53 protein-coding genes, 8 pseudogenes and 1 riboswitch are annotated in these 55,782 nt (G+C 60.8%); of the genes and pseudogenes, 25 read left to right on the forward strand and 36 right to left on the reverse strand.

The features are described from left to right. Positions 1-337: 337 nt before the first annotated feature. Positions 338-514, forward strand: a pseudogene (locus tag NKJ91_RS33860) (IS91 family transposase); the annotation flags it as partial. Positions 515-1,265: 751 nt separating this feature from the next. Here NKJ91_RS33860 and NKJ91_RS21600 read toward each other — a convergent pair. The 10 genes from NKJ91_RS21600 to NKJ91_RS21645 form a co-directional block, all read right to left on the reverse strand. Further along, complete coding sequence (locus NKJ91_RS21600; protein WP_352457192.1) at positions 1,266-2,045, reverse strand: 3-methyl-2-oxobutanoate hydroxymethyltransferase; 780 nt, start codon at positions 2,043-2,045, stop codon at positions 1,266-1,268. 190 nt (positions 2,046-2,235) lie between these two features. Further along, positions 2,236-3,015, reverse strand: a complete 780-nt coding sequence (locus NKJ91_RS21605; RefSeq protein WP_352457193.1) for a TIM barrel protein — start codon at positions 3,013-3,015, stop codon at positions 2,236-2,238. A gap of 6 nt (positions 3,016-3,021) precedes the next feature. After that, positions 3,022-3,330: a MocE family 2Fe-2S type ferredoxin gene (locus tag NKJ91_RS21610; protein WP_023674304.1), complete on the reverse strand. Its 309-nt coding sequence runs from the start codon at positions 3,328-3,330 to the stop codon at positions 3,022-3,024. Between the two features lie 11 nt (positions 3,331-3,341). Then, positions 3,342-4,301, reverse strand: a complete 960-nt coding sequence (locus NKJ91_RS21615; protein WP_352457194.1) for a sugar phosphate isomerase/epimerase family protein — start codon at positions 4,299-4,301, stop codon at positions 3,342-3,344. Next, positions 4,298-5,302, reverse strand: coding sequence for a Gfo/Idh/MocA family oxidoreductase (locus NKJ91_RS21620; RefSeq protein ID WP_352457195.1), 1,005 nt, complete (start codon positions 5,300-5,302; stop codon positions 4,298-4,300). Before NKJ91_RS21620 ends, NKJ91_RS21615 begins: the two co-directional genes overlap by 4 nt. A 101-nt stretch (positions 5,303-5,403) precedes the next feature. Next, positions 5,404-6,249, reverse strand: coding sequence for an ATP-binding cassette domain-containing protein (locus NKJ91_RS21625; protein WP_352457196.1), 846 nt, complete (start codon positions 6,247-6,249; stop codon positions 5,404-5,406). A 52-nt stretch (positions 6,250-6,301) separates the two neighbouring features. Further along, positions 6,302-7,324 carry an ABC transporter permease gene (locus NKJ91_RS21630; protein WP_352457197.1) on the reverse strand — a complete coding sequence of 341 codons (1,023 nt, stop codon included), beginning with the start codon at positions 7,322-7,324 and terminating at the stop codon, positions 6,302-6,304. 9 nt (positions 7,325-7,333) lie between these two features. Then, positions 7,334-8,269 carry an ABC transporter permease gene (locus tag NKJ91_RS21635; protein WP_352457245.1) on the reverse strand — a complete coding sequence of 312 codons (936 nt, stop codon included), beginning with the start codon at positions 8,267-8,269 and terminating at the stop codon, positions 7,334-7,336. A gap of 207 nt (positions 8,270-8,476) precedes the next feature. Further along, positions 8,477-9,442, reverse strand: coding sequence for a sugar ABC transporter substrate-binding protein (locus tag NKJ91_RS21640; RefSeq protein WP_502903622.1), 966 nt, complete (start codon positions 9,440-9,442; stop codon positions 8,477-8,479). Positions 9,443-9,544: 102 nt separating this feature from the next. Further along, on the reverse strand, positions 9,545-10,588 hold the full coding sequence (locus tag NKJ91_RS21645) for a sterol desaturase family protein (protein WP_352457198.1): 1,044 nt from the start codon (positions 10,586-10,588) through the stop codon (positions 9,545-9,547). 195 nt (positions 10,589-10,783) lie between these two features. On the opposite strand from NKJ91_RS21645, the gene NKJ91_RS21650 reads away from it, so the two are divergent. Beyond that, on the forward strand, positions 10,784-11,818 hold the full coding sequence (locus NKJ91_RS21650) for a LacI family DNA-binding transcriptional regulator (protein WP_352457199.1): 1,035 nt from the start codon (positions 10,784-10,786) through the stop codon (positions 11,816-11,818). Positions 11,819-12,208: 390 nt separating this feature from the next. Next, positions 12,209-12,730, forward strand: coding sequence for a hypothetical protein (locus NKJ91_RS21655; RefSeq protein ID WP_352457200.1), 522 nt, complete (start codon positions 12,209-12,211; stop codon positions 12,728-12,730). Between the two features lie 1,150 nt (positions 12,731-13,880). Here the strand turns inward: NKJ91_RS21655 and NKJ91_RS21660 are convergent. The 14 genes from NKJ91_RS21660 to NKJ91_RS21725 form a co-directional block, all read right to left on the reverse strand. Further along, positions 13,881-14,948, reverse strand: coding sequence for an ABC transporter ATP-binding protein (locus tag NKJ91_RS21660; RefSeq protein WP_352457201.1), 1,068 nt, complete (start codon positions 14,946-14,948; stop codon positions 13,881-13,883). Next, entirely contained in the window at positions 14,948-15,736 is a 789-nt protein-coding gene (locus NKJ91_RS21665; protein WP_352457202.1) for an ABC transporter permease, read from the reverse strand. The genes NKJ91_RS21660 and NKJ91_RS21665 overlap by 1 nt, the downstream gene beginning before the upstream one ends. After that, entirely contained in the window at positions 15,736-16,605 is an 870-nt protein-coding gene (locus tag NKJ91_RS21670; RefSeq protein ID WP_352457203.1) for an ABC transporter permease, read from the reverse strand. The genes NKJ91_RS21665 and NKJ91_RS21670 overlap by 1 nt, the downstream gene beginning before the upstream one ends. A 67-nt stretch (positions 16,606-16,672) precedes the next feature. Further along, positions 16,673-17,734, reverse strand: coding sequence for an ABC transporter substrate-binding protein (locus NKJ91_RS21675; protein WP_352457204.1), 1,062 nt, complete (start codon positions 17,732-17,734; stop codon positions 16,673-16,675). A gap of 39 nt (positions 17,735-17,773) precedes the next feature. Next, entirely contained in the window at positions 17,774-18,760 is a 987-nt protein-coding gene (locus NKJ91_RS21680) for a PfkB family carbohydrate kinase (RefSeq protein WP_352457205.1), read from the reverse strand. After that, positions 18,757-19,812, reverse strand: a complete 1,056-nt coding sequence (locus tag NKJ91_RS21685; protein WP_352457206.1) for an ADP-ribosylglycohydrolase family protein — start codon at positions 19,810-19,812, stop codon at positions 18,757-18,759. Before NKJ91_RS21685 ends, NKJ91_RS21680 begins: the two co-directional genes overlap by 4 nt. 3 nt (positions 19,813-19,815) lie before the next feature. Beyond that, a complete protein-coding gene (locus NKJ91_RS21690; protein ID WP_352457207.1) occupies positions 19,816-20,541 on the reverse strand; it encodes a GntR family transcriptional regulator in 726 nt (241 codons plus the stop codon). An 852-nt stretch (positions 20,542-21,393) separates the two neighbouring features. Next, a complete protein-coding gene (locus NKJ91_RS21695) occupies positions 21,394-22,167 on the reverse strand; it encodes a hydroxymethylpyrimidine/phosphomethylpyrimidine kinase (protein ID WP_352457247.1) in 774 nt (257 codons plus the stop codon). Beyond that, positions 22,158-22,763 (reverse strand): thiamine phosphate synthase, encoded by a 606-nt coding sequence (locus tag NKJ91_RS21700; RefSeq protein WP_352457208.1) that lies wholly within the window; start codon positions 22,761-22,763, stop codon positions 22,158-22,160. Before NKJ91_RS21700 ends, NKJ91_RS21695 begins: the two co-directional genes overlap by 10 nt. Then, a complete protein-coding gene (locus NKJ91_RS21705) occupies positions 22,760-23,533 on the reverse strand; it encodes a thiazole synthase (RefSeq protein WP_352457209.1) in 774 nt (257 codons plus the stop codon). The genes NKJ91_RS21700 and NKJ91_RS21705 overlap by 4 nt, the downstream gene beginning before the upstream one ends. Before the next feature lies 1 nt (position 23,534). Then, entirely contained in the window at positions 23,535-23,732 is a 198-nt protein-coding gene (gene thiS / locus NKJ91_RS21710) for a sulfur carrier protein ThiS (RefSeq protein ID WP_352457210.1), read from the reverse strand. Continuing rightward, complete coding sequence (gene thiO, locus NKJ91_RS21715) at positions 23,701-24,702, reverse strand: glycine oxidase ThiO (RefSeq protein WP_352457211.1); 1,002 nt, start codon at positions 24,700-24,702, stop codon at positions 23,701-23,703. The genes thiS and thiO overlap by 32 nt, the downstream gene beginning before the upstream one ends. Beyond that, a complete protein-coding gene (gene thiC / locus NKJ91_RS21720; RefSeq protein ID WP_352457212.1) occupies positions 24,699-26,534 on the reverse strand; it encodes a phosphomethylpyrimidine synthase ThiC in 1,836 nt (611 codons plus the stop codon). The genes thiO and thiC overlap by 4 nt, the downstream gene beginning before the upstream one ends. A gap of 104 nt (positions 26,535-26,638) precedes the next feature. After that, positions 26,639-26,755: riboswitch (TPP riboswitch) on the reverse strand. 181 nt (positions 26,756-26,936) lie between these two features. Then, a complete protein-coding gene (locus NKJ91_RS21725; protein WP_352457213.1) occupies positions 26,937-28,481 on the reverse strand; it encodes a Fic family protein in 1,545 nt (514 codons plus the stop codon). A gap of 1,145 nt (positions 28,482-29,626) precedes the next feature. Here NKJ91_RS21725 and NKJ91_RS21730 point away from each other — a divergent pair. Then, the gene (locus tag NKJ91_RS21730) at positions 29,627-30,082 is read left to right on the forward strand and encodes a YybH family protein (RefSeq protein ID WP_352457214.1); all 456 of its coding nucleotides are present in this window, start codon (positions 29,627-29,629) and stop codon (positions 30,080-30,082) included. Positions 30,083-31,046: 964 nt separating this feature from the next. Here the strand turns inward: NKJ91_RS21730 and NKJ91_RS21735 are convergent. Beyond that, positions 31,047-31,292, reverse strand: a complete 246-nt coding sequence (locus NKJ91_RS21735; protein ID WP_084641544.1) for a DUF6074 family protein — start codon at positions 31,290-31,292, stop codon at positions 31,047-31,049. Positions 31,293-31,410: 118 nt separating this feature from the next. Next, positions 31,411-31,773, reverse strand: coding sequence for a hypothetical protein (locus NKJ91_RS21740; RefSeq protein ID WP_352457215.1), 363 nt, complete (start codon positions 31,771-31,773; stop codon positions 31,411-31,413). Here NKJ91_RS21740 and NKJ91_RS21745 point away from each other — a divergent pair. Together NKJ91_RS21745 and NKJ91_RS21750 are read left to right on the forward strand one after the other, a co-directional pair. Next, positions 31,763-32,125, forward strand: coding sequence for a cysteine hydrolase family protein (locus tag NKJ91_RS21745; protein WP_352457216.1), 363 nt, complete (start codon positions 31,763-31,765; stop codon positions 32,123-32,125). The two genes, NKJ91_RS21740 and NKJ91_RS21745, sit on opposite strands and share 11 nt — an antisense overlap. Then, positions 32,122-32,532 carry a cysteine hydrolase family protein gene (locus tag NKJ91_RS21750; RefSeq protein ID WP_352457217.1) on the forward strand — a complete coding sequence of 137 codons (411 nt, stop codon included), beginning with the start codon at positions 32,122-32,124 and terminating at the stop codon, positions 32,530-32,532. Before NKJ91_RS21745 ends, NKJ91_RS21750 begins: the two co-directional genes overlap by 4 nt. 40 nt (positions 32,533-32,572) lie before the next feature. Here the strand turns inward: NKJ91_RS21750 and NKJ91_RS21755 are convergent. From NKJ91_RS21755 to NKJ91_RS21765, 3 pseudogenes are all read right to left on the reverse strand, one after another. Next, positions 32,573-32,715 (reverse strand): annotated as a pseudogene (locus NKJ91_RS21755) (transposase domain-containing protein); the annotation flags it as partial. A gap of 116 nt (positions 32,716-32,831) precedes the next feature. Next, a pseudogene (locus tag NKJ91_RS21760) lies at positions 32,832-33,050 on the reverse strand (tyrosine-type recombinase/integrase); the annotation flags it as partial. Positions 33,051-33,440: 390 nt separating this feature from the next. After that, positions 33,441-33,593 (reverse strand): annotated as a pseudogene (locus NKJ91_RS21765) (IS3 family transposase); the annotation flags it as partial. Positions 33,594-33,741: 148 nt separating this feature from the next. On the opposite strand from NKJ91_RS21765, the gene NKJ91_RS21770 reads away from it, so the two are divergent. Then, positions 33,742-33,984, forward strand: a complete 243-nt coding sequence (locus NKJ91_RS21770) for a hypothetical protein (RefSeq protein WP_352457218.1) — start codon at positions 33,742-33,744, stop codon at positions 33,982-33,984. Positions 33,985-34,367: 383 nt separating this feature from the next. Here NKJ91_RS21770 and NKJ91_RS21775 read toward each other — a convergent pair. Continuing rightward, positions 34,368-34,577 (reverse strand): annotated as a pseudogene (locus NKJ91_RS21775) (IS66 family transposase); the annotation flags it as partial. A gap of 198 nt (positions 34,578-34,775) precedes the next feature. Further along, a complete protein-coding gene (locus NKJ91_RS21780) occupies positions 34,776-35,099 on the reverse strand; it encodes a hypothetical protein (protein WP_352457219.1) in 324 nt (107 codons plus the stop codon). Between the two features lie 493 nt (positions 35,100-35,592). On the opposite strand from NKJ91_RS21780, the gene NKJ91_RS21785 reads away from it, so the two are divergent. Both NKJ91_RS21785 and NKJ91_RS21790 read left to right on the forward strand, forming a co-directional pair. Beyond that, positions 35,593-35,892 carry a DUF1236 domain-containing protein gene (locus NKJ91_RS21785; RefSeq protein WP_023679192.1) on the forward strand — a complete coding sequence of 100 codons (300 nt, stop codon included), beginning with the start codon at positions 35,593-35,595 and terminating at the stop codon, positions 35,890-35,892. Positions 35,893-36,125: 233 nt separating this feature from the next. Next, positions 36,126-36,383: a hypothetical protein gene (locus tag NKJ91_RS21790; protein WP_352457220.1), complete on the forward strand. Its 258-nt coding sequence runs from the start codon at positions 36,126-36,128 to the stop codon at positions 36,381-36,383. Between the two features lie 77 nt (positions 36,384-36,460). Here the strand turns inward: NKJ91_RS21790 and NKJ91_RS21795 are convergent. Beyond that, positions 36,461-36,631, reverse strand: a pseudogene (locus NKJ91_RS21795) (type II toxin-antitoxin system VapB family antitoxin); the annotation flags it as partial. A gap of 550 nt (positions 36,632-37,181) precedes the next feature. Here NKJ91_RS21795 and NKJ91_RS21800 point away from each other — a divergent pair. The 3 genes from NKJ91_RS21800 (at position 37,182) to NKJ91_RS21810 (ending at position 40,040) form a co-directional block, all read left to right on the forward strand. Beyond that, positions 37,182-39,179 (forward strand): conjugal transfer protein TraG, encoded by a 1,998-nt coding sequence (locus NKJ91_RS21800; RefSeq protein ID WP_352457221.1) that lies wholly within the window; start codon positions 37,182-37,184, stop codon positions 39,177-39,179. Beyond that, positions 39,163-39,618, forward strand: coding sequence for a CopG family transcriptional regulator (locus tag NKJ91_RS21805; RefSeq protein ID WP_502903624.1), 456 nt, complete (start codon positions 39,163-39,165; stop codon positions 39,616-39,618). Before NKJ91_RS21800 ends, NKJ91_RS21805 begins: the two co-directional genes overlap by 17 nt. A gap of 245 nt (positions 39,619-39,863) precedes the next feature. Then, positions 39,864-40,040, forward strand: coding sequence for a hypothetical protein (locus NKJ91_RS21810; RefSeq protein ID WP_352457222.1), 177 nt, complete (start codon positions 39,864-39,866; stop codon positions 40,038-40,040). A gap of 773 nt (positions 40,041-40,813) precedes the next feature. Here NKJ91_RS21810 and NKJ91_RS21815 read toward each other — a convergent pair. Then, complete coding sequence (locus tag NKJ91_RS21815; RefSeq protein ID WP_352457223.1) at positions 40,814-41,119, reverse strand: hypothetical protein; 306 nt, start codon at positions 41,117-41,119, stop codon at positions 40,814-40,816. A 437-nt stretch (positions 41,120-41,556) separates the two neighbouring features. Then, positions 41,557-42,537 (reverse strand): hypothetical protein, encoded by a 981-nt coding sequence (locus tag NKJ91_RS21820; RefSeq protein WP_352457249.1) that lies wholly within the window; start codon positions 42,535-42,537, stop codon positions 41,557-41,559. Positions 42,538-43,261: 724 nt separating this feature from the next. Between NKJ91_RS21820 and NKJ91_RS21825 the strand changes: the two genes are divergently transcribed. Further along, the gene (locus tag NKJ91_RS21825; RefSeq protein WP_352457224.1) at positions 43,262-44,317 is read left to right on the forward strand and encodes a GSU2403 family nucleotidyltransferase fold protein; all 1,056 of its coding nucleotides are present in this window, start codon (positions 43,262-43,264) and stop codon (positions 44,315-44,317) included. Positions 44,318-44,543: 226 nt separating this feature from the next. Here NKJ91_RS21825 and NKJ91_RS21830 read toward each other — a convergent pair. Further along, positions 44,544-44,932 (reverse strand): annotated as a pseudogene (locus NKJ91_RS21830) (type II toxin-antitoxin system VapC family toxin). Beyond that, positions 44,932-45,178: pseudogene (locus tag NKJ91_RS21835) on the reverse strand (type II toxin-antitoxin system VapB family antitoxin). Before NKJ91_RS21835 ends, NKJ91_RS21830 begins: the two co-directional pseudogenes overlap by 1 nt. 549 nt (positions 45,179-45,727) lie before the next feature. On the opposite strand from NKJ91_RS21835, the gene trbB reads away from it, so the two are divergent. The 12 genes from trbB to NKJ91_RS21895 are packed head-to-tail and all read left to right on the forward strand — an operon-like array spanning position 45,728 to position 55,744. Continuing rightward, positions 45,728-46,744, forward strand: coding sequence for a P-type conjugative transfer ATPase TrbB (gene trbB, locus NKJ91_RS21840; RefSeq protein WP_352457225.1), 1,017 nt, complete (start codon positions 45,728-45,730; stop codon positions 46,742-46,744). Further along, complete coding sequence (locus NKJ91_RS21845) at positions 46,741-47,082, forward strand: TrbC/VirB2 family type IV secretion system protein (protein WP_352457226.1); 342 nt, start codon at positions 46,741-46,743, stop codon at positions 47,080-47,082. Before trbB ends, NKJ91_RS21845 begins: the two co-directional genes overlap by 4 nt. Next, positions 47,082-47,345, forward strand: coding sequence for a VirB3 family type IV secretion system protein (locus NKJ91_RS21850; RefSeq protein WP_023679160.1), 264 nt, complete (start codon positions 47,082-47,084; stop codon positions 47,343-47,345). Before NKJ91_RS21845 ends, NKJ91_RS21850 begins: the two co-directional genes overlap by 1 nt. Positions 47,346-47,354: 9 nt before the next feature. Continuing rightward, positions 47,355-49,862, forward strand: a complete 2,508-nt coding sequence (gene trbE / locus NKJ91_RS21855) for a conjugal transfer protein TrbE (RefSeq protein WP_352457227.1) — start codon at positions 47,355-47,357, stop codon at positions 49,860-49,862. After that, positions 49,859-50,608 (forward strand): P-type conjugative transfer protein TrbJ, encoded by a 750-nt coding sequence (trbJ, locus tag NKJ91_RS21860; RefSeq protein ID WP_502903623.1) that lies wholly within the window; start codon positions 49,859-49,861, stop codon positions 50,606-50,608. Before trbE ends, trbJ begins: the two co-directional genes overlap by 4 nt. 12 nt (positions 50,609-50,620) lie before the next feature. Continuing rightward, a complete protein-coding gene (gene trbK-alt, locus NKJ91_RS21865) occupies positions 50,621-50,989 on the forward strand; it encodes a putative entry exclusion protein TrbK-alt (protein WP_352457228.1) in 369 nt (122 codons plus the stop codon). Then, positions 50,986-52,356 (forward strand): P-type conjugative transfer protein TrbL, encoded by a 1,371-nt coding sequence (trbL, locus tag NKJ91_RS21870; protein ID WP_352457229.1) that lies wholly within the window; start codon positions 50,986-50,988, stop codon positions 52,354-52,356. Before trbK-alt ends, trbL begins: the two co-directional genes overlap by 4 nt. Further along, positions 52,353-53,039 carry a conjugal transfer protein TrbF gene (gene trbF / locus NKJ91_RS21875; RefSeq protein ID WP_352457230.1) on the forward strand — a complete coding sequence of 229 codons (687 nt, stop codon included), beginning with the start codon at positions 52,353-52,355 and terminating at the stop codon, positions 53,037-53,039. Before trbL ends, trbF begins: the two co-directional genes overlap by 4 nt. Beyond that, positions 53,039-54,100 (forward strand): P-type conjugative transfer protein TrbG, encoded by a 1,062-nt coding sequence (gene trbG, locus NKJ91_RS21880; RefSeq protein WP_352457231.1) that lies wholly within the window; start codon positions 53,039-53,041, stop codon positions 54,098-54,100. The genes trbF and trbG overlap by 1 nt, the downstream gene beginning before the upstream one ends. Further along, entirely contained in the window at positions 54,097-55,311 is a 1,215-nt protein-coding gene (locus NKJ91_RS21885; protein WP_352457232.1) for a TraB/TrbI/VirB10 family type IV secretion system protein, read from the forward strand. The genes trbG and NKJ91_RS21885 overlap by 4 nt, the downstream gene beginning before the upstream one ends. Then, positions 55,308-55,469: a DUF2274 domain-containing protein gene (locus NKJ91_RS21890; protein WP_502896937.1), complete on the forward strand. Its 162-nt coding sequence runs from the start codon at positions 55,308-55,310 to the stop codon at positions 55,467-55,469. Before NKJ91_RS21885 ends, NKJ91_RS21890 begins: the two co-directional genes overlap by 4 nt. Further along, positions 55,457-55,744, forward strand: coding sequence for a DUF2274 domain-containing protein (locus NKJ91_RS21895; RefSeq protein ID WP_352457233.1), 288 nt, complete (start codon positions 55,457-55,459; stop codon positions 55,742-55,744). Before NKJ91_RS21890 ends, NKJ91_RS21895 begins: the two co-directional genes overlap by 13 nt. Positions 55,745-55,782 lie beyond the last annotated feature (38 nt).

The raw sequence follows: 55,782 nt of genomic DNA on the forward strand, positions 1-55,782 counted from the left end.
GACCGCGTAGACGACCCTGTACCCGGCATGCGGACGAACGAGAATCGACAGAAAGGACGACAGCCTTGCACTCACCCCCTTGACGCTCGAGCGATTAGACGACCCGCTTCGCGGGAGGGTCGCCTGGTTCTGAGGTGACGCGTATTCATAGGCCTTGAGCAGGTAAAGCCTGCGATATGACCATGGAGTTCCCTTCAACGGGAGGAACTTGCCATGGCTACCTTGTCGACCGATGCTCCGATCACGCCGCTTCGCAGCGCATGCAGCAAGACATGCTGATGCGGGGCTTGGGACCCCATAGGCAGCAGGATGCCGGGCGGCGGCATCGCGCGCGCCGGACGGATCACGCTGGATATCGTCGCGGCCGGCCTTCCTTCTTCCAGTCAGAGTACTGGCCAACCTGTTCCGCCGTCTGTTCCTGAGCCGGCTGGTCGCGCTGCACGACGTCGGTCGGCTCGCCTTCTTCGGATCGGCGGCGCACCTGGCCGACCATCAGGCCCTCCTGCGTCATCTGAAGCGCCGGTCAACAGGATGCTATATGCACGTTGCCGTGGCGCCGGTCGTCACGCACACCAATCCCGTCGGAAGCAACGCTACAGGCTCTGCGACCTGGCCCGCAAGCCGCTTCCACGACATGCCCAATGCGGGGTTCGCGATAAGCGCCGGCACCCCCGAGGCACAAATCCCCATAGGCAATCGTCCGCGGCCCGCGGGTTCCTGCATGAGAGACTTTCGTACGCCTGACGCCACCAGAAACGCTTCACCAAGTCAGTCATTGCTGCGGACTTCGCCATCGCCGAAAAGCGGACATTGCCGAGGACTACGCTGCAGGTCGAGGTTGCTCCATCTCCTGCTATTCACAGCTCTCGATGATCTAAGCTAACCGGACGCGGTCTGGCCGTCTCTCAATGACGGGCTGGAAAGCGTGTCAGCTTGTTTTGCTTGGTTCTTTCGATTTAGGATACAATTTCGGAAGCAATTCTGCATTTCCTTGAAGGACCTAAAGCCGAGGCGCGGTGCGAGGCGGGATAAGGTTGTCGGGGACACTCCGCATCGGCGCGCGATCGCGGCGGCATTCTCGAAAGCCACGTAGTCCGGCTGCGCAAACATCACCCGGGCGACAGTTTCCAACTTCGTGGGAAGTACGAGCTCCTTCTTCGCAATCAGCATTTTGAGTTCGGCGAGCGTTGGCACCGGACTGTCGCAAGATACGACTTGTCTACCGCCCCCTCGTGAGGAATCAGATAGCCCCACACGCATGGTTCTCACTGTTTGGCTGCTTGCATGAACATGTCGAACTCGGCATCCCCAATCGGAACAGTATGCTCGTCACCGGGATACCTACCGGAATCGACGTCTGCCTTGTATTCCCTGAAGGCGACAAGGCGCTCGTCCTGGATCTTCTGCAGTTCAGGGCCAAGGTGTCGGTAAACCTTTCCGTGTCGCGGCGTGTGGTTCTTGCCGTAACCACACACATCTTCCGTAAAGAGGTACTGCGCATCCGCATACTTGCCAGCGCCCATGCCAAGCATGACAAGCGATGAGTTTTCAGCCAAGAATTTCGCGACCCGATCGGGCACGACTTCCAGTTCCGCTCCGAAGACGCCGATCTCCGCAAGTTTCTGGGTGTGTCGCCAGAGGCGCATCGCTTCGTCCGCGGTCTTGCCGACTGCGCGCCAGCCCGTCCAGGTGATGTATGACGGGATTAAGCCGATATGGCCAACGACAGGGATGTAGTTGTCGCAAAGTGCCTTCTGGATGTCGTAAGACGCCGCACAATAAAAGGCGTCGCCACCAATGCCAGCGAAGTGGAAGGCTGCACGCAGATAATCCTCTGCTGTCGCCAGCGGGCGGCCAGCAAAGCTGCCCCAGCTGCCATATGGCAGGCCGACCTGTACGAAACAGTCGCCCGCTGCCTGCCGCATTTCCGAATCGAAAAATCGACCCTCGATGGAAAGCATATGAATGCCTGCTGCGGCAGCGGCAGCTGCCTCGTCGGGCGTGCTGACGAAGAGCATGGAGATTTTCCGTCCATTCTTCTTCATCTTTCAGATGTCCTCGACATGAGGACGGTTGTGATACATGCCCATAATCAGCCTCCGCTGCAGTTCAGGCGACCTTGAAAATGAGTCTGCGAGCGGTGTTCGGATCGGAAAGCATAGTCGGATAGCTTGCCGCGCTTGATCATAACGCCCAAACCCGCATCGCACCTATGATGACCGTTCCCGGCATAGCTCACACCGTAAAAGCCCGCCGAAAAGCGTCCAACGCCGCTTCCGGATCGTTTTGGGCAAACGCCTCCAAACCCACCGGCCCGCGGTATCCCATGTCGAATAGAGCTCTCGCGATGTACCGCCAGTTCATCTCGCCCGTTCCCGGCTCGCAACGACCCGGGTTGTCAGCCACCTGCACCTCGCCGATGAACGGCAGGCACTTCTCGCACCAGCGCACAATATCGCCCTCGCCGATTTGAGTGTGATAGAGGTCGAGATTGATACGCAATTGCGGTCTGTTGATCGACGACACCAATGCCAGCACTGCTGCCGTCGAGCCGAATGGGCAGCCGGGGTGGTCAAGCCGGTTCAGATTCTCGAGCGTGAAGGTTACATCTTCGGCCTCGGCCATGTCACAGATGCGGTTTAACGTGTCCCGCGCCTTGAGCCACATCGGGCCAGTCTCGACGTCAGTTTTTACAATAGGAATGCCGCCCTCGCCGAGACCGGTGCCATGCAGGTTCAACCGAGCAACTCCGAGGCGCTTTCCGACCTTCGCGGTCTCGAGCGCCGATTTTAAGAGAATGTCGGCCCGCTCGTCATCGGCGAGCCTTCCGTCGAGATAGCCGTTCATGATTGTGAAAGTCGCGCCCGTCTTCTCGAGCTCCTCGAGGTCATGGTCCGGCCAATTCCACAATCCGATGCCGAAACCCATCTCATGCAAGCGCGCGACGCGCCAAGCAATTGGGCGATCAAGCCAAAGCATCTCGGCGCAGGCGGCCAGCTGGAAGGGTTGGCCCATGATGGCTCAAGCCTCGATCATGACGCGGCCATTCTCGACCTTCGTCTTGTAAGTCTTGAGGTTCTCGCAGGCCGGTGGCGTCTCTACTTCGCCGGTCGTGAAGTCGAAAACGGAAGCGTGCTTGGGGCATTCCACCGTATTGGCCATGACGAGGCCGTCAGCGAGGTGAATCTTCTCGTGCGTGCAAAGCCCGTCTGTGCAGTAGTATTCATTCGCGTCGTTGCGGAAAATCGCGAAGGTGCGGCCGCCATGATCGAAGCGTTTGGCTTCTTCGGCTTCTATTTCGTTGGCGGCACAGGCGTTGATCCAGGGCATGGTGTCTTCCTTCAGATGGCTTGCGGTTTGAAGTCGGCAGGGGCGGACGGCATGACGCCTTGGAGTAGCGCAACGGACTTTTCGAGCCCGTCGAGCGAGTTCAAAAGGACATCCTCATGCTCGATGGAGAGCCAACCATCGTAGCCAGCCATCTTCAGGCGATAGCAGAATTGCCGCCACCACTCCTCGCCGTGGCCGAAGCCCAGCGTGATGTAGCTCCAGGATCGCGCCGGAATATCCATCAGGCTGCCGTTTTCCAATAGAGAGGTCGTCGCCTGCACCGGGCCGTTCAGCATCGTATCCTTGGCATGAACGTGGTAGACCGCCTCGCCCAACGACTGAGCCGCCGCCAAGGGATCAGCGCCCATCCAAAAGAGGTGCGAGGGATCTAGGTTGGCGCCTACGACCGGGCCGACCGCCTGCCGCAATTTCAAGAGCGAGGGCACGTTGTAGACGCACTGGTTGCCGTGGAGTTCCAGCGCAATGCGCTCCACGCCATTCTTCTGAGCCAGCGCCACGATGTCGGTCCAGAACGGGATTATCTTCTCTTCCCATTGATATTTCAGGATGGTCTGCGTTTCCGGGGGCCACGACGAGACGACCCAGTTAGGCATGGCGTCGGCAGCTTTGCCGGCAGGAAGGCCACTCATGGTGCACACGGTCCGGATGCCCATTTCCCCGGCCACGCGAATCGTATCTTTCAACCCCTGACCCTGGGCTGAGTCGGTTGGATGCAGCGGATTGCCGTTTGCATTGAGGCTGATGATTTCCAACCCGCGCTCCTCAAACGCATTGATGAAGCGCTTCTGGCCTTGCTTATCGCCCAGTAGGGACGAGAGCGGGAAATGCGGTGCGGTGGACCAGCCGCAGGTGTTCACCTCGACGCCATCGACGCCCATGCGCTTGGCATGGTCCAGCATCGTCTCGAAGGGAAGGCCGCCTAGACTGTCGGAAACGAAACCCAACTTCATGCATAAAACTCCGGCTTTTCGATCATTTGCACGGACACGTTGCGCCCTTCGTTCAGCGCCTTCACGCCCGCCTCGGCAACGGTGGCAGCGCAGTAGCCGTCCCAGCAATCGGCGGCGGTGGCGGGGAACTCGCCGGTAGTTACGAAACGAAGGAAGTCGCGATTCTGCCTGCGGTAGGCGTCGGCGTAGCGGGTCCGCCAGTCTGCATCGTAGCCCGTGCTCTGGGCGAGCGCCGAATCTAACCGGGTGTAGGCGACATTGTTCATCGCCACAGCACCCTGCTCGCCAATAAGCTCGGCGCGCACGTCGTAGCCATATGCGGCATTGTTGTTGATCTCGATGTTGACGAGTTGGCCGTCAACTGTCTGGAGCACCATGAAGACTGGCGCGACACGCGCATCGGAGCGCTTCGGCTGGAAGGCCGAGATTGAAGCGTATTCAGTGTCGAGTACGTAGCGCACCACGTCGAATTCGTGCGGGGCGGAATTGGTGATGGCCATGGCGCCGGTGAAATCGGCCGCTGGCGTTTCAATGTTGCGGTGGAAATTGTGCATCATCAGCGGCCGTCCAAGCCGGCCACCTGATAGAGCACGTTTCATTTCCTGGTAGGAGCGGTCGTAGCGGCGCATGAAGCCGATCTGGACGAACTTCGCACCCGCCTTCTGTTCAGCCTCCATCACTGCGACACACTCGTCGGACGATGGAGAAAGAGGCTTTTCGCACAGCACGCGTTTGCCGGCCGCGATAGAAGCCTGCGACAACGGCGCATGCGTGAAATCGGGGCTCGCGATGATCACCGCATCCACGTCGTCCCGTGCGATGACGCCTTCGGGGTTGGTGGAGATGTCGGACGCGCCAAGAGCATTGGCGACCGCTCGGGCACGCGCCTCGTCCCTGTCGCACACCAGCTGGAGCGTTGCGCCGGGGAGGTCCTCGGCGACTATTTTAGCATGGTCTGCGCCCATTAGGCCGGCGCCAATCACGGCAATGCGGGTTGTCATGTATTCTTCTGCTTTTTTCTGAGTTAACGGCCGCCGACCCTGGCAATCCTAAGGCGTCGGTTGATGTGGAGGCGGCGGATGCCGCGCTTGCTGAGGAAAGCCTATCGACTCGTTCGCTCCTCAACTACTTCCAGAGGCGGCGGATGGCCTTCGTGCTCATCCATATAATTTTCGATCTCGGCTTCGAGGTCGGCCATGGTCTCGCCGCCGGCCATCAGGTCGGTGATCTCCTCTCGTGTCTTTTCGTGCTTGCGGAAATCCGCGGCGATGGCACCGCGGATGAGCACGGCGAAATGGTCGCCCACAGCCATCGCGTGCATCACCTGGTGGGTAATGAAGATGACCGCGAGTCCGCGGCGCTTGGCTTCGTTGACGATGCGAAGCACGTGTGCCGCCTGCTTGACGCCGAGCGCCGCGGTTGGCTCATCGAGGATGAGGACGCGGGCCCCGAAATGAACGGCGCGTGCAATAGCCAGGGACTGACGTTCGCCGCCCGACAGGCCGCCGACCAGCCGGTCGCCATCGTCGATGCGCGTGATGCCGAAATCTTGCACCGCTTTGACCGCGATTTCGTTGGCGCGCTTACGGTCGTAGAACTTGAACGGGCCCCAGCCCTTCGTTGGCTCCAATCCCACGAAGAAAGACCGGCCTATGCTCATTAGCGGGAAAGTGCCCCCGAATTGGTGCACCGTGGCAATGCCGCGCTCTTGCGCATCACTTGGCCCGTTAAAGCTAATCGGCTGGCCGTCCATCAAGATTTGGCCGCTGGTGGGCATGAAGACGCCCGCCAGGGTCTTGATCAGGGTGGATTTGCCGGCACCGTTATCGCCCAACAGGCACAACACCTCACCTTGGCGCACTTCCAATGAAATGTCGTGCAGCACGTCGATCGCGCCGAAGGACTTGTTGATGTTCTTCAGTTCGAGAATGGCAGGTTTGTCGCTCATGACGCGTTCAGCCCTTTTTCGCGGGATTGGCCTTCAATTTCATAAACTTCTTTCAGTGCTTGGCGGCACCTCCGGCGGGCTTCGCACCCCTCCGGGGTCTGTACGACAGGGCTAACTCGCGGAAGGACTGGTTCATCAGCACAGCCACCAGGAGCATCACACCAATGATCAAGTTCGACCAGTTGCGGTCAATCTGGGTAAAATAGATTCCCTGACTCACAATGGCGAACGTGACTGTACCGACGAAGATGCCGATCACCGAGCCGAAGCCGCCGGTGAGAAGCACGCCGCCCACCACCACAGACACGATCGCATTGAAGATGAAGCTCATTCCGCCGGAGACTTGGGCCGAATTGAACTGGATGGCTTGGCACATACCGACGAATGTGGCGCTGACGGCGGACAGCACGAACAGCGCGATGGTCATTCGGCCCGTCGGAATGCCTGCATTGCGGGCGCTTATGCGGTCGCCGCCCATGGCGAATAGCCAGTTGCCGTATCGAGTCTGATGCACGACGAAGCCGACGATCACAGCGACAATTATCCACCAGACTATGATGACCTGGTGGCTGCCGCCGATCAGTTGGCCGAACAGAAATTTGGCCCAGCTTGGCGCGGTGACCGCCACGCTGGCATTGCCGGTCAACAACACCGAGGCGCTGAGCACCACGCCCTGCATGGCGACCAGCGTGCCGAGCGTAATGATAAGCGAGGGCACGGAAGTGCGGACGGTCAGCAGGCCGTTGACGAGGCCGACCATCACGCCAACCGCGAGCGCGCCCACGATGCCGACCATCATGGGCATGCCGTAATAGCCGGTGAGGATGGCGGTGGTCATTGAGCCCGCTGGGATCAACGCACCGATGGAGATATCGAGTTCACCCGAGATCATCAGGAGGCCGAGAGGAATGGCGACAATGCCGAGATTGGCGGCGAAGTTGACCCAGCTGGCCGCACCGACGAGGGTCCGAAGGTCGACACCGCCAAAAATGACGAAGAACAGTACGACACCGACCAGGCTGAGGATCGAGCCCGCATCGGGGCGGCGCAGAAAAGACTTGATTGCATCAGTCATGGCTGTCCCTCACGCCTTCTTCGCCGAATAGCTGAGAGCCAGCTGCCGGAAGGTGTCGTTGGTGAGCACCGCGATCAGCAGAAGTGCGCCGATGATGATGCTTCCCATGTTAGGATCGATACCGGTGAAGTAGATTCCCTGGTTGACGACTGAGAACGTGATCGTGCCGAACACGATGCCGACGATTGAGCCGAAGCCGCCGGTAAGCAGCACGCCCCCTATGACCACACACATAATGGAATTGAAGATGAAGGACTCGCCTGCCAGAACCTGCGCGCTTTGGTAGACCATCACTTGGCTGACCCCGACGAAAGCGGCGCTAAAGCCGCTGAACATGAACAGGCCGGTGGTAAGCCGGTTGGTAGGGAGACCGACGTTGCGCGCGCTTACCTTGTCACCGCCGAGTGCATAGATCCAGTTGCCAACTGGCGAGACGTGCAGCAGCCAGAATAGGCCGACGACGAAGGCCAGCCACCAGAGAATTGTGACTTGGAACATGCCCCCGAGATACTGGCCAAGAATCGCCTTGGTGCGAGCGTCCGGCACCAACGATACACCGGTGCTGCCGGCGATCATGACGGTGAGGCCAAGCGTGAGGCCCATCGTGCCGAACATGGTCCCTATGGTAATGATGAGGGACGGGATGATGGTTCGCGTCACAAACAAGCCATTGATGAATCCGACGGCGAGGCCCATCCCGAGCGCGGCCAAGATGCCGAGCCAATCTGGTAGGCCATAGTGGCCGGAGATGATGGCGGCGGTCAGAGAGGCGGCGGGAATGATAGCGCCAACCGATATGTCCAGTTCGCCGGCAATCATCAGCAATCCTATCGGAAGGGCGATAATGCCGATCTCAGCCGCGACGTTGAGCCAGCTGGCCGTACCGGCTGCTGAAAGAAAGCCACTGCCACCGAAAAGTCCGAAGAAGAGGAAGACTGCGGCCATGCCGAGGAACGAGCCCGCCTCGGGCCGGCGCGCCAGACGGCCGAGCGCCAGTCCATGACGAGCGGGCTCTGACGTCGGGGCTGCGGGAGATATCACTGGATGCGCCGTCATGATGGATCCGCGAGCAAGCGGGCGGCCGAACGCGGTCGCCACATTACAGGGATGGAAGGGCCGCTCGCTTCTTCGCGAGCGGCCTTGGTTGAGGACTTAGCGCGTCCCAGCCTTCACGCCCGCAATGGTGGCCTCGACAGTGCTCTTGTCGATTATGCCGGGGCCAGTGAGAATTTCGCGGGTCGGCACGGTCAGGCCGTAGTTCACCTTGCCATTCAGAATCGCGACGGCGAGGTAGCCCTGCAGGTATCCCTGCTGGTCGATGGCGCAGGCCTGTTTTCCCTCCTTCACGTTATTCAGGATGGTCTCGTCGAAGTTTATGCCGCAGAGCTGAACCTTGCCGTCTTTCCCGGACTGCGTGATGCCGTTCATGGCGGAGTTGGCGTCAACGTTGCCGATGGTGAACACGGCGTTCACGTTCTGATGTTGCAGCAGATAGGCCTTTACCGCCTGGGCCACAGCTGTAGCCGAGCCGAAGGACGTGGCGGGCAAGGGCAGGACGTCGGCTTCGCCGCCGCCATTCTTCATCCCTTCTTTGAAGCCACCACAGTAAGCCTCGATATTGGCCGCACCCGGGAGGGTGTTAATGCAGACGCCTTTCTTGCTGCCGGCCTTGGCGAGATACTCGCCGCCGGCGACGCCGCCTTTGTAGTCGTCAGAGCCAACATAGTTCATGGCGCCGAGGCGATCGGCCGCCTTCAACCCGCCGGCATTGTAAATCACTAGGGGAATGCCAGCATCCACGACTGCCTTGAACGCAGGGTCCATCGCTTCCGGCACCCAGTCCGGACCGACAATGGCGTCGGCCTTCTGGTCGATTGCCTGGCGGATCAGTTCGGCGGCGTCCACGCCCAGATTATCGTAGTTCTGGGGCCCGAGCCAGGTGACCTTGCCACCCTGGGCTTCGACCACCTTGCCCGCGTCTTCGGCGCCGCGTTTGACGATTGACCAGAACGGGTCGTCCGGCTTGCCGCCGATGACGAAGATGTTGGCGGCAAGCGTCGCGCCAGTGCTAAATGCTGTCAGCACCGTTGCCGACACGAGTGTCTTGAATAACGTCACAGTCGTCCTCCCAGGTTTCACCCGCCTCGCGGGTGTTGAAATTAAGTTCTACTGTCCCGCCCGCCCGCTCCTCTCAGGCACATGCGGGACGGTGTCGTCCCGTCACTCTGCCGGCATGTCAGAGGCCGCGCCGCGGGCTTCCTGCTTGGCGCGCCGCTTTTCCTTCTTGTTGAGGAAGCGCGTCTTCATCGCGTCGTCGGCTTCCTTGCTACCGTCGTGCCAAGTACCGAACAGCTTATCGAGGGGCACGAGGCCATCACCGCCGTAGTTCACCTCGAAGTACTTATGGTGCAGGTAATGCACGTAGGAATGGCTATCGAGATTCATCTTGTCGGTGAGTTCGAACGTCTCGAAGCCAAGATGGCCGTTGACTGCGCCGAAACCGGCGCCGTGCAGCGTGAAATAGGCACAGACCGGGTTGGATGGGATCAATAAGTGCAGCCAAGCCTCGGCATGGTACAGGAAACCCTCGACCGGATGCATGGACAGAGACGACCACGGGCTCGGGTTGATCGAGTTGTGGTGGACCGAATGCACCCATTTATAAAGGGGTGGCCAATGGATCGCGCGATGCAGCAGAAAGAAATAAACCTCGTGCACAAACGGTCCGATCAACACCAGGAAGGACAAGTAGAGCCAATTGGTCGTCCAGGGCAGCCAGACCGCCCAGCTGTTGGCGTAGACCCACAGCATCACGATCTCGACCACGGTCCACAGCGGGATGGTGACAAAGAAAGACCGCAGGAAATTGTCTAGGTTCTGGCGCTGGAACCAGAAAACGTCGGACGGCACATCAGACGGAAATTTCGCATTGTATTTGAAACGCGTCCCCTGCCGGCGATGAACGTAGTAGCGCAGCTCGAAGAAACCATAAAACAGGAAAATGCCGGCGGCGTTCAGACCGTATAGCCAGAAATAGTTGAGCAGCGACAAGCTTGCGAGGCTCTGCCAGCTCGGGATGAGCAGGTTGACCCAAAGGATTGCTGTGGCGATGTGGAAAGCGTTCCACGGCCAAAAAAATTCAGGGATCCAGGCGATGACCTTTATTGCATTGAACGGACGATGCCACAACGGCGCCGGTTCGGCGCGGCGGTGCGGCGCCCAATTGCCGCGCTTGTCGCGTGTCCCATACTGAAGGTCATCCATCGTAACAGCACCTCCTTTCCCGGATCAGTCGTGTGCTCGCGGGTCCAGTCGCCCCGGGGCTCATCATCAAATTGAGCCCTAGCTCGGCACGTTTCATATCGGAGGGTTGATATTTGTAGAAGTCGAAAATAATATCAAAATGACATTTGTATCATTTAGCTTCAATCATAATGATACAAAAGAGGGTTAACATTCATGAAACGGCCGACAATTCGCGATCTCGCTACCGCGGCAGGCGTGTCTACAGCGACTGTAAACAGAATTCTGAGTGGGACCGTTTCCGTACGGCCGAAAACCGTCCAACGCGTCCAAAGCGCGGCGGAAGAAATAGGGTTTTACGCTATCGGAGCGATTGATAACCGGGCCCGTCAGCTATCGCCACAGTACCGATTAGGTTTCCTGCTCCAGCAGTCCACCCGCGACCTCTACCAGCTGTTCGGGAAGAAAATCGTCGCCGCCTGTCGCGATCGTCGGGACGAGGTGATTGAACCTGTCGTCGACTTTGTGGATCTGCTGACGCCAGAGACTATCTCGAGCCGCCTCATCGCGCTCGGCGACGCATGCGATGCCGTCGCGGTGGTCGCCGCAGATCACCCGATCATTGGTCAGGCCATCCGTTCATTGAAGGAGATGGGGAAACCAGTCGTTTCTTACATTACGGACCAATCAGCGCCGGAACGGGCCGCGTATGTGGGCACCGACAACTGGAAACTGGGGCGCACTGCAGCCTTCCTGATTACCCAAACGACCCATGGTCCTGGTCGCATTGCGGTTTTCATAGGGAATCATCGGTATCAATGCCAAGACGTCGCAGACGCTAGCTTTCGCTCCTACTTGCGCGAGCACGCTCCAAGGCTCACGGTGGAGGAAAGTCGCCCCACCCACGAGGAATCGAGCGAGGCTTACCGAATGGTGGCCGAGTTGCTGAAGGCGACTGACGATCTTGTGGGAATTCTGATCGTCGGCGGCGGAATAACCGGTGTACTTCGCGCACTGAGGGAGGTTCCTTCCGAAAGGCGGTCGGGGATCAAGTTGGTTTGCCGTGACATTGGCCCCGAGACCCGAAAGGGATTATCTGAAGGGTTGATCACCGCAGCCCTTTGTCATCCGCTGGAGGCGACCTCTGCACTTCTTGTGCAGACAATGATTGATGTCATGGGACCACAAGCACCGTTCGCTACGCTTCAGCGGTCCATACCTTTCGAAATAGTCACGCCGGAGAATATTTGAGACAAATATCTCGGCGGATGAATCAGGAGATCCCTCGGGATAGCTCAACCGGTGCAAGCTTCAGACTGCCAATTCGCGCTTCCAGCAGTGAACGCGCAAATGCGCATCCCGACCCCGACCGATCGACCCGTCAAGCGGTCGACCGCAATGCTTCGCCGCCGAGGTCGCGGTAAAGAATGATGCGCCCAGCAACTGTCAGATCGCCAACGTTGGCATAGCATCGTCAGCTAGCGGTCAGCGTCAGTCATCAACTTTGTGATCTGAACGGCACCAAAGGCTCCTTTTCGACGAGCCGCCGTCGTTCGACATACCTTGCCTAGACACAGGTTGTGAAAACGCGTGATAAGGTCGGCCCGCGCTAGACTCAAAGATGGCCCGGGGCACCAGAACATGGCACACCGCATGTGCAACGCAATGCTTGGCTTCGCGGCGCTTGCTTTAGCCGCGTGCCAATCGGCTCCTGAAACGCCGCAACCCGCCACTCTCGAACCTGCGTTAGAACCTGATAGTATTCCTTCACAACCTGCCTTGGATCCTGCCGCTGTTCCTTCCGGCTCAGCGATCTTAGATCAATCCGTGGCGGTCACTCCCCCTGGCAAGGGCGTTCCAACAAAGTATGCTGCTTTTTCGGGTCTGTGGGCCGGACAATTGGACGGGATGTATGACGCCAAACTTGCTGTGCAGACGATTTCTTCCAATGGGAAGGCGACGGTCACCTATGCGTGGGGAAATCTGGGCGACAACTATACGGGAGAGGCCGCCGGCGCTGGAAGAATTGTAGGGAGCACGTTGAAGCTTGAGCGCTTACCGAATGGCGCGGACGTCAGTTTTGTCATGCGGCACGACGGGGCCCTGGCCGGAACTGTTACGCTTGCCGGCCAGACCTACACGGGCGCGTTCCTCAAGCAATGATCAAAGACGCATCTGAAGGGCTATGCAGAGGGCCAGGCGACTGTTCCATATTGCAGTTGCCTGTTGTTACCGGAGTGGAGGGCCGTTCAAGGCCCAAACTGGTCGTCTACGACACTGGCGGACATCTTCTGGTTGGACGGCAGCAGGATGTTCGCATCGCAGTTCGCAGGTTCCTAGCTGGCGCCGGTCTCATCTCGTCATCCGACAGACCAAGACAGTGATACAACATCCGCTTGGGGCGGTACCGCCTCACAGGTCGTTCGTTGCTGTCGCCGATCGAAGGAACAATCGCAGGGGAGGGGCAGCGCATCATGCCGGCGCTCGCCTTCGTAGCCGGTTGTGAGCTAAAAGATTGATATGATCCCGGGACTAACCGTTTCATAGCCTAGGCGCGGCTCCGATTTGTCATTCGGGACCGCGCTGGAGACAGTTCCGGTTGAACCGCAATCCAACTCTGTTCCCCTCTTTTTCTTGACCGTGCCTTACAAGTCGGGGCAGGCTGACGTGACTTCTGTTCTGACCACCATCTTCTTCTCGTGCGCAACGGTGGCGGTGGATCCGGCAATCACAATTGCCGCACAAATAATCGTCAATCTCATTGAATTTCCCCCTTAGAGCGCACCGCAAAAAATGTCGTCGGCTGTCTTGAGACAGTGGCGGAGACGGTACTCGCGCTTGGCCGGTCGATGCGGCTTCCGGCTTGATAAGATTGTAATTACATTAGCTACAGCGCAAGTAATCATTTCGGACTAGGAACGGGCTCACGCGCCTACCACCTTGAAAGCCCTTCGATGGAAAGCGGCTGAGCTGCGGCGAAAAGGGGGGCGTTTCAGCCTTTTCCGTCATGCTCCGCTAAGGGGGCCGACGGTGCCAAGACCTGTAACGCCATAGAGGGCTCGGACGGCCCATCGGCCTCGCCGTCGATCTGCCGCGCTGAGGTCGAGCCGTGCATGAATGCGCCGAAGATGCTGCGCCCCTTGCCGGCAATGCCGTGGCCGAGGAACCAGAGCCGGTAAAGAAGGAAGGCATGCCCATCGTCACCACGACGCGAGAGGTGCGGCCGCGAAGCAGCGTCTTGGTAAATCCGCCACCCTTGCCCGGATAGGCCACCGCGGCCACGCCGACGACAAAATCGACGCTGATTGTCAATCTAACCCGCCGCGATCAAGACCGTGCTTTCTGGCGACCAGCTCAGCACGACGTCCTGACCTTCCGCCAGCCTGCCAGCGCCGGTGTTCTGCACAATCACCTTGAGCGTCTGGCCGGCACGCTCGACAAAGTAAGTGCTGCTATTTCCGGCGAAGATGCGTTTGGACACTTGCCCTCGCAGCACATTCGCATTGGCCGCATCCGGAGCCTCGGCATCAATGAAGATGCGGAGGCGTTCGGGCCGCACGGCGCAGCTTGCCTTGGCACCAGCGGCAAGCTTGGCACCCGCGCCAGCGGCAATCGCTGTGCCGTCCGGCAGTCGGATGCCGTTGCCCGTGCTGTCGCCGCGAAGGATGTTGGCGTCGCCCAGGAAAGTGGCGGCAAACTCGCTCTTCGGCCGATCGTAGATCTCCTCGGGCGAGCCTTCCTGCACCAGCCTGCCATCGCGCAGAATGCCGATGCGGTCGCTCATCGTCAGCGCTTCTTCCTGGTCGTGGGTGACGAAGATGGTGGTGATGCCGATCTCGCGCTGGATGCGCTTGAGCTCGATCTGCATGTCGACGCGCAGCGCCTTGTCCAGCGCGCCGAGTGGCTCGTCAAGCAACAGCACGCGCGGCCGGATGACGATCGCGCGAGCGAGCGCAACCCGTTGGCGCTGGCCGCCGGACAGCTGGTGCGGCCGGCGGCCGCCGAGCCTGCCGAGTTGCACGAGATCGAGTGCGCGCTGTACCTCGCTGGCAATCACCGCCTTGGGCTCGCCGCGCACCGACAGGCCGAAGGCGACATTGCCGGCAACGCTCATATTGGGAAACAGGGCGTAGTTCTGGAACACCATGCCGATGCGCCGTTTTTCGACCGGCACCCGCTCGACGCTCTCACCACCTATGGTGATGCGGCCGGAATCGGGAAAGTCGAAGCCCGCGATTTGTCGCAGCAGCGTGGTCTTGCCGCTGCCTGACGGCCCGAGCAGGGCATAGAAGCCCCCATCGGCGAAATCGATGGAGACATCGTCCAGCGCCTTATGGGCACCGAAAGCGCGCGACACGTTCGCTACTTGGACGCCAGCCATTACTTCTCTCCGCCGAATTTGAAGAAGCGCGCCGTCAGCAGCATCAGTGCCATCGACACGACAATGATGATCGTCGAGACCGCATTGATCTCGGGTGTGAATCCCTTGCGGATCGCGGCGTAGATTTCGACCGGCAGCGTCGTCTGGCCGGGCGTCGACAGGAAGTAGGATACGACGAACTGGTCGAAGGACACGGCGAAGGCGAACAGCCCGCCGGCAATGACGCCCGGCATGATCCAGGGCAGCGTGACGCGGTTCGTCACCTGCCATTGATTGGCGCCGAGCGAGCGCGCCGCCTCTTCCAACTCGGGCGCGAAGGTCTGCAGTCGGGCCGACACGACGACAATGACGTAGGGCAGCGCAAGCGCGACGTGCCCGAGCAGGATGGCGAACAGGCCGCGCCCAATGCCGACGCCGAAGAAGAAGATCAACATCGCCGTGCCGGTTATCAGCCACGGAATGGCGATTGGCGGAAACAGCAGCGCCTGCAGGAATTTCTTGCCACGAAACTCATAGCGGTAGAGCGCAAGTGACGCGGCCGAGCCAAGCACGACGCAGATGATGGTGCTGATGACTGCGATTTCGACGCTGTTCCAGGTGGCTGAGATAAGCTGGGCGTTCTGCCACAGCGAGACATACCATTCCGTCGTCCACTCGAACGGCAGCTGGTAGAAGGGCGAAACGTTGAAAGACATCAGCGCCATGATGACGATGGGCACATAGAGGAAGGCGAGCAATAGCCAGATGTAGAGGCGGCCGAGCCATTCGAGAGCACGTGTCGTCGCCATCACGTAGCCCTCCGCAGCACCGGCGAGGCAACCGCCAGGATGACCAGCACGACGGCCAACAGGATAAAGGAGAGCGCAGCACCCAGCGGCCAGTTGAACACGGCGACGAACTGGTCTTCGATGACAGTGCCGTAAAAGGTGCCGGTACGGCCGCCGAGGATGCGCGGTTCCATGAACGAACCAACAACCGGGACGAAGATGAGCGCTGCGCCCGCCACCAGCCCCGGCAACGACAGCGGAATGATGACCCGATTCAGCACCTGCACCCGCGAGGCACCGAGCGAGCGCCCGGCCTCTATCAGCGAGTCATCGATGGCCTGCAGGGTCAAGTAGCAGGTCAGCACCATGTAAGGCACGTAGGAGTGCACCAGCCCGATGATGACGGCCGGATAAGAATACATCAGGTCGATGTTGATCTTGAACGGCAGCACGGCGTTGAGCGTGGTGTCGAGAATGCCTCCTTCACGCAGCACCATCGCCCAGGAGAAGATGCGCACCAGCCCATTCGACCAGAACGGCAGGATGACGAGAAGGAAAATCGCCTCTCGGCTGCCGCCTTTCAGCACCTTGGCCAGCACATAAGCGGCGGGATAACCGATGACGATGCACCACAGCGTCACCTCGAGGCCGAGGCGCAGCGAGGCCAAAAGCAATGTCAGATAAAGGCTCTGTGAAAAGAAGGCGGCATAGTTTTCGAGCGTGAACGCCCACGGCTTTCCCGACAGCGGCAGGTCGGTCATGAAGGAGAAGAAGACCATGGCTGAGAGCGGCAGGAAGATCGCAACCGTCAGCCAGAGATAGGCAGGCGCCAGCAGCGGCAAGGCCGATCTCAATCCGCTGCGCGACGCGGCCGCAACCTGTGCTGCCATGACATCCTCCTCCCAGGATGGGGAAGCATCAGACGACATGGATGGTCGGCTGATCCCGCTTCTGCTGTTACTTCACGTCGACCTTGAGCTGCTGCCAGAGCGACAGATAGGTTTCGCGCTGGGCGTCTGTGATGGGCGCCTGGAACTGAATGCGCTTGGCGACTGCCGGGTCACCCATCACCTTGCGGTTGAACGCATCCCCGGGAAGTGCTTCTACAGCCTTGGTGTTGGCGGATACCGGGGCTCCGACCTTGGTGACCCATTCGACATAGAACTTCGGGTCGATCATGTAGTTGATGAAGGCCTCGGCGCCGGCGACATTCTTGGAACCGACCGGAATGGAGAAGGCGTCGAGCCAGGCGACAGCGCCCTCCTGCGGGATCACGAGCGAGACCGGCAGCTTGAAATGGGTCTTGGCGCGGTCGGCCGAGCCGCTCCAATAGGTGCCGATGTCGATCTGGTCAGAGGCAGCCATCTGGTTCCAGTCGTTCTCCGAGCTCCAGAACGTCTTGATCTGCGGCATCAGCGAGGTGAGCTTCGCCTTGACCGCCTCCATATCCTTGATGTCGTTGATGTTCTGGCCGGTGGCAATGGCGCCGAACTGAACCGCCTCGACGGCATCATCACGGATAGTGACGCGGCCCTTGTGGGCGGGATCCCACATTTCGGCGATGCTCGTCGGCGGCTTATCGAAGGATTTTTCATTGATGGCGAGCGCCGTCAGCCCCCAGACCCACGGCACGCCATAGACCTTGCCGTCATGGACGAGCATCGGCGATCCGGCCTTGTCCTTGCTGATGTCGGCAAAGTTCGGCAGCTTGGACGTGTCGATCGGCTGGATCAGCTTTTCCGCCATCGCCTGGTCGTTGAAGGCGGCGTTGATCATGACGACATCGTAAAGGCCGGGATTGGTCCTGAGCTTGGTCAGCATCTCCTGTTCGGAATTGAAAAAATCGTTGACGACCTTGTTGCCGGTCGCCTTCTCGAAGGCTTCGATGGCCCACGGCTCGTCGGCGCCGTAGCCCTTCCAGTTGAGTACGTGGACCTCGTCGGCCTTGGCGGCAAATGCGAGTGCGGAGGTGAAGACGGCGGTCGCCGTCAGCAGGGCAGTCAAGTCGGGCATGCGCATGTTCGTTCCTCTCTGTGTTTGCCCGCATCCCGGGCTTTGTCAGGCTGTCGGGCGTTTGGCCTCTTGCTTCCGGCCATGGAGGCCGATCGGCGGACCGCCGGCATGGCTTAGGAATGTCTGGATATCGTGGTCGGTCGGCGCTGATGAACCACCGTGGCGGGTGACGGAAATGGCCGCTGCCGCATTGGCGTAGCGCACTGCTTCAAAAGGCGGCGCGCCGCGCGCCAGCGCACTGACGAAAGCGCCGATATGGGTGTCGCCGGCGCCATTGGTGTCGATGGCGTCGACCTCGAAGCCGGCACTCGTTTGCGCCGAGCCATCGGCCAGCCGCATGTGGCAGCCTTTCGCTCCGGCGCGAATAACGACGCCGACGGCCTTCGGGGAGTGGTCGCTAAGAAGCCGTGACGCGAGTGTCTCGACGCCGCCCGGACCGGCAATCGCGGCCGCTTCCGTCGTGTTGCAGCTCAACCAGTTGGTGCGGGCGAGTATCCGCGACAGGATAGGGCGGGGAATGTCGACGACGACAGGTGTCGGGTCGAGGACAAGCGGTGTGTCGGCCGGAAGTGCCTCGATCCAGTCGACAAGCGCGTCTCGGCTTCCCGGATAGCTAAGCGTATAGCCGGAGGTGAACACCCAATCCCCCGGTGCGACCGAGACGGGCGCCATCATGTCAAGGCTGAGCAAGCTCTCCGCACCAGGCCACGAGACGAAGGTGCGCTCGGCATCGCTGCTGATCATGGCGACGCAATTGCCGCTGTCCATGACGGGCGATGGCGGCGTCAGTGTCTCGATCCCCTCACTGGCTAAGGCCGTGCGCAGGAAGTCGCCATTGGGTCCGCTGCCGAGCTGGCCGCCGAACACCACCTTCATGCCGGTGCGGCTGGCCGCGACCATCATGTTGAAGCCGCCGCCGGCGACTTGCGTGTAGCTCGACGCCGTCTTCTCCGTACCCGGCGCCGGCAAGGCGTCGATGCGGTAGATATAGTCGACCACCGCGCTGCCGACATGGACAAGACGCCCACTCATACCGCCGCATCCTTGCCGGGACCCGTCCTGTCCGCACGGCGCTTGGATATACGGGCCGCAACAAGCTCGGCGGTGAGCGCGCCAACCGCCGCTATGTCGATGCCCTTGAGGTCTGCAATGCGGTTCTGAGGCAATCGGGAAAAGCCGGTGCAGGCGCCAGCCATGCCGGTCGCGATGGCGCCGATAGTGTCGGTGTCGCCACCGAGATTGGCACTGATGACTGCCGCTTGCCAGGGATCACCGCCGGCGACTTCCAGCACCGCGAATGCAGCCGGAACGGACTCCTGACTGGCGACGCCGGTGCCGACCAGATCGGTGATCAGCCGGATCGCGTCCTTCGTCGCCTTGCCGCGCACAAGCTCCTGCGCCCACCCAATGCGCGCGGCAATGTCACCGCCAGTCACCCAATGGCCGAGCGTTGCTCCGCTCCTCGCCGCGGCGATGGCGCTGTCGGAAGCGGCGCGCCAGTCGCCGTCGGCGACGCCGCAGCTGACGGCCGCCGCAACGGCGGCTGCGGCCGCAATGGCAATCGAGGTGTTGTGCGTGGCCCGGCATGTCTCAGCAACTTTGGCGACCAGCGCGTCCAGCGGCTCCGGCGGCATCATGATGCCGACCGGCGCAATGCGCATGGCCGCACCATTTGTGTCGCCGCTGCGCCCCGCTTCCTCGGCCGACACGCCATTGTTGATGGCGTTGATGGCGCGTTTGGTCGATGGTCCCAGCAGATCGTAGCTGCCGCGCGCTTTGACGTCGCGCTCCCAGTCGAGCAGCGCGTTGACCCACCGCGCATGATCGAAGCGGTTGCCGGATTCGACCAGGATACGGCCAAGCAGAAGCGCCTGTTCGGTGTCGTCGGTGATCGTTCCAGCGGCGAGCCCCTTCGACACCGGATGGTCGGCGAAAGGAGCAATGAAGCCCTCTACATGGCCGTAGAGTTCGGCAATCCGGGCCGGCGACAAAAGCTGCGTCGGCATGCCCAGCGCATCTCCCAGCGCCCCGCCGACAAGCGCCCCCACCGCCCGATCGGTCATGTTCCCGGTGTCGTCCGGCATCACTCAGAACCTCATATGGAGCGCAAAATGCGCCGGGTTGAGCAGGCTGGTCACATATTCGATCGGCCGGTCATCGGCGGCGCGGGTCAACCGGCGACCGCGAAGGAAGGGCGTGCCTTGCGGGCAACCGAGGATTGCAGAGTCCTCGGCGTTGAGCATTTCGATGCCGACCCATTCCTCGCCATGGTCGGGAATGAGGCCGGCGCCGCGCAGCGTCTGGTGCAGCGAGCCTTCGCGCAGCCCGCGTAACGGCACGTCCTCCAGTTTCGGCGACAATGGCAGGCGGCTGCGCTCGATGGAGATGGCGTGGCCGTCGCTGGCATTGGTGCGCACCCGGTCGACAGCGATAAAAAACGGGTTTTCTATACCAAGCAGTGCGGCAAGATCGGGATCCTCGATCACCTCGAGCCGCAGCGTCCGCGTCTCTGCATTGGCGCCGGCATTGGCGAGCGCCCGCGACCAACCGATGGAGTCATCAACGGGCTTGCCATCGAAGGTGACGAAAGAGCCGATGCCGACTTTGGTGGTGATCAGCCCGCGGCTGGACAGTTCCTCGAGGCCTTTGCGGACGGTGTTGCGGCTGACGGAGAAACGATGGACGAGCTCGTTCTCGCTTTGCAGCCGGTCGCCGAAGCCGAGAACACCGGAGCGGATTTCATGTTCGAGAACGGTGGCGATCTGTTCGGGCTTGCCCGTGCCGGGAGACAGTTGAACCGAGCGTCGCTTCATATGGGTACCTGTTCAGTGAGCCTGTATAATCCTGTTCATATCACGGCAGGCTTGTCAACGAGTGCCGCATGGAGCTGCTATCGGGCTTGATTAGGCGTCGCGACGAGCATAGTCGCCGGTTCTGTCGCCGTGGGATCTGGCGCCCAGCGCCAGCTCCGCATCATCGGCAACATAGTGGGCATTGAGGTAGTCGCGAATGATGCTGATCCGACCTTCACACCACTCGAGCCACATAAAGTGGTTGGGTTTCGCGTCGGCTCGGTCTCGAACACCGCGATCACCTCCCGGCCCCGTGCCAAGCCGGCTTGAGCCACACGCCCTCGCTCTTAACGTGGTGAAGAACCTGCTGACGTCTGCTGAGCCTGAGCGAAGCGGATGCAAGGACGGATGAAGCTTCACTGTTTTTCGAAGCCGATAATCCCTTGAATGACAGGGATGGCCTGCATCGCTTGAGCACACCGGCGGTGGCGATGAAATGGCCGTAAGACGGACAATGTTCATTCATTGTCGGAGGCAGTTCGTGATCCCGAGTCCGGTTCAACAGGACGGCCTAAGGAGCGTCAGCCTAGCGCAGACGCAGCCGAGACGCGGGATCGACCGCTCCCGTCGAGGGGCGTCGTTTAGCAGGAGCTCGCGACCAAGGTGAATTCCAGGATCGCAGTCCAATGTGGGGAAAGGATGCCACACAACGGACTAGATACGGCGCACGACGGCCGCCTCGCCATCGTTGATCTCGCGGTCGCCGCCTGGCGAGGCCGTCAAACTACTCCTGTCGAGTGAGGTGAGTTACGAGGGGAAATTACCAGCCCGGATCCGCGAGAGGCAGGCGTGTCTTTCGAGAGTTGGAAAATCTTACAAGTTTCGTCGGTCTGCTGCATTCTTCTTAAACATGGCCAAGACAAGCCGCTTGCCTTCGCGCACACTGTCTTCGAGCGGCTTCGCCTTCGCCAGATGCGCCGCAATCGCGCTAGCCAGTATGCAACCCGTCCCGCGCATTGATGCGACAAGACGAGGTGCGTCGAAGCGGATTGGTTCTTGATCGGAACGCAACAGAATATCGGTTGATCGAGGTCCTGATGCGTGGCCCCCTTTGATCAGCAGGCCCGGCACGCCGGCTGCCAGCAATTTCCGTCCCAGTCTCACCGCGTCGCTCTCGTCGGCTGGCGGTTCCGCACCAACAAGGAGCGCCAGCTCGAGGAGATTGGGGGTCACAAGGCAGCAAAGCGGCATCAGATCGCGCCTCATGGCAGCGATGGCACCTGCTTCCAGAAGCCCCCGGCCGGAGCTCGAGGCCAGCACCGGATCGAGCACTGCCGGTACCTGTGGATTTTCGCGCAGCACGCCGGCAATGGCAACGACGATCTCAGCCGTTGCGAGCATTCCGATCTTAATTGCCGCCACCTTGTTGGCCTGCAGCGCGGCGCACATCTGATCGGCCACAAGATCGGGCTGCGAAGGATGGATTTCCATCACGGCTTCGTGCGTCTGCACCGTCAGCGCTGTGATAGCCAGGCAGGTGCGCACGCCAATGGAAGAGATCGTCTCGATATCACGTGCAATTCCAGCCCCACCGCTGGAGTCTGATCCGCCGACCACGAGCACATGCGGTTCTCGCCTCAGCGCCATGGTTTTGTCTTTTCGATCCATTCTCGCGTGCGCGCTTCGGGATCGGCATTCAACGTGATGTCGGTGACAACCGCCGCGCTGTCCGCACCAGCCTCGAAGACACCGTCGAGCCGGTCGGGGTTGAGGCCGCCGATGGAGACCAATGGGATCCGCGCCACCCGATGCTTCCACTCGCTGATCCGCTCGAGCCCTTGCGGCGCCCATTTCATCTGCTTCAGGATAGTGGGATAGATGGGGCCGAGCGCGATATAGTCGGGCTCGGCAGCGATGGCCGTTTCCAGTTCGAGATGATCGTGCGTGCTGAGCCCGAGCTTCAATCCGGCGTACTTAATCGCCAGCAGGTCGGCCGCAGCCAAATCCTCTTGGCCGAGATGGACGAAGTCGCAGCCTTCCTCAATGGCGAGCCGCCAATAGTCGTTGACGATCAGTTGGCAACCATGGACCGCGCAGACGCCGTTCGCGCGGCGGATTTCCGTCCGCAGCGTGGTCTCGTTCCTATCCTTGATGCGCAACTGAACCAGCTTGACGCCAAGCGGCACCAGCCGTTCGATCCAGGCGGCGCTGTCGACGATCAGGTAGAAGGGATCGAGCTTCATGAGAAAACCGCCCTGCCGATGGTCGGTGTCGATGGCACCGCGACGTCGCGGGGTTCGAGCATCCCCGAGCTGAAAGCTTCTCGACCGGCGTCGACCGCCTTGCCGAACGCACGCGCCATGCCGACCGGATCGGCCGCCTTGGCGACCGCTGTGTTCAGGAGCACGGCATCAAAGCCGAACTCCATGACTGTTGCCGCGTGCGATGGCCGTCCGAGACCAGCATCCACGATCAGCGGGACATCAGGGAAATGTCCGCGCATCGAGCGCAGCGCGGTAATGTTGACCGGCCCGAGGGCGGAACCGATCGGTGCGCACCAGGGCATCAAGACCTTGCAGCCCGCCGCAAGCAGCCGCTCGGCGACGACAAGGTCGTCGGTAGTATACGGGAACACCGCAAAACCGTCCTCGCACAGGATGCGGGCGGCTTCGAGCAGACCGAACGCGTCCGGCTGCAGCGTGTCGTGATTGCCGATCACTTCGAGCTTGATCCAGGTCGTGCCGAAGATTTCGCGCGCCATTTGTGCGGTCGTGACCGCTTCCTTGACGGAGTGGCAGCCAGCAGTGTTGGGCAGGATTCTGACACCAAGCGAGCGGATCAACGACCAGAATTTTTCGCCAGCCCTGCCGCCTGCCATTTCACGGCGCAACGAGACGGTCACCACCGAGGTGCCCGATGCCCTGACTGCATCGGCAAGGATGGCCGGCGAAGGATATTGAGCCGTGCCGAGAAGCAGGCGGGAGGGAAGCGTCGTCCCGAGAAGATCGAACATGCTAGCCTCCCTGCATGGGCGAGAGGATTTCGATCCGGTCGCCGTCGTTCAATTGGAATTCCGCCCGGCTGGCTTTGTGCACGAGGTCGTTGTTGACGGCGGTCGCGAGCCAATCGCCCTCATAGTCAAGCGCGGCAAGCAGCTCGGCCAGCGTGGCGGCGGCAACCTCATGCACTTTGCCGTTGACCATCAGTTTCATGAGCAAGCTCCTTGGTTCTGTCTTGACTGAAAACCAGGTCGGCAGCCTGGCGCGCCATGGCGGGAGCCAGGAGAAAACCGTGACGATAGAGCCCGTTGATCGCGATGATCTCACCGTTCGTTTCGGCACGCGGAAAATTGTCGGGAAAGGCTGGACGGACGCCAACACCGGTTTCAACGATCTCGGCCTCGCCAAAGGCCGGATGGAGGGCATAGGCGGTACCCAGCAGCTCCAACATGGAGCGCGCCGTAACGGGTCCGGCGGACTGGCTTTCAATCATCGTCGCGCCAACCATGAAACGGTGGTCGGTGCGCGGCACCAAATAGAGTGGAAAGCGCGGATGCAGCAGCCTGACCGGGCGCGACAGCGAGATGTCTGGGGTGCGCAGTATCAGCATTTCGCCACGAACGCCGCGCAGCCTGTCATCGACAGCCGCCATTCCCGTGCAATCGATCTGACGATCGAAATCAAAAACATGCTGGGCGTCGGCGCCGAAGTGGAATTCGACACCCATGGCTGCGAGCTTGTCATGAAGCGCTGCCATCGCCTGGCGCGGATCGAGATGGCCCTCATCGGGAAAGAGCAATCCGCGGCGGAAGCGGCCGGCTAAGTCGGGCTCCAGCAAGGCAATTTCATCTTCCTCGACGCGCCGATAGCCCGTCGTGCGGCTGGCGAACCGGTCGAGCTCGCCCGCATCGCGCGGCGCGGCCACGACCAGCGTTCCGGCCCGCGTCACCTGGCCGGGCGTTGCGGCATCCCACCAGTCGGCGGCACCGCGCCCGAGATCCAGCACCGGCTGCTCGGCGCTTTCACGCTCGCACCATGGCGCCAACATGCCGCCGGCGAACCACGACGCATTGCCCCCAAGGCCAGGCCTTGTCTCGGCAACGGTAACCGCCGCGCCGCGTGCGGCGAACTCGAAGGCGGCGGTGAGGCCGGCAACGCCGGCCCCTTTGACCAGCACCTTCATGATGGCTCACGTGGCTGAGGTATGAGCGGTGCGCCGGTCTCGTCCGCCGGCAGGTAGAGATCGCCGCCCTCGCGGTATTTCGCCGCCATCGCCGCCATGCCCTCTTTCTGCGCCTCGGTACGGATGTCGTGGGAGATACGCATCGAGCAGAATTTCGGCCCGCACATCGAGCAGAAATGCGCCACCTTGTGCGCCTCCTTGGGCAAGGTCTGATCATGGAAGGACCGCGCGGTTTCTGGATCAAGCGACAGGTTGAACTGGTCCTGCCAGCGGAACTCGAAGCGGGCGCGGGAAAGCGCGTCATCCCTGACTTTCGCCGCCGGATGACCCTTCGCCAGGTCGGCGGCATGGGCGGCGATCTTGTAGGTGATCACCCCGATCTTGACATCGTTGCGATCGGGAAGGCCGAGATGCTCCTTGGGCGTGACGTAGCAGAGCATGGCGGTGCCGAACCAGCCGATCATCGCGGCGCCGATGCCGGAGGTAATGTGGTCGTAGCCCGGCGCGATGTCGGTCGTCAGCGGTCCAAGCGTATAGAACGGCGCCTCGCCGCAGACGGCGAGCTGCTTGTCCATGTTCTGCTTGATCTTGTGCATCGGCACGTGGCCAGGCCCCTCGATCATCACCTGGCAATCCTTGGCCCAGGCGATCTTCGTCAGCTCGCCAAGCGTTTCCAGCTCGGCGAACTGCGCCGCATCGTTTGCATCGGCGATCGAGCCCGGACGAAGGCCGTCGCCGAGCGAGAAGGATACGTCGTAGGCTCTGGCGATGTCGCAGATCTCCGTGAAGTGCTCGTAGAGGAAGCTTTCCCGGTGATGGTGCAGGCACCATTTGGCCATGATCGAGCCGCCGCGCGAGACGATGCCCGTCACCCTGTCGACGGTCAGCGGGATATAGTGCAGCCGCACGCCGGCATGGATGGTGAAATAGTCGACGCCCTGTTCGGCCTGTTCGATCAGCGTGTCGCGGTAAACCTCCCAGGTAAGATCCTCGGCAATGCCGCCGACTTTCTCGAGCGCCTGGTAAAGCGGCACCGTGCCGATCGGCACCGGCGAGTTGCGGACGATCCATTCGCGGATGTTGTGGATGTTGCGGCCGGTCGACAGATCCATCACCGTGTCGGCGCCCCAGCGGATCGCCCACACCATCTTTTCGACCTCTTCAGCCATCGACGATGTGACGGCGGAGTTACCGATATTGGCGTTGATCTTGACCAGGAAATTGCGACCGATAATCATCGGTTCGCTCTCGGGATGATTAATGTTGGCGGGAATGATCGCGCGTCCGCGCGCCACCTCGTGGCGGACGAATTCAGGCGTGACGAAGTCGGGGATCGCCGCGCCGAAGGCCTCGCCGTAGCGCTCAAGCTTGCCGTGCAGGATCTCGCGACCAAGATTCTCGCGGATGGCGACGAACTCCATTTCGGGCGTGATGATGCCAGCGCGCGCATAGGCAAACTGTGTCACCGCCTTGCCGGTCTTGGCCCGGAGTGGCCGGTTGCGGACTGGAAATTCCGGTGTTAGGCGCTCGCCCGCCGCAAACCCATTGTCTTCTGGCCGGACGTGGCGGCCGTCATAGGCTTCGACATCGCCGCGCGCGGTGACCCATTCATGGCGAAGCCGTGCAAGGCCATTTTCGATGCTGGTTTCGACAGTCGGGTCTGTATAGGGGCCGGACGGATCGTAGACGGTGACGGGCGGTTCGCCGGCCGTCGGATGGACGGAGATTTCGCGCATCGGCACCCTGATCTGCGGGTGGATGGCACCGGGCTTGTGGATTTTTCGTGAGGCGGGCAGCGGTCCCGTCGAGACGGCGGGGGTGAGGGCATTCATCTTGAGGCTCCTTTGCTCGTTGCATTGGAGACCCAGTTCTGTGCCGGGAGGATGAAAAGACGCTTCTGTCGACCTGCCGAAACAGGACCTCGGGCGTAAACTCCCGCAAAGCGCTTGCACCGTCCCTACGCCAGTATGAACTGGATCAGGTTCAACGGGTCACTGCGCCGCGAATGCCAGCAGTATCTCAGCCCCTTGCCGGGACTCCCCTGGTGAATGCGTGAGGTTGGACGGGACGGCTCCGGTTTGTCAAGCGCGTTCTGGCCGCGGCTGATCGGCGGCCGGTCAGACCGTGCGGAAAAAATCGTGCATGTCTCGGCGACAAGTCAAGCGTCGGAGATGAAGGCAGGGACAAGGGAATCGCAAACGTCGGACTTAAAATCGATCCTGATGATCACACCTTCAATGGGCACCAAAGGTTTGCGCGTAGATCGCCTCGATTCTTCCTGCCTCGTCACTGGTCAGCGCGGCGAATTCCTTTTCGCGCGCGCGGTTCGATAGATGTCCATCATTCTGGTGAAGAAAAAGGAAGAGCAGATCGGTCAACCGCTCGGGCATGTCGATAAAGGCGTCCACCTGCTGCCGGAACTGATCGTAGCGCTGCAGAAATGCGGTTTCCTCGGGAAGGTCCCGTTCGATCGTCCGCTGAACGCAGGCATAGAGGAATTCGGCGTGCGGGGTTGCATCGAAGAACCGGTAGAAATCACCGGTGTCATTCAGCACCCGGACGTTGAATTGCGGCGTCGGTTCCCATTCCACCAACGGCAGAAGGCGCTGCGAATAGCTCTCGAGCACGCCCCTGTACTCGTTGATCTGGTCCAGGATCGCGGCCGAGACGGGAAAGACCACTCCCGGCGGATTGAAGCCGCGCATGGCAAGGACGTGATGGATTAGGTAGCGGTGAATGCGGCCGTTTCCGTCCTCGAACGGGTGAATGTAGACAAAGCCGAAGGCGAGGATTGCGGCGGCTACGACTGCATCAAGGTTTTGCGCGGGGCCCTGATCGAACGCTGCCATTCCATCGATTAGCCGCGGCAGGTCCTCGGGCCGAGCGCCGATGTGATCGGGCAAGGGCGTGCCGTTGTCTCGGTCATGCTCGCCGACGAAACCTCCTTCTTTTCGGAAGCCAAGTCTTACGAAACGGGCGTCGCCAAGTACAATTCTTTGCAGACGCAGCAGCTCATCGCGATCGATCGGCCAGCGGCCGGCTTCGCCGATGGCGCGGCCCCAGCGCTGGATGCGATCTTGCGGCGGGTGCTCGCCCTCGATCGCATAGCTTGATCGCGAGTCTTTGAGCAAAAGAAAGACGGCGGTCCGAGCAAGGAGGTCGCGCGGCACGTCCGCTACGATTGCCTCCGCGCGCCGCGGTAGTTCAAGGCCGATGAATTTTTCGAGAATCTTGGTGCGGAACACCAGAGGGCAGAACTCACGCGTGCCGGGGAGATTGTCCCTTACGCGGTAGCGCGAAGCGGTCTTGTCGGGTCCCGGCCACTGCAGCTCGGGATCGACAACCGGAATGTATCGTCCGGCCTCCGCGTCCGGCAGATCGATACGCGCGCCCCTCAGCCATTCATATAAAAACCAGATGCGGCGGGCATAACTGCCGGTCGGGCTTTCACGGACCAGCGCCTCGATCGGCGCGGGACCGGTCACTTGGAACAGCCGCTTGAGGACGGCAAGGTCCAGTCCCTCGTACTTGAGCGCAAAGGTCAGGTGGCCTTCGAGGGTAGGATTTGGGGCATGGCGGGGGGTCATGATCCGCCAGCCATCCCGTTCGGTAATGCGATGATGCTCGCCAGTGGCGAACAACCTACGGGGCAAGGGCACGGCGAGCCTGTAGGCTCCGATCAGGGCGCTGTACCCGGCCGGGGTCGCCGTTTCAGGAAGGCGGATTTCCTGAAAAACGGTAACAGGACCTGAAAATTGGTGCTGCTGGATCGCAGGCATGAAAAGCGAATCCTTCCATCGAATTTTGGTTTAGTTCGGCCAAAACCTATGAAAAATGATCCTATCCCATGAAAATTGATGCCACCAGACAAATTTTCCGAAAACCGATTCCAAAACGGTGCTGAAGTCGATCAAGCAAGAACTCCGCCACCGGCTCAAGGAAGCGACTTCAGACAAAAAGGTGAGTCCAGGAACCGCCATTCGCCCGTCTCTTAGTCACGAGGCCGGCACGGATGGCCCGCCTTACGTCGAGCCGGATTGCTCGAGGAGCAGCGCGCCGTTCGGGGCTCACTCATAGAGCGCTCCGGCGCGCGATCCCGATTTGATAGCCGCGATCACGCTCGCGACTGATCTTGGTGACGTGGCGGCGTCGGAGTAGAAAAGTGATGCAGGATCTCGGTGGCGTCGTGTGTGTGTGTGACCTGAAGTGAGTTCTCTGCGGTATGGGCGGCACGCAGCGCGCGCGTCTTCTCGGCAAACAGATCGACGAAGCGGCACCGAAGGGAAGTTCCTGGCATTCATTCTCGCCATCGCTGCCCCAATTTGCCGACCGGACTGCCGATCGATCTCGCCCAATACTTTGCGCGCGCAAGGGCCGAAGCTGAACTGGGCGGCACCTGCTCATTCGGGAGCTAACTCATGCTTGGCGCGCTAGCCCGAGAGAGCTGTGCCTGATCGAATGCGTGAAATCGTAGCTCGGGGTGGAGAGGCTGACGCGGTCATCTGTCACCCGCCTTCGGGCTGTAACGGAAAGCGCGACATCGTCTCCAATGCTCGTTCCCCACGTCGAGGGGCCCAGCGGCTTGGCTGCGGGGGGACTGTCAGCTAGTGGCCGCTGGGCCTTGACGACCAGCGAGCGTAAGAGGAGGCCCTGTGCTGGCTGACGAAAACTTGCGAGCAAAGCCACGGAAAAGCATCATTCGAACGAACTCTTTCGTCGAGACGAGGAGGGCAGTGAGGCGGTAGCCGCCGCTTTGAAGCTCTCCGGCAGCTGCTACGCTGGCCGTTCAGAGGGTCGCAGCTGCGCTTGCGCCGTCATATCAGATAAGTCTAATATAATCCGCGCCTGGCCATCGAACGCCGCGGCGCCCTCGGGTCGGCGCTATTCATCGGGTGGGCGTGTCGGGCACGCAAGGGAGGACGAGATGAGACTGGTTAAGTCATTTGCATTTGCTGCTGTGCTGCTTCTTTCGTCTGCCTTGTCTGCGGCCGCCCAGTCGGCTCGCGCGGACATCGAAGCGGGGCGGACGAAATTCACGGACGCCTTCAATAGCGGAAATGCGGCGGCGGTGGGTCAAATGTATACAGAGGATGCCGCCGTGCTGCCGCCTGACGGCAAGCGCGTCGATGGCCGCAAGGGCGTGGAAGAATTCTGGCAGGGCGCGATCAAGGGCGGGATGAAGAATCTCACCCTGAAGGCGCTGGAAGTGGAAGAGAGTGCGAATTTCGCCTACGAAGTTGGCGTATTTACGCTCGATGTGCCAAGCAAAGGCGGCGCTCTCTCCACTGTTGCGGGCAAGTATCTCGTCGTCTTGAAAAAGGGCGACGACGGGACATGGCGCCTGCATCGGGACATCTGGAACTTAGGTGCGGCCCAATAGGGATTGTATCCAGGCCCTCATCGACCGTCTTGCGAAGGCTAGGGCAGCTGCAGGGACTGGGATCTGGTGCTCTATGCCAGCCCTGTTGAAAGGCAAAACGATGGGACCGGCTAACCGCGCGGTTTAACTCTCGGGTCTGGCGCGCTTTCCAATGGATTTGCCGCCAATTTGGCGGATCGCTGATCAGTCGCGGTGATTGCGACCACGTCACCAATTCCAATTCCCCGCTTCATGAAACGAGTCTGGAGCGTGCACGGCCTTAAGCAAGGGATTGCTAATGTGCGAGACAGCACGCTTCGCTCTAGCGGGTATGGCCCAGCGGCTTGGTTGAGGGGGGACTAGCAGCTAGAGGCCGCTGGGCCTTGACCAGCGGCATGCTTAAGAGGAGGCGCTGGCTGGCTGGCCAAAAACTTGCGCTCAAGGCAACGCAAAAGCATCATTCGAACGGACACTGCCCGCCAGAAGCTTATTCCAGCCGATAGAGCCACCATGGAATGCAAGCCCAGCAAACCGGATTCACCAAACATCGCATCGGGACCTGCGCTTGCCCGTCCATGGCCGCGCCAGTCCTTCGGCATTCAGCATTGCGACGCGGAGCAGCCAGCCGACCCATTATAGACCGCGACGGACGGTGATTAGGGCCAGCGCGGCGATAGGCAGCGAGCGTAACCATTGGCGTAAGTGGAGTGTTTCACGATCTCAATTGGTTGGCTCCGCCAGGTTTCCAGCTGGCTGCCACCGGGCACGTGCCAGCTGGAGTAAACAATGAAATATTCGAAACCGGCTTTTTGGGCGGGAGCCGCGCTAGCTGCCTGCCTTTTGCCGAAACCGGCTTGGCCGAGCCAGTTCGGCTGCGCATATTGCAATGAGGGGTGAGAAACCTGGCATTCGACGGGAGCAGTGCAGTAACATGTGCGAAGCCTAGTCGAGTCTGCAAGCGGCAATCATTCGTCGTGAGTCGACGCTAGTGTGTGCGTTTCGCAGCACTCCGGCTGGCTATCTCGCGTAAGACGGCATGAAGAAGTGTTCCAATTTCCTGTTCGGCGCGCCCGGGTGCAATTCCTGATTCGGACAACTGAACGAGAATTGTCTTGGCGGTGCTGCGCCAGAACGCATTCGCCTCCTCGCCGTTCTTGGATTCCAGCACGCGGGCAACTCCCTCAACCAACTTCCGCCGCCGATACAGCGGAAACGCCCTTATGTTTGACACCGATCACCTCACCCATTCAGTCTCGCGATTAAGCATTGGCGGGTTAGAAAATCTGGTTAACGGCGTATTCTTTTTGGTAGTAGTAAGAGTTCTGTGCGGGCGGTGAACGGTGCCGCGATTAGCCAATGAGCGCGATGGCTTGGGCGCAAACTGTCGGGCAGGAATGGGTAAGAGCGGACATTGGCCGATCTCCGCTCTTCAGGGCCGGAAAAATCTCGACAATGCTCCCAATCGATTCCAGATCGAAGACGACGTCGTCAGAGCCGGTGTCATTGGCTGGCGTTCCGGAATAGCCGATGTCGTCACAATAGGATTTGATCGTCGCTGCTGCGCGACGGAGCAAGCCGGCACGCTCCGGCATCGTCAGCCGATCGACTTCATTGCCCCGCGCAGCAGTATAACCGCTGTTCCTGGGGCTCCCAAGCAGGATGTAGCTCCCCCTTTTGTTGACGCGATGTAGGTGGCCGATCATGATAACCAAGGGCGCAAAGAGCGACCCTCATGCTGGTGGGAGGATAAAAATGCAGCCACTTGTCATAGACGCGAAGCCTCAACCTATTTCAATTGATCCCGCTAACGCTGCAGTTCTCGTGGTGGACATGCAAAATGACTTCGGCTCCAAAGGTGGAATGTTCGACAGAGCCGGAATCGATATCTCCCGGATTCAACGGGCTGTCGACCCTACTGCCAGCGTAATAGCTGCCGCTCGCAATTTGAGAGTGCCCATCGTCTATCTGAAGATGGGGTATTATTCCGACCTCTCGGACCTTGGGACATCGGACGCCCCCAACCTATCCGACATCTCCAGATCTTTGGGGTCGGTGAGAGCATGACAGCCCCGGACGGTAGCGAGGGCCGGATTCTGATCCGCGACACCTGGGGAACAGATATCGTTAACGACCTCAAGCCAGAGGCAGGGGATGTCGTCCTCTACAAAACGCGGTTCAGCGGTTTCTACGAGACCGAACTCGATTCTGTTCTGAAGACCGCAGGCATCAAACACCTCATCGTGACAGGATGCACGACCAGCATGTGTGTGGAGTCGACAATTCGGGATGCCTTCTTCAGGGACTATCACTGCATACTGCTAACGGATTGCACTAGCGAGCCCATCTCCTGGGACGCCTCAAGGAGCAATCATGACGCCTCGATCACGCTCGTGCAGATACTCTTTGGATGGACATCGACGTCCGACCATTTCCTGAAGGCGATCGAGGAGCGAGTTCAGGGGGGGTCTTGAACTAGCCGAATGAACTGGCGAGGCCGCCTATCACCCGAATTCAGATCACGGCCTTGAGATTGGGTGCGGTGACGTAGGCCCATGGCAGGAGATCGTCGATTCGCTGTTGGAATAGCCGTTGACGATCCTAGTGAGGACGTCGGCGAGATAGCCGAGCGGCTCGATGCCGTTAAGTTTGCATGTTTATGCCGACCGTCGAACTATGCCGAGTGCCTCTTTCACCAGGGCGGTCAGAGCGTGCTTCTCCCGCCGTTTTTTGCCCGCAGGCCAGTCGTTGACACTCGGCATAGTTCTCATGCTCAAAGGGCGTTCAGGAATTCCAGAAGCCGGTCGTTTGGTCGAAATCGCTCGGCTTTGGCGCGTTCGTACGGCTTCAGCTTGGCGAGTGCGGATTCTTTCAGCTCAAGATGTGCGTGAAGATAGATCAGCGTCGTTTCCATCGTCTCATGGCCCAGCCACAGGGCAATGACCGAGCAATCGACACCGGCCTGCAGCAATTCCACGGCGGCGGTGTGCCGCTTATGTCTTGGTCGACATAGACGGCACACCTGCGCCATGCACACGCTGCAGGCGACCCGGGATGTCCGCAAAGTCTCGCTCTGGCTCGGTCACGCCAGCCTCCAAAGCACTGAAATCTACCTGCGGGCCGAGCCGACCGCTTGCCGCGATGGCGCCACCGTCGCTCAAGTCGGGTCGCTTCCGCACTCCCGCCAGGCTGCTGGCAATGCTGAAGTCCGTCAGCCGATCGGCAGATTATGTCGAGTGATCGCTGCTCAAATACCGCAGGCGGCAAGCAATTGCCGCTGCGGACTCCGCATAATCAGACGCTCCACATAATTCCGGAAGTCGACTGGCCTCGTCGCCACCATGACCTTGACCGCACCAGTCGGCCCGATCACGACGTCACCGGGCGCGGCCTTGTCGCTGATCGTGGTTCTGAACGGCCTGCCGCGGATGGCGCCGTTCAGCCCGGCCTCCCGCATCAATCGTTCAATGGTGCAGCGGGCCACATCGAAGCCTTCGCGCTTCAATTGCCGCCACACCTTGCGCACGCCATAGACGGCCGGAGAAGGCGCTCAAGGGCAGCAACATCGGTTTCCAGGGTCCATGGGGGACGAGCTATCCGGCCAACCTGCGGCTCATGGTGGCAGACGACGGCGAAGATGAGTTCGTGCGCGCATTGCCCGCTTTTTCGACGCAGCGCCGCCAATGCCCTGGTACAATCTCCGCAAGATGGACGAAACCGACGTGCGCTCGCTCTACCGCTATATCCGGTCGCTTGGCCCCGCCGGAGCGGCAGCACCGCAGCTGGTTGCGCCCGGCGAAAAGGTGATGACGCCCTTCATCGTGCTGGAGCCGCCGCAGATGCCGCCGCCCTGCAGTCGCGATCTCGATTGCGGCATAGGTGAAATCTGCGGCACAGCGGAACCGCGTATGTGCGTTAAGCGGTAGGCCTCAGAACAGCCGTCTGGCTCCGGTCGGGGTTTTTATTTGTCGCCTTGGTGATATGTTGCCCGCATGGCGAAGTTTCGCAGGTTCTGGAGGCCAGGGGAAGGGGGAGAGGCAAAGATAGCCCCGGCCATAATTGCTCCCATCATGACCGAAATTGCTGCGGCAATGGACGTCCAATTTGCCCACACGGCGCCGGCTTTTAGTGTTTGACCGTGCCTTCAACTCTGCTGTCATACACGGATATCGCCACTCTCACGCTGCTGACGACGCCATGCTTGGACCAATGGGCACCTTCCGGTTGCGTTTCGAACGCTTCGGCGCCCCATGTTTTGAGGCACAGCGCTGCCATGGAGCTGCTGCAGGCGGGCGTCGATTGTTCGGTCCCGCTCGACGGTGTTGCTGTCAATCTCGATGCGACCGTCGTCGAGGAAGCGCGAGAGGCCTTCCCAGCGCGTGAGAGTGTAGCGGATCGCGTCAAGGCGAGCTTTGTCTTGTGGCTGATCAGGCCGAGCTTCTCGCGCAGCCAAGGTTCGAGATCGGCGACAATAGCGCGGCTCCTTTCCTGGCGACGCACGGCGTTCGTCTGCCAACCTCGTCACTCCAAACCTGGTCGAAAACGCGTTGGCGAAGCTCTGGATCGGACGGGTATAAACCGGCCTGTTGAAAGGGATTTTTGGAACCCCCATGCTTCAGAAAGGCCGTCACTGGTGATCAAAATTAGCGCCCGTCGGGATGAACGAGTGAACGGTATGTAAAAGGAGGACATTTGCAATGATTGTCCGCCCAACCGGCTACGAAAATTGTCCCCAACTGGCGGTTGGTAGACGCCAAGCAGCCGGGCACGTATCGTTTGTTACGATCGGTCGCACCGGGCACAGCCCACCCCAGCGCCCACGCCCCCGTGCTCGGCGCATTGATCGACCCGTCGTGCTGTAGAGTGCGGCGGGTTTTTCAATGCCGATCGCGCAGCTCTTCACTGCCTTGGTGAGGGTCAGACGGTCGTTGCCGTTCTCTTTGATCAGCTTGCTGACCTGGCTCGGCCACACGCCATTTTCCCGCGCGAAATGTTCCACCTCATAAAGCGCATCGACCGACAGGCGGCCTCGGTCGAACAAGTGAACAAGTCTCGATTGCTTTTGTTCTCGTCCATTTCCGTTCCTACTCACTCGACATCCGACGCAGCTGGGAAATGAGGATCCGTCCGCCTATCGAGGAATGGCGGGCGGATCCTATCAGCGCAGGAAGGGACTTTTCTGCGCAGATACAAATTCGGGGCTGTTGGAGCGTCATTTCTGGCTAGCGAGGATCAGCTGGCAACCATTCCTATCACCAAGAAGGTGATGGAGACGGCGAAAACCGGTGCAAGCAGCCAGCGAGCTTGGTGGACACTGTTCTCCATAGGCTCCTCCGTTGAGCGACGCCGAGTACGAACAGACACAGTTCCGGGTGGCTGCATGTGCGGGGCTATTGCGCGCTGCAGCGCAGACTCTGGTCCTAGCACGGCTAGACCGAAGGCTCAGTGAGGAACGTCTGCACAAGCTTCATGTTTGGGGGAGCTTTGGCGCAAAGTTTCGCGTCCAGTGCAAGAGAGCTCACAAGGAGATAGCTATGAGAATGCGTCTTTCCACCGCAGCCGCGGGATTTCTGCTGCTGGCTGGTGTCGGTGCTGCCGCCGCTCAGGACGTGGTGATCGACCCGGAACAGGAGACGGTGATTAAGGAATATGTGAAAAAGCAGCCACTCGCTTCGGTGAAAATTCCTGGAGTGGAGCTCAATATCGGCTCAACCCTGCCCGACACAGTCGAGCTTCATGAGGTCCCGAACGTCAAATACCGCTACGTCGTCGTCGACAACCGGACCGTTGTCGTTGATCCAGGCACACGCAAGATCGTCAAAGTCATCCAGTGACCTGAACGATTTGGGGAGGAGAAGCCCGCCATTACCAAGTTAGGCGGCGCGGGGACGAAGCGTGTTTGATAGGCTGTCGGGCGGCAATCGATCTATAGATCTGCCAGCACCAGGCCTTGGGCAACGCTTGATCAACCCGCCGTGCTGATGGGCACGGCGGGTTTTTCCAGATGAAGGCGGGTTAGAACACGTTGTTAATTTATGGTAGCTTTGCCGCGGGAGGCGATCAAATCATGGACAAAAGGGTCGAGGGAGACTCGGAGGAACTGGCGCGGGGCGAATTCGAGCTCAGAGCCGAACGGTATGGCGTGAACGCCTTCCTTCTCGTTGTCGAACTTTTAAACCTGCTGGAAAAGCGCGGAACCATCAGCAGCGACGACGTCGCGAAAACGGCCGATGCCGCAGCACTGGCTGTTGCCGCATCCAGTCAACCTGACATGAGCAGCATTAATCTCTTGCAGGCCATCGCTGCCGCGCGCCAGTCCAAATAGCGGCTGTCGAGAGCGTTTTTCAGCCATTCCAAGTCCATGTCCAAACGGGGTTGCGAGGAGGTCCTATCGATTGCGCACTAAGCGTCCTTGCTGGCCGCGCCCCCAATGATCTCGTCGGCGCTGCGAGCATCGAGCACGGGCAGGGCGGCCCAGCGCCGGCGGCTGGCAGCTAGGTCTTCCAGCATTGCCGGCTTGCGAGCGTCGGATCCGAATCGACGCAGGCGCTCCTCCAGCGCGCGCTGCGAAGCGGAGCTAAACCCAACGCACGGATTCGTTCCCGATAACGTCGCGCTTTGGCGCGGTTGCGGCAGTCTCCATTGAGAACCAGCGACGGTCCTGCAGCCGGCTTTCGTCGACAAATAGCCATCGCAGCCGCGATCATCTTGCAATTTGCGGATCTTATGCGCGGCTGCACGTGATCAGGTCGTCGGCAGACAGTGCGATCGGGCACAAGAGATCGAGCGGCTCTGGGCCGGACGTTCCATGTGCCAGGTGTCGGACCCCTTTCCCATTCGAGGCGCAAGTGGATAGTTGTGCAGATCTGCGATTTAGTTGATCTCCTTCACGACCACCAGAATGAGAACAGTCACGATTGTTCCATGGTGGCGCAATGGCAACGACCCGACTCTGATCTCTCTGCCCAAGTGAAATACTTTCCAAAGAAGGTCCCCGACCGAATTCTGCAAGTCTTTCTATCTCACAGTACGTCCTGCCGCTTTTGACAACTCCTTCCCCTTGCATATCTCGACACTCGGTCTTTCTTCGTTGTTCGGGTTATTCAGATCGGAGAAACGACAAGTGCCGGCATCCAAGATTTTGTGGGGACAGGTCCTCACCACCCTTGGGTTCGTCCTCGTGACAACATGGGCAGCGACACAATGGACGGCATGGCGGCTCGGCTTTCAGAGCCAACTCGGTCCGTCCTGGTTCGAACTGGCGGGACAGCCCATTTATCCCCCGCCGGCATTCTTCTGGTGGTGGTTTTTCTATGACGCCTACGCGCCGAAGGTCTTTGTTGAGGGCGCGGCGATTGCGGCAAGCGGCAGCCTGATGGCGATCGCCACCGCGATCGGGATGTCGCTGTGGCGCGCGCGCGAGGCAAAGGACTCCGCGACCTATGGCTCGGCACGCTGGGCGACGCGAGACGAAATCAGAGCCGCAGGCATAATCGGTCATGATGGCGTGGTGCTCGGCAAGCTCGACCACGACTATCTACGCCATGACGGTCCCGAACACGTGCTGTGTTTTGCGCCGACCCGAAGCGGCAAGGGTGTTGGCCTGGTCGTGCCGTCGCTGCTGACCTGGCCGGGTTCGGCAATTGTCCACGACATCAAAGGCGAAAACTGGGAACTGACGGCCGGATGGCGCGCACATTTCGGCCGGGTGCTTCTGTTCGATCCGACCAATGCCGCATCCGCGGCCTATAACCCTCTGCTGGAGGTGCGACGAGGCGAGCGGGAAGTTCGAGATGTGCAGAACGTGGCGGATGTCCTGGTCGACCCGGAAGGCACATTGGAACGCCGCAACCACTGGGAGAAGACCAGCCATGCGCTGCTGGTCGGCGCCATACTGCATGTGCTCTATGCGGAGAAAGACAAGACCCTTGCCGGCGTGGCGAACTTCCTCTCCGATCCACAGAGGCCAATCGAGACGACGTTGCGCGCCATGATGCTGACCCGGCATTTGGGCGAAGCCGGCCCGCACCCGGTCGTCGCGTCGGCTGCCCGAGAACTGCTCAACAAATCCGAAAACGAGCGCTCCGGCGTGCTCTCGACGGCCATGAGTTTTCTGGGCCTCTACCGCGATCCGGTTATGGCCAAGGTGACCTCATGTTGCCACTGGCGGATCGCCGACCTTGTCGAGGAGAGACGGCCGACGACCCTCTATTTGGTCGTGCCGCCATCGGATATCAGCCGCACGAAGCCGCTAATCCGCCTCGTGCTTAACCAGATCGGCCGCCGACTGACGGAAGATCTCCATGCGAAGGATCATCGACAGCGTCTGTTGATGATGCTCGACGAGTTCCCGGCGCTCGGCCGGCTCGATTTCTTCGAAAGCGCGCTGGCCTTCATGGCCGGCTATGGCATCAAGTCGTTCCTGATCGCACAATCACTCAATCAGATCGAGAAGGCCTACGGACCGAACAATTCCATCCTCGACAATTGTCACGTACGGGTAAGCTTCGCCACCAATGACGAGCGGACAGCCAAGCGCGTCTCAGACTCTTTGGGGACCGCGACCGAGTTGCGCGCCATGAAAAACTATGCCGGCCACAGATTGTCGCCCTGGCTCGGGCATCTGATGGTGTCGCGGCAGGAAACGGCGCGCGCTCTGATGACGCCGGGCGAGATCATGCAGCTGCCGCCCACCGACGCAATCGTCATGATCTCGGGCCAGTTCCCAATCCGAGCGAAGAAGGCACGCTACTTCGCCGATCAGCGGCTTGCCGAGCGTGTCCTGCCGCCACCGAAAGCCGGAGAGAGCTTGAAAGCCGAACGCTCTGACGACTGGACCGGAACGACGGTTCTCATGAAGCAGGAGGGCAATTCTCAAGAAGCGAGGTCCGTCACGGATCAGCAGGACGACGATCCGGCCAATGGCGGCATCCGCCGCCAGCCCGAGCTTCCCGAACACGAGGACATCGCACCGGAGCGAACAACACAGCGCGACGATGAGTTCGATCTTGACCGGGACGAGCCCGACGATGACGCCATGCGCCGTCGTGGTGTCGATCAGGCTATGAGGCGCGCAGCACGTCAGGCCGCTCTTGACCCCAGTGATGGCATTGAGCTTTGAGCCCATGAAGAACGCGAAGAAAAAACGTCTGTCTGCCTATCTTGATCCTGACGTGATGAACGGACTGGCCGATTACGCTGGGCGGCGCGAGGTCTCGCTGTCACTGGTCGCCGAGGCTGCGCTCGCATCGTTTCTGTCGCCGGATGCCGAAGAGCGGAAGCAAGCGGCGATAACTCGCCGCCTCGACCAGATCGATCGACGCGTGCAGCGTGTCGAGCGTGACGTCGGAATTGCTATTGAGACGTTAGCATTGTTCGTCCGGTTTTGGCTCAACTCGACCCCAGCCTTGCCGGAATCCGCTCAGGCCGAGGCGCGCGCCAAGGGTTTGCAGCGTTATGACAATTTCGTCGATGCGCTCGGTCGCCGGCTCAGCAAAGGACCAAGGCTGAGGCAAAAAATAGCCGACGATGTCCCGCCAGCGCCGCCAGCGACTGGATGAGCTGCCGGCAAGACAGGCGCTTCAACAGCCCAACCCCGGTGCCCGATTTCGGAGCTATTTTGCGCAGCTGATGCCCATCAGATCACCGTTCATCGGAGCGGCGGGCCTCGGCAAGGGTTATTGCCAGCGAAACCGGACATCGGGCCACAATCGATGCCCAGGGCTTCTTCTTAGGCGCAGTAACTTTGAAACAAATCCTGCCGGCAGGCGTTCCAGCATGGCGGGCGGCGTTGCCGGAGGACCCAATGCCCGACGAATACAATGACATCGTCATCCCCCAAGACCACGATGCATCGCCACTTCGGGAGCAGGAGTATTTCGTCGTCTGCCCGGCGTGCGGTCAGGCGTTCGACATCAGGTGTATGGCAGAGGCGCTTCATCACAACGAGCTGGGCCACGAGCCCTACGACCTTGACTCGTAGTCGGCAGTTACCGACGACCCTCGACGAACGTCGAGCCTGGTCGAGACCCACACCGAGGGTAAGTTCTCGCTCATCTGGCCAGGCGTTGCCGTCTGATCGGCTTACAACGAATCTCCGTCGCAAGGGCGGAGCTTCGCCGGCACGCTATGTCGTGACAGATACCTTGCGGCCTTTCAGCGACGACTTGATTGCCGTTGCGGTTGTTGTCGATGCGGTCGCGGCCGTCACCGACCGGGTTGTTAACCCAGGGGAGGGCGCTTACTCCACCGCAACCAGTGTCGCCCAGTTCCGTCGCGACGCTCCGAAGCAGACCTATTGCCGGCATCGGGGCCCGGGACGAACATGTGATCTCCATAATGGGTACGAACCGGAGCCCATCGCGATTGAAACTGCTGACCGGCGATCAGGCGCTCGTTGCACAGAAAGGTTACGATCAATCGCGATGCCCGCGCTGCCTTCACCCGAAATGTGCTGGGCATCTCCTTCCACAGCGCACACGTGCGACACGTCCTGGACGGGCGCGCCGCCTGTTGCCGAGAGCGACGATCGCGAATCCGAACGCTGGACGGCAGGTGAGGCGCGGTTGCGACTTGCTTCACCAGTAATCTCGAAGACGCCAGGGACGCACTACGCTGGACGCGTGCCCTAGCCGTCGAGCTCCCATTTATCCGTTCGTCCGCTCCATATCCGGCTGGACCGCGCCGCACCCTTGGGCTGTCCAAAGGCGTTGGCATCTTCCCTACGCCGACACCGGCCGTTGTATCGCCGGAGCGTCAACCCGCTGAAGTCCGGCGGTGCTTTCTCAGCCGAGTGATCGCCGACTTGTCGACCGTGATCACCCCGCCGCAGTCAATCCGCACAGAGAGTTTGTTCGCCCCGCAATCGATGCGGGTGACATCCCCAACAAGAACCACTCGGTCGCCGGCCCGGACTTTGGGTGGCGGATCAATCGTATAAGGATGGTCATACGAAGGAATGCTCACCCTGGCGCGCCCGCTGGGGAGAATCGTGATGACGGTACCTGCCAGCGCAACCTCATCGCCGACCTCAAATTCGCGAGGCATGTTAACGTGCAGCATGGTCTTCCTCCCGATGCTTTCCAAATTGATGCTTTGCTAATGCCCGGCCAACCAGGTTGGTTGCTTGCAATCGGCTTCGTACGGTTCCGCACAATTCCAAGCTGGGGTATGCACTCCCAGTTGGCCTCGGATCGGCATTGTGTGCGTCGAATTCTGCAGAAATGGCTTTTACATTCAGCGATGACCTTGGCGCGCCCAGGCCCGTGTTAGCGGAGCGGCGAACTTCCTCTCGGTCGGCGATGGCCATAAACGCGGAGCGTGGAGCGAAAATGGATCCTTCGCCTTCGGGTACTTCGTCCGGTAAATTCGAAGAACGCCGACGCTGGCTTCAGCTGCCACGCGGGTTATTGGAGCCAGATCATTGATGCGGGTGTCGCGCGCCTACGGCAGGTCAAGTTCGGTTTCATGCGTCCCGCTCTTCAAGGCCAGCGACGCCATCATCCGGCAATGTTCAGCCAGCTCATATGTTGTTCGCAATTGCTACATGGAAGGTTCCGATCGGTTGACATTTCAACACTAGAGCAACCGGACAGACGCTGGAAGCGGCCAAGCCTTGCCCTTCTTCGGGCCAGGCTTCGAGCTTTTTGGCGAGCTATCCTGAGTTCGGGCAGCGTTGGTTGCCACCAGCCTCGTTGCCGTTCCGCTAACTCGGCAGCACGCCGAGCGGGCCATGTTCTAATTAATTCAGCCAACGTCGCCGGACGCCATCTGCCCCAGACATGGTCGACGTTCGCCTCGATCAAATGCGGATAGAACGCTGCTAACTCCGAGGCGTTGACGAGTTCACCCGAAATCTCGGTGAAGACCACGATGCCGTATTGCTCCGTCGCCACGGCACGGCCAAGCCGGGGTAAATCGTCAGGGGGCAGTGGATAGCGACGTCGCCTGTGTTCGGCATACCGCAATCTGGCGGCTTCATATTCCTCGGAGTCTTTGGACGCTTCCCGTCGCCGTTTCCTCTCCTCCGGTTCTGCGCGGCGTGCGGCCCTTTCGATACTTGGCCAATGGCGCCTCAACTCCTCGTAGGAGCGGAAAGGCACCCTCCAGGCCCGCAGTTCGTCGTCCCAGCTCGCCCATGGAACGGCTCGCAGTTCTTCGAGAACCGTCCGCGAATATGGCGTGCGGATGCGCAGGTCGTCCGCGACTTCCAGATACCGGCTCGACAGGGGATCGAAGGCGAAGGCATCCCGTCCCTTGCTGTCATCATGTGCTACTCGTAGATCCGCCTCTTGCGCCTGCCAGCGCTGGATGCGCCGCGCGGCAGTCTTTCCCGGCACGAACCAGCTTTTGCGCTCGTAACTCCACCTGGCGCGCGGAAATGCCTGTCGAAACCGCTCAACCGCCGCGCGATCGTACGGAAAGCGCGCTTCGGCTCCAGGAGCTGGCTGCGGTGCAGCAGGGGCGTCGGATTTTTCCATCAGATTGCGAAGCACAGCACTGCTCGCAAACAACGCGGTGCAGTTCATTTGGGTCCAAGAGCACCAGAACGTATGGTCAGAGCCGCTAGGGGCAGCCAATGAGGCGATCGGTGAAACTGCTGAATGCTAGCGTGGGAAAGCTTCGCCGCGCCGGACCGTTTATTCTGCTCCAGGAGAGGTCCATTCATGCCCAGACTAGATGCAAAACCCCATTGCCAGACGGCCAACGAGCCCTCGTTCGCGTCCCCTGAAAGCGAGGAGACGGAAGTGAACCACATCGTCGAAACGCAAGTGTATCGCCAGCCCAGGCGCGGGAGCTTGTGCGGCGCCACGGAAACGACTGGCGTAAGATCGATAATGCCGCCAAGTCTTACAAGGACGACAGCTAAGCACTTCCAAGCCGGGGGAAAGGGAGCTTTGTCACGACATCCGCGGAGTTGCAAATCGAGCGGATCGGCTTGAGGTGACGAATGATCACCATCGCCATATTGGTAGCTTTTCTCAGACCGTTTGCACCGGCCCGGTCTGGGATCGAATAAAACCAGCGAAGGCCGCGTTCGAGCGGCGCTTTTGCTTCGACTGCGCTGCCGTAAAAAAGCCGCTCCGTCGTCATATTTTTTAATTAATACAGTTACTTCAACAGTCGCAGTGGAATCACGTGAGAGCTGTTGCAATCGGGCGCTCCGCCGCCTATTGTGTCTTGCAACAGCTCTGAGCTAAACGTATGGTAACTGTTGAATTGATTGATTTTGTTGAATTAAATAACGATCAGCGTCGGGAAAAAGTCAATTCCGACCAACGTTTCATTGCGCTCCAAGAGGCCCAAAGGAAGGCGAAGAGCTTTCGGGGATCCCTCGTCTGGCACACCGTGAACGGCATCGACCATTTGATGCGAAGCTACTACGACGCCGCTGGCGTACGACACCAAAGGGCAGAGGGTCGGCGCTCGCCGGCGAGCGAAGCTGTCAAGGCGGATTGGGAAGCAGCTCGCGCGTCCGCCCAAGAAACGCTCTCTGCGCGACAGGAGCAGATGGAGCGCCAATCTGCTGTCAATCGCGCGCTCCGGCTTGGGCGTGTTCCCCTGATCGCCGCAAGAATTATCAGAGCAATCGATAACGCCGGTCTTCTCGGGGAAGGAATTCGTATTGCAGGCACGAATGCGATCTACGCCTATGAGGCGGCGGCCGGAGTGTTCGTGGATCCCGGAATCACATCGACGCAAGATATCGATCTCCTCATGGACTCGCGCCAGTCCCTCAGGATCATGTCTGGCGCCAACGTCGAAGATGGAGCGCTCATCAACCTTTTGCGCAAGGTCGATCGGTCTTTCGAGCGTTCATCCGCCACATTCCGCGCGGTGAACCGCGACGGATATCTCGTCGATCTGATCAAACCGCCCGCAAACCCGGCGTGGAAGCCGAGCCGGGAAACTATCGGAAAGGCTGACGACGAATTGGTGGCCGCCGAGATCGCCGGCCTGGCATGGTTGGAAAATGCCCCTGCTTTCGAAGCAATCGCCATCGATGAAAAAGGCGGACCGTTACGGCTCGTGGCACCCGATCCGCGTATTTTTGCCGCTCACAAATTCTGGGTCTCAAAACGAGCTGATCGCGAGCCAATCAAGCGCCGTCGTGACCTGGCCCAAGCGCAAGTGGTTGCCCGGCTGACGACGCAGTATCTCGAGCATCTCCCCTACGAAGCAAGCGAGCTTCGGGTCCTCCCAAGGGCCGTTTTCGACGAGGCCCATCATTTGTTCGCACAACCAGCGTCGCGGCCGTGAATGTCTGAGCAACATGTTTGCCGGCTGGATTGGCCCTCAACTTCCAACCGATCGAAGACGCGGCCCAGCAGCGCCAGATCGGAGGGACGAAAGACGCCAGCTTGCTCTGCTTTGGGACCAATTGGCACGACACCCCTTGATGCAGGCCCAGCCGACAGGATCGAAACTAATTGGCGCTATTACAGGGTTCAAGCTGGAGACAGCCGATGATCCTAGAGTCTCGTGCTCATGCCGGTTCGATATTCGTTTGGGAGAAGTCTTTGCCGATGAAAAGCAGCGGTTCGTCTGCACGCTTTGCCAAAGCATAGGACAGGAAATCGGCAAAATTCAGCGCCGCCGGGTGGTGGCCTTTGCCGTAGGTCAGCCAACCCTGGGTCGCCAGATCAACCAATTCGGAGTCGACAGGAATGATGTCGGCCTCGATTTTGCGCAGCCAAAGATCGATCTCGGCCAATCTCGTGTTCGCCGCGCCTGCTGACCAGCACCATGCGTGCCTCGGGCACCCCGGTTGCCGGGACCCGTCGGATTGGGTCGGGAGACCAGCGCTCGTTCCAGCCTTGCTGCCTCAGGCTCGCTCCGAAGGATCGCTACAACAGCTGAGGTATCGATCACCATCAGTTAGGGATTCCATGCTCGTCATACCCGATGATCTCCTCGTCGCTGCGAGTATCCAGTTCAGGCAATCGTGCCACTCTTTCTCGGATGGCGCGCAATTCTGCCAGCAGACGCTCCTGAGCGGTCTCTCCAAAGCCCAAGCGATGCAAGCGCTTGATGGATGGCTGCTGTCTTACTGATACCCTGGCGGCGTGCGAGTTCATCGGCGAGAGCAACGGTGGCCGGATTTTTGATATTCAGGGACACGAGAAACTTCAAAAATCAACCTTTCTGGCAATTTCCACCATAGTTCTCTAGGCTCTTCAACATACCTGCTAGCCTCGCCTACACCCGCGCCGGATTGATCATGACAATCGCCAGGCCGTTGCCTGCCAAGGCGGCGACCGCCAGTCTCTCGAAGCTGCCTGTCGACTCCAATCCGACAACGGCCGGCGAAAGGGCTGCCAATCGCCGAACCAGAGCCTCCACCCCGGCATGGTCATACCCACCGAGAACGCCTCGCCGGACGGCAAAACATGCACGTCGAGCCGATCCTTGGAACGTCGATGCCAATAATGACTTCCCAATCGGGCTTCGCTTGCGGCCCTAGATATAGCCGGCTGTTCTGCTGGAGCGGAGATAGCCAGTCGGGCACCGGTTGCTGAGCTATCGCGGTCGCCGCACCGCATTTCGCAAGTCTCTGCACGTCATGCCACGATCGCCGGTTTTGCTTGTTGCAAGGCCAGCGCTCCCGCCTTTTCTAATGATCCCCGACCGCGCCACGAATCAGTTCGTGGCGAGAAACGGGGACCCCGCATGGCGACCAACCATCATGCCAGCAAGGGAGCGGTGTCGCGCGGCACGCGCATGCTGCGCACCGCCCTCGGCCCGGCCATCGCAGGCTTCCTTGACGATCCAGCCATTGTCGAGGTGATGCTCAATCCCGACGGTCGCCTGTGGGTTGATCGTCTCAGCGAAGGACTCGTTGCAAGCAATGAAATACTGATCGCGGCCGACGGCGAACGGATCGTCAGGCTGGTCGCGCACCATGTCGGTGCGGAGGTGCATTCGGGCTCGCCGCGCGTTTCGGCCGAACTGCCCGGGACCGGCGAACGGTTCGAGGGTCTGTTGCCGCCTGTTGTCACGGCGCCAACCTTCGCCATCCGCAAGCCGGCAGTCGCGGTGTTCACGCTTCAAGACTATGTCGCCGCCGGCATCATGACCGAAGCCCAGGCTGGCGTCCTGCAGCTTGCCGTGAAGACACGGAAGAACGTGCTGGTGGCCGGCGGCACGTCGACGGGCAAGACCACGCTCGTGAACGCGTTGCTGGCGGAGGTCGCTAAAACCGCCGACCGCGTCGTGCTGATCGAGGATACGCGAGAGCTGCAGTGTGCTGCGCCCAATCTTGTGGCGCTGCGCACCAAGGACGGTGTCGCCTCGCTTTCCGATCTGGTGAAGTCGTCGTTACGCCTTCGGCCCGATCGCATTCCGATCGGCGAGGTACGCGGTGCGGAAGCGCTCGATCTGTTGAAGGCCTGGGGCACTGGCCATCCCGGCGGCATCGGCACCATCCACGCCAATTCTGCCATTGGCGCACTGCGGCGACTGGAGCAGCTCGTGCAGGAGGTGGTCATTACGGTTCCGCGCGCACTGATTGGCGAAACCATAGATCTCATCGCAGTTCTCGCTGGCCGCGGCTCAGCGCGCCGGCTCGTCGAGATCGCCCTGGTCGACGGGCTCGATCCGGCCACCGGCGACTACCGCACCCTGGAAGCAAATTTCGAGACCACAACGACCGTGAATCGCCACTCTCCCTATGGAGCTTCAGAATGACCCAGATCCGCTTCAATTCATCGGCTATCCGCAAACTTGCCGTGGAGCTGTCGTATGCGGCGACCGCCGCGATCATTACGATTGCGCCCGCCCATGCTGCCGGTTCCTCGATGCCCTGGGAGGAGCCGCTTCAGCAAGTCCTTGAGTCAATCGAGGGGCCAGTCGCCAAGATCGTGGCGGTGATCATCATCATCATCACCGGTTTGTCGCTCGCCTTCGGCGACACGTCAGGCGGATTTCGCCGGCTGATCCAGATCGTCTTCGGGCTGTCGATCGCTTTCGCGGCAAGTTCGTTCTTTCTGTCCTTTTTCTCCTTCGGTGGCGGAGCTCTGATCTGATGGATGAGGAGATCCGTGGCTTCTTCGCGCCGGTGCATCGCGCGCTCACCGAACCGATCCTGCTCGGCGGCGCGCCGCGTGCGGTCGCCATCGCAAACGGCACGCTGGCCGGCGCGATCGGATTGGGGCTTCGCTTGTGGATCGCGGGGCTCATCATCTGGGCGGTCGGACATCTCGTGGCCGTCTGGGCGGCAAAGCGCGATGCGCAATTCGTCGATGTGGTTCGCCGCCACCTGCGCTATCCCACGCATTTCGGATGTTGAGGTTTCGCCATGATGAACCTCGCGGAATACCGAAAGAAGAGTGCCAGCCTCGTCGATTATCTGCCGTGGGCTGCCCTGGTAGCGCCGGGCGTGGTGCTCAACAAGGACGGCAGTTTTCAACGGACGGCGCGTTTTCGCGGGCCGGATCTGGACTCCGCGACGCCGGCGGAGCTCGTCGGCACGACCGCGCGGCTCAACGGCGCGCTGCGTCGGCTCGGCTCCGGCTGGGCACTTTTTGTCGAAGCCCAGCGCAATCCTGCCAGCGGCTACCCAGACAGCCGGTTCCCGGATTGCGCATCCGCACTTCTCGACATCGAGCGTCGCGAACAGTTCGAAGACTCCGGTGTGCTGTTTGAAAGCAGCTACTTCCTCACCTTCGTGTGGCTGCCTCCGGCCGAGGAAGCGTCGCGCATGGAGAGTTGGCTCTACGAAGGCCGGGAAAAGACCGGCGTCGATCCTTGGGAGCTCCTGAAGATTTTTGTCGACCGCACCGACCGCGTGCTCAACCTCATCGAGGGCTTCGTTCCCGAAGCTGACTGGCTCGATGACGGAGAGACGCTGAGTTACTTACACTCAACCATTTCGACCAAGCGGCATCGCGTTCGCGTGCCAGAAACGCCGATGCATCTCGATGCTCTGCTTGTCGATCAGCCGTTGGCCGGCGGGTTAGAGCCGAGGCTTGGCGATGCGCATCTGCGCACACTCACCATCACCGGGTTTCCGACGATGACCTTCCCGGGGATTCTCGACGATCTTAATCGCCTTGCCTTCCCCTACCGCTGGTCGACGCGGGCGATCATGCTGGACAAGACCGACGCGACCAAGTTGGTGAGGAAGATACGCCGTCAGTGGTTCGCGAAGCGGAAATCCGTCGCCGCGATCCTCAAAGAGGTGATGACCAACGAGGCATCCGTTCTCGTCGACACGGACGCCGCCAACAAGGCGGCCGATGCGGACGCGGCGCTCCAGGACCTGGGCTCTGACCAGATCGGCGAAGCCTATGTCACCGCCACCGTTTCGGTCTGGGATGCCGATCCGTCGATCGCCGACGAAAAGCTGCGTCTGGTCGAAAAGATCATTCAGGGCAGGGACTTCACCTGTATCGCCGAAGGCGTCAACGCTATCGAAGCTTGGCTGGGCGGTATTCCTGGCCATGTCTATGCCAATATTCGCCAGCCGCCGCTTTCCACGCTCAACCTCGCGCACACGATTCCGCTCTCCGCGGTCTGGGCAGGTCCGATCGAGAACGAGCATCTTGGAGCGCCGCCGCTGTTCTTCGCCAGAACGGAGGGCGCCACACCGTTCCGGTTCAGCCTGCATGTCGGCGACGTCGGCCACACCCTCGTCATCGGCCCGACGGGCGCTGGCAAGTCGGTCCTGTTGGCGATGATCGCGCTTCAGTTCCGGCGCTACGAAAACAGCCAGGTCTTTGCTTTTGATTTCGGCGGCTCAATCCGCGCGGCCATACTCGCCATGAATGGTGACTGGCACAATCTCGGAAGCGATACCGCAAGCGGGCAAGGGTCTGACGATCCGTTGCCCTTGGTCACTTTGACCGATCTGTCGGACGACGTTGACACCGTGTCGCTGCAGCCGCTTGCCCGCATCCATCATACGCCGGAGCGGGCCTGGGCGGCCGACTGGCTTTTCGACATTCTACTGCGCGAAGGCGTGCCCATCACGCCGCAGGTCAAGGAACATCTGTGGTCGGCGCTGACGTCGCTGGCTTCTGCGCCCGTCCACGAACGGACGCTGACTGGCCTGTCCGTGCTGCTGCAGTCCTCGCCGCTGAAACAGGCGCTTGGTCCCTACTGCATCGGCGGCGCTTTTGGCCGGCTGCTTGATGCCGAGTATGAGCGTCTCGGCGAACCCTCCGTCCAGGCGTTCGAAACCGAGGGCCTGATCGGCACGGGTGCTGCTCCCGCGGTGCTTGCCTATCTTTTCCACCGCATCGAGCAGAGGATGGATGGCCGGCCGACACTGCTGCTCATCGACGAGGGCTGGCTGGCGCTCGACGATGGCGGTTTCGCCGACCAGCTGCGCGAATGGCTGAAGACGCTGAGAAAAAAGAACGCCAGCGTGGTCTTCGCCACGCAGTCGCTTTCGGACATCGCCGGATCGCCAATCGCGCCGGCAATCGTCGAAAGCTGCCAGACGCGGCTGTTCTTGCCGAACGAGCGCGCTATCGAGCCGCAGATCGCCGAGATCTATCGACGCTTTGGTCTCAACGATCGTCAGATCGAGATCATCGCCCGGGCGATACCGAAGCGCGACTATTACTGTCAAAGCCGCCGCGGCAACCGTCTGTTCGAACTGGGACTCGGTCCGATCGCGCTGGCGCTCTGCGCCACATCGTCCAAATCAGACCAGGCCGCGATCGACCGGACAATTGTCGAGGCCGGCCGAGAGCATTTCCTCGAGGCCTGGCTAGCGGAGCGCGGTCTCTCCTGGGCGGCCGACCTCATCCCAGGTCTCACCAACGTGATCGACCGATCCACAAAGGAGCTTGCCTCATGAATTCCGTTCTTGCAGGTCGCCGTATCCGTCGCATGGCGGCAGCCGGCGCAATCGTCGTCGCGACGGCGCTATCATCGGCACCAGCATCGGCACTGATCGTGTTCGACCCAAAGAACTATGCCGAGAACCTGCTTTCGGCATCGCGTGCGCTGGAGCAGATCCACAACCAGATCACCTCGCTGCAAAACGAAGCGCAGATGCTGATCAACCAGGCGAAGAATCTCACTTCGCTGCCAACCTCGCTGCTTGGCCAGATCGAGGGCAATTTTTCCGAGATGAAGAGCTTGCTCGGCGAAGCCGAGAAGCTGGCCTATAGCGTCCAGGATATCGAGAGCCAGTTTGCCTCCGCTTACAAGAATTTCGGTTCGGATCTCTCCAGCCAGCAGCTTGTCGAGGGTGCGCATCAACGCTGGCAGACCTCGGTGTCTGCCTTCGAGCATTCGCTGAAAACCGGCGCCATCGCAGTCGACAACATCGCAGGGACACAGGAGCAGACGAGTGCGCTGGTCAGCGCCAGCCAATCGGCTGTCGGCGTGCTGCAGGCGACGCAGGCCGGCAACCAGCTTCTTGCCGTGCAGGCCAAGCAAGTTGCCGATCTCACCGCGATGCTGGCCGCACAAGGACGAGCCGAGGCCCTTGAGCAGGCGAGGCGGGCGGCCGCGCAGGAGCAGGCACGCGAACAGTTCAGCCGTTTCATGACGGGCAGCAGTTACAGCCCGTCATCGGTAAAAATGTTCCACGACTGAGGCGAAGACCGCATGGATCTCAAGATCGCCGCCCGGATAGCAGCCGTTCTTGCCCTTGGCGCCGCCATGACCGCCGCCTTCATGGCGTTGCGCGGCGACGGCTCGCGGGACGCGTCCTCCCCGCGCTCCGCACATCCGGGCGGCGAGCCGGCAAGAGTCGAACTTGCCCGATGCCGGGACAGTGGCATGGCGGCGATTGACGACGACACCTGCAGGAAAGCCTGGGCTGAAAGCCGCCGACGCTTCCTGCGGCCATCTCGTCCCGTCGCGCCAACCGCGGCTCCGTGGATCGAAAAGGACCAGAGCCGAATGCTGCCGCTCCAACCGCCAACTCCGCCTCGCGCGGAAGACCGGCTCAATCCGGAGACGGTGGCGCCATGAACGACACCGGCGTGATCGATCGCTTCCTCGAGACTTTCACTCGCTACATCGATTCCGGCTTTGGTCTGCTCGGTGGGGAAGTCGCGTTTCTTACTTCGACCCTGATTGTCATCGACATCACACTGGCCGGCCTGTTCTGGGCTTGGGGTGCTGATGAGGACGTGCTGCATCGGCTGGTGAAGAAGACGCTCTATATCGGCTTCTTTGCCTTCATCATCGGCAACTTCAATCGTCTGGCCGGGATCGTCTTCGAGAGCTTTTCCGGACTCGGTCTGAAGGCGGGAGGTTCGGCACTATCGGGCGCCGCACTGCTGCAGCCGGGCCGCGTCGCGCAGGTCGGCGTCGATGCCGGCAATCCAATCCTCGAAGCCGCCAGCCAGTTGATGGGCTACGTCTCGTTCTTCGAGAATTTTGTTCAGATCGTGGTCCTGATGATTGCTTGGGCGATCGTGCTGATTGCGTTCTTTGTTCTCGCCGTACAGATCTTCGTCACGCTGGTCGAATTCAAGCTGACGACGCTTGCCGGCTTCGTGCTGATCCCTTTTGCGCTGTTCAACCGGACCGCCTTCCTCGCTGAAAAAGTGCTCGGCAACATCGTTGCCTCCGGCGTGAAAATCCTGGTGCTCGCCGTCATCGTCGGCATCGGCTCGGGCCTCTTCGGCGAGTTCACTCAAGGCTTTGGTGCCGAACAACCGACGATCACCGATGCGCTGTCGCTTGTTCTCGGCGCATTGTCGCTGATGGGCCTGTCGATCTTCGGTCCCGGCATCGCGACGGGGCTGGTTTCGGGTGCTCCGCAACTGGGCGCAGGTGCCGCTGTTGGCACGAGCCTCGCCGTTGGTGGCCTTGGCGTAGCCGGCGCTATGGGCGCCCGCGCCGGATTGAGCGGCGCAGCAGGCGGGCTCAGTGCAGGCGGGCGCATGTCGGCAGCCGCCGCACGTGGTGGCGCGCATCTGGCCGGCAGCACTTCGGCCGCCTGGGAACTTGCCGCAGCCACGTCTGGAAGAGGTGGTGCAGGCTCAATCGCCGCCGGCATGGCGGGTGTCGCAAAGGCTGGCGCCAGCGCTGCCGTTCAACCCGTCAAGCAGGCAATGTCGCGCGCCGCGTCAGCCTTGTCCGATAGCTACGAGGCCGGCCGATTGGCAGCTTGGGCCGCGACGAGTGAAGAGCGATCGTCGCGAACGGCTTCCTCCGGTGACTGGTCGACCACCCAAACCAGTGCCGACGCCCCGCCCGCATGGGCAAAACGCATGAAGCGCCGCCAGGCCATGAGCCATGGCGCCAGCATCGCCGCGCATTCAGTTCATTCGAGCGATGATGGCGGCGGCTCAATGAATGTTTCCCTCGATCAGGATGACCGCCGATGACCCCCTTTAGACGCCCCTTCGTTCGTTACGCAAAAACGCCTCACCCCGAGACGCCATATCAGCGTGCAGCCCAGATTTGGGACGAGCGCATCGGCTCGGCTCGCGTCCAGGCGAAAAACTGGCGGCTGATGGCCTTCGGCTCTCTCGTCTTGGCCGGCGGTTTTGCATCCGCATTGGTCTGGCAGTCGACGCGCGGCTCAGTGGTTCCCTGGGTGGTGGAGGTCGACAAGTTCGGCGAAGCGCAGGTTGTCGCTCCGGCCGTTGCCGACTATCGGCCGACCGATCCGCAGATCGCCTGGCATCTGGCCCGCTTCATCGAACAGGTCAGAAGCATTCCGGCCGACCCGGTCATCGTCCGCCAAAACTGGCTGCGGGCCTACGATTACACCACAGACCGCGGCGCCATTTCCCTCAATGATTATGCTCGCTTGAACGACCCTTTTGCCAAAGTGGGCAAACTCCAGATCGCCATCGAGGTTTCCAGCGTCATCCGTGCTTCGCCGGATTCCTTCCGCGTCGCCTGGATCGAGCGCCGTTACGAGAATGGCAACCTGGCCGGCACCGAGCGCTGGACCGCAATCCTCACAATCGTGATTCAGCAACCCCGCGACGCTGACCGGCTCAAAGCCAATCCGCTTGGCGTCTATGTCAACGCCATCAGCTGGTCGAAGGAGTTTTCATGATGCGTGCAGCACCAACAAGAACATCGGCGAGACCGGCCACGCGCAATGCGCCCAAGGCACGTAGGCTTGCCCTGGCACTGCTGTCGGCAACGGCGCTCGCCGGCTGTGCATCGAAGAAATACATTCCGCCGGAAATCGCCTACGACGATGCGGTGCCTGCGGTGCGCAGGGTCGAGCCGCCTGGTCCGGTCAAAATGGTGGAAGTGCCGAAACCGCTTCCGCTGCCTGGTCAGTTGAAACCAGTCGACGCTACGAAGGTGAAGCCGGAGCCAGCCGATCCGAAGCAGCGGATCAGCCAGGCCAATGAGGCCGCACGCATGCAGCCGGTTCGCGACGGTTTCGTCAATGCCATCCAGCTCTATCCCTGGAGTGAGGGCGCGCTCTACCAAATCTATGCCGCACCCGGCCAGGTCACCGACATCGCCTTGCAGCCCGGCGAGCAGCTTGTCGGCTCCGGGCCAGTCGCCGCAGGTGACACAGTGCGCTGGATCATCGGCGATACGCAAAGTGGGACAGGGGAGCGCCAGCAGGTCCACATTCTCGTGAAGCCGACACGGCCGGATCTCCAGACCAACCTCATCATAAACAGCGACCGCCGCACCTATCATCTCGAGCTCCGCTCGACCGAAAAGACCTACATGGCCTCCGTCTCCTGGCAGTATCCGCAGGACCAACTGATTGCGCTGCGGCGCCAGAATGCGCAGGCTTCCGCCACAAAGCCGGTCGCGACCGGCATCGACCTCCAGAGACTGAATTTCCGCTACCGCATCGAGGGCGATGCCGCACCCTGGCGGCCGCTTCGGGCCTTCGACGACGGTGCAAAGGTCTACATCGAGTTCCCGTCGGGCATAGGGCAGGGGGAAATGCCGCCGCTGTTCGTGATCGGCCCTTCGGGTGGTTCAGAACTGGTCAACTACCGCGCTCGCCAGAATTACTACGTCGTTGATCGGCTGTTTGCGGCCGCTGAATTGAGGCTCGGCGACAAGACGAGCGAAAAGCGCGTCCGCATCGTGCGGACGGACGCGAAACGACGCCAGCCTGGCGCGGGGCTGTTCCGATGACCGACGCTGCAAATGCACCCAACCAGGACATTCGAGCGGAACTGCGCCTTCGGCCCGAACCGGCCAGGGTCACGCGATTGTCGCGCAAGATGCTGATAGGGGTTGGTGGGCTTGCCAGCGCTGCGATCCTCGGCACGTTGATTTGGGCGCTCGACACTGGACGGCGCGGCACCGAACAACCGCCCGAGCTCTTCACCAACGAAAACCGCTCAACGGCCGACGGGCTACAGAAGCTGCCGAAGGATTATGCCGGGATTCCGCAACTCGGCCCCGCGCTGCCTGGCGATCTTGGCCGGCCGATCTTGCGTGCGCAGGAGCGCGGCCAGCCGACCGGGGCGCCGAACATCAGTGGACCGCGCGCAGATCCGGAGGAGCAGCGCCGACTGGCCGAGATCGAGGCCGCACGCGTGGCGAAGCTCTTCACCGATACGAACACGAGACCTGGTCCCACACGACAGGATGGTCGCAGCAGAGTCATAGAACCGGACACCCAATCTGGTCTGACTCCGCCGCTTGGGCCGCCACCGATCGATCCTGGCGCCGCGCAAAACGTGCAGGATCGCAAGCTGGCCTTCGTCAATGCCGAGCCAGACCGTCGCACAGTCAGCCTCAATCGGCTCGCCGAGAAGGCCTCGCCCTATGTGGTGCAAGCCGGCAGCGTCATTCCAGCTGCCCTTATCACCGGCATCCGCTCCGACCTGCCCGGCGAGATCACCGCTCAGGTCACGGAAAATGTCTACGACAGCGCGACAGGATCCCATCTCCTGATCCCACAGGGTGCGAGGCTGATCGGCCAGTACGACAGCCACGTCGCCTTCGGCCAGTCGCGCGTGCTGCTGGTCTGGAACCGGCTGATCATGCCTGACGGCACCTCGATCGTGCTGGAGCGCGAGCAGGGCGCAGACGCTGAAGGATTTTCCGGGCTGGAGGACGAGGTCGACCGTCATTGGGGCCAGATGTTCCGGGCCGCAGCACTCTCGACATTGCTGGGCATTGGGACATCGTTTGGGTCCAGCGACGACGAAAGCGAAATCGCCAAGGCCATCCGCGAAAGCGCTCAGGATTCGGCCTCCGATATTGGCCAGCAGCTCGTGCGCAATCAGCTCAATGTCCAGCCTACGCTCACCGTGCGGCCCGGTTTCCCGGTTCGCGTGATTGTCAATCGCGACCTTCTTCTTGTGCCTTACGGCACGCCAAAGGATCCATCATGACCAAGCTGAAACTTTCCGCCATTCCCGATGACCGTCCGGTCAAGATCACCGTCGAACTGCCTGCCGCCGTTCATCGCGACCTCGTTGCCTATGTCGATTATCTGAACAGTCAACATGTCTTTGTCTCACAAGCAGGAGGTGAACCATGCCGGATCTGAGGCTCGGTCGGCTGCCGAAGGTTGGCGTCGTCCGCATGAGCATCTCCCTGTCGGAACCGCTCAAGGAGGAACTCGACCAGTATGCAGCCGAACACAGCCGGCTCTACGAACCCGTGGACGCCGCAGCCCTGATTCCGCACATGCTGGAAGCCTTCGTCCGTTCGGATCGCGGCTGGCGCGGCCGTAAGGCGAAGGCCGGCCGTGCCCGTCAACGAGGGGCGTCTCCAGCCAGCAGTACGACACGAAGCGGTGCTGAAGGTGATGGCTCCGCCTGAAGCTGTCCTGGTGGCTTTACCCTAAGCGGAAGTTCGCT

Origin of the sequence: Mesorhizobium sp. M0040, from assembly GCF_040323505.1 — a bacterium.
Taxonomy (GTDB): domain Bacteria; phylum Pseudomonadota; class Alphaproteobacteria; order Rhizobiales; family Rhizobiaceae; genus Mesorhizobium.

What these genes read in the sequence shown, in the direction of transcription:
- NKJ91_RS21600 (WP_352457192.1), bottom strand. Translation starts at nt 2,045, where the DNA reads ATGAAGAAGAATGGACGGAAAATCTCCATGCTCTTCGTCAGCACGCCC.
- NKJ91_RS21605 (WP_352457193.1), bottom strand. Translation starts at nt 3,015, where the DNA reads ATGGGCCAACCCTTCCAGCTGGCCGCCTGCGCCGAGATGCTTTGGCTT.
- NKJ91_RS21610 (WP_023674304.1), bottom strand. Translation starts at nt 3,330, where the DNA reads ATGCCCTGGATCAACGCCTGTGCCGCCAACGAAATAGAAGCCGAAGAA.
- NKJ91_RS21615 (WP_352457194.1), bottom strand. Translation starts at nt 4,301, where the DNA reads ATGAAGTTGGGTTTCGTTTCCGACAGTCTAGGCGGCCTTCCCTTCGAG.
- NKJ91_RS21620 (WP_352457195.1), bottom strand. Translation starts at nt 5,302, where the DNA reads ATGACAACCCGCATTGCCGTGATTGGCGCCGGCCTAATGGGCGCAGAC.
- NKJ91_RS21625 (WP_352457196.1), bottom strand. Translation starts at nt 6,249, where the DNA reads ATGAGCGACAAACCTGCCATTCTCGAACTGAAGAACATCAACAAGTCC.
- NKJ91_RS21630 (WP_352457197.1), bottom strand. Translation starts at nt 7,324, where the DNA reads ATGACTGATGCAATCAAGTCTTTTCTGCGCCGCCCCGATGCGGGCTCG.
- NKJ91_RS21635 (WP_352457245.1), bottom strand. Translation starts at nt 8,269, where the DNA reads ATGGCCGCAGTCTTCCTCTTCTTCGGACTTTTCGGTGGCAGTGGCTTT.
- NKJ91_RS21645 (WP_352457198.1), bottom strand. Translation starts at nt 10,588, where the DNA reads ATGGATGACCTTCAGTATGGGACACGCGACAAGCGCGGCAATTGGGCG.
- NKJ91_RS21650 (WP_352457199.1), top strand. Translation starts at nt 10,784, where the DNA reads ATGAAACGGCCGACAATTCGCGATCTCGCTACCGCGGCAGGCGTGTCT.
- NKJ91_RS21655 (WP_352457200.1), top strand. Translation starts at nt 12,209, where the DNA reads ATGGCACACCGCATGTGCAACGCAATGCTTGGCTTCGCGGCGCTTGCT.
- NKJ91_RS21660 (WP_352457201.1), bottom strand. Translation starts at nt 14,948, where the DNA reads ATGGCTGGCGTCCAAGTAGCGAACGTGTCGCGCGCTTTCGGTGCCCAT.
- NKJ91_RS21665 (WP_352457202.1), bottom strand. Translation starts at nt 15,736, where the DNA reads ATGGCGACGACACGTGCTCTCGAATGGCTCGGCCGCCTCTACATCTGG.
- NKJ91_RS21670 (WP_352457203.1), bottom strand. Translation starts at nt 16,605, where the DNA reads ATGGCAGCACAGGTTGCGGCCGCGTCGCGCAGCGGATTGAGATCGGCC.
- NKJ91_RS21675 (WP_352457204.1), bottom strand. Translation starts at nt 17,734, where the DNA reads ATGCGCATGCCCGACTTGACTGCCCTGCTGACGGCGACCGCCGTCTTC.
- NKJ91_RS21680 (WP_352457205.1), bottom strand. Translation starts at nt 18,760, where the DNA reads ATGAGTGGGCGTCTTGTCCATGTCGGCAGCGCGGTGGTCGACTATATC.
- NKJ91_RS21685 (WP_352457206.1), bottom strand. Translation starts at nt 19,812, where the DNA reads ATGCCGGACGACACCGGGAACATGACCGATCGGGCGGTGGGGGCGCTT.
- NKJ91_RS21690 (WP_352457207.1), bottom strand. Translation starts at nt 20,541, where the DNA reads ATGAAGCGACGCTCGGTTCAACTGTCTCCCGGCACGGGCAAGCCCGAA.
- NKJ91_RS21695 (WP_352457247.1), bottom strand. Translation starts at nt 22,167, where the DNA reads ATGGCGCTGAGGCGAGAACCGCATGTGCTCGTGGTCGGCGGATCAGAC.
- NKJ91_RS21700 (WP_352457208.1), bottom strand. Translation starts at nt 22,763, where the DNA reads ATGAAGCTCGATCCCTTCTACCTGATCGTCGACAGCGCCGCCTGGATC.
- NKJ91_RS21705 (WP_352457209.1), bottom strand. Translation starts at nt 23,533, where the DNA reads ATGTTCGATCTTCTCGGGACGACGCTTCCCTCCCGCCTGCTTCTCGGC.
- thiS (WP_352457210.1), bottom strand. Translation starts at nt 23,732, where the DNA reads ATGAAACTGATGGTCAACGGCAAAGTGCATGAGGTTGCCGCCGCCACG.
- thiO (WP_352457211.1), bottom strand. Translation starts at nt 24,702, where the DNA reads ATGAAGGTGCTGGTCAAAGGGGCCGGCGTTGCCGGCCTCACCGCCGCC.
- thiC (WP_352457212.1), bottom strand. Translation starts at nt 26,534, where the DNA reads ATGAATGCCCTCACCCCCGCCGTCTCGACGGGACCGCTGCCCGCCTCA.
- NKJ91_RS21725 (WP_352457213.1), bottom strand. Translation starts at nt 28,481, where the DNA reads ATGCCTGCGATCCAGCAGCACCAATTTTCAGGTCCTGTTACCGTTTTT.
- NKJ91_RS21730 (WP_352457214.1), top strand. Translation starts at nt 29,627, where the DNA reads ATGAGACTGGTTAAGTCATTTGCATTTGCTGCTGTGCTGCTTCTTTCG.
- NKJ91_RS21745 (WP_352457216.1), top strand. Translation starts at nt 31,763, where the DNA reads ATGATAACCAAGGGCGCAAAGAGCGACCCTCATGCTGGTGGGAGGATA.
- NKJ91_RS21750 (WP_352457217.1), top strand. Translation starts at nt 32,122, where the DNA reads ATGACAGCCCCGGACGGTAGCGAGGGCCGGATTCTGATCCGCGACACC.
- NKJ91_RS21770 (WP_352457218.1), top strand. Translation starts at nt 33,742, where the DNA reads ATGCCCTGGTACAATCTCCGCAAGATGGACGAAACCGACGTGCGCTCG.
- NKJ91_RS21785 (WP_023679192.1), top strand. Translation starts at nt 35,593, where the DNA reads ATGAGAATGCGTCTTTCCACCGCAGCCGCGGGATTTCTGCTGCTGGCT.
- NKJ91_RS21790 (WP_352457220.1), top strand. Translation starts at nt 36,126, where the DNA reads ATGGACAAAAGGGTCGAGGGAGACTCGGAGGAACTGGCGCGGGGCGAA.
- NKJ91_RS21805 (WP_502903624.1), top strand. Translation starts at nt 39,163, where the DNA reads ATGGCATTGAGCTTTGAGCCCATGAAGAACGCGAAGAAAAAACGTCTG.
- NKJ91_RS21810 (WP_352457222.1), top strand. Translation starts at nt 39,864, where the DNA reads ATGCCCGACGAATACAATGACATCGTCATCCCCCAAGACCACGATGCA.
- NKJ91_RS21815 (WP_352457223.1), bottom strand. Translation starts at nt 41,119, where the DNA reads ATGCTGCACGTTAACATGCCTCGCGAATTTGAGGTCGGCGATGAGGTT.
- NKJ91_RS21820 (WP_352457249.1), bottom strand. Translation starts at nt 42,537, where the DNA reads ATGGAAAAATCCGACGCCCCTGCTGCACCGCAGCCAGCTCCTGGAGCC.
- NKJ91_RS21825 (WP_352457224.1), top strand. Translation starts at nt 43,262, where the DNA reads ATGGTAACTGTTGAATTGATTGATTTTGTTGAATTAAATAACGATCAG.
- trbB (WP_352457225.1), top strand. Translation starts at nt 45,728, where the DNA reads ATGGCGACCAACCATCATGCCAGCAAGGGAGCGGTGTCGCGCGGCACG.
- NKJ91_RS21845 (WP_352457226.1), top strand. Translation starts at nt 46,741, where the DNA reads ATGACCCAGATCCGCTTCAATTCATCGGCTATCCGCAAACTTGCCGTG.
- NKJ91_RS21850 (WP_023679160.1), top strand. Translation starts at nt 47,082, where the DNA reads ATGGATGAGGAGATCCGTGGCTTCTTCGCGCCGGTGCATCGCGCGCTC.
- trbE (WP_352457227.1), top strand. Translation starts at nt 47,355, where the DNA reads ATGATGAACCTCGCGGAATACCGAAAGAAGAGTGCCAGCCTCGTCGAT.
- trbJ (WP_502903623.1), top strand. Translation starts at nt 49,859, where the DNA reads ATGAATTCCGTTCTTGCAGGTCGCCGTATCCGTCGCATGGCGGCAGCC.
- trbK-alt (WP_352457228.1), top strand. Translation starts at nt 50,621, where the DNA reads ATGGATCTCAAGATCGCCGCCCGGATAGCAGCCGTTCTTGCCCTTGGC.
- trbL (WP_352457229.1), top strand. Translation starts at nt 50,986, where the DNA reads ATGAACGACACCGGCGTGATCGATCGCTTCCTCGAGACTTTCACTCGC.
- trbF (WP_352457230.1), top strand. Translation starts at nt 52,353, where the DNA reads ATGACCCCCTTTAGACGCCCCTTCGTTCGTTACGCAAAAACGCCTCAC.
- trbG (WP_352457231.1), top strand. Translation starts at nt 53,039, where the DNA reads ATGCGTGCAGCACCAACAAGAACATCGGCGAGACCGGCCACGCGCAAT.
- NKJ91_RS21885 (WP_352457232.1), top strand. Translation starts at nt 54,097, where the DNA reads ATGACCGACGCTGCAAATGCACCCAACCAGGACATTCGAGCGGAACTG.
- NKJ91_RS21890 (WP_502896937.1), top strand. Translation starts at nt 55,308, where the DNA reads ATGACCAAGCTGAAACTTTCCGCCATTCCCGATGACCGTCCGGTCAAG.
- NKJ91_RS21895 (WP_352457233.1), top strand. Translation starts at nt 55,457, where the DNA reads ATGCCGGATCTGAGGCTCGGTCGGCTGCCGAAGGTTGGCGTCGTCCGC.